47 protein-coding genes and 2 pseudogenes (2 of these 49 running past the window's edge) are annotated in these 57,671 nt (G+C 60.4%); 15 read left to right on the forward strand and 34 right to left on the reverse strand.

Annotated features, from left to right (window positions below; translation table 11 throughout):
• Positions 1 to 765, reverse strand: partial view of a DUF5801 repeats-in-toxin domain-containing protein gene (locus BUA69_RS11375; RefSeq protein ID WP_046136572.1) — the start only. 9,588 nt of this gene lie to the left of the window's left edge; the window shows 765 of its 10,353 coding nt (coding positions 1-765); the start codon lies at positions 763 to 765; the stop codon falls past the left edge of the window.
• 413 nt (positions 766 to 1,178) lie between these two features.
• On the opposite strand from BUA69_RS11375, the gene BUA69_RS11380 reads away from it, so the two are divergent.
• Positions 1,179 to 3,062 (forward strand): polysaccharide biosynthesis protein, encoded by a 1,884-nt coding sequence (locus tag BUA69_RS11380; RefSeq protein WP_046136573.1) that lies wholly within the window; start codon positions 1,179 to 1,181, stop codon positions 3,060 to 3,062.
• A gap of 214 nt (positions 3,063 to 3,276) precedes the next feature.
• Positions 3,277 to 3,405, forward strand: a pseudogene (locus BUA69_RS21255) (transposase); the annotation flags it as partial.
• A gap of 130 nt (positions 3,406 to 3,535) precedes the next feature.
• Here BUA69_RS21255 and BUA69_RS11390 read toward each other — a convergent pair.
• From BUA69_RS11390 to BUA69_RS11480, 19 genes and pseudogenes are all read right to left on the reverse strand, one after another.
• Positions 3,536 to 3,934: pseudogene (locus BUA69_RS11390) on the reverse strand (NAD(P)H-dependent oxidoreductase); the annotation flags it as partial.
• A gap of 55 nt (positions 3,935 to 3,989) precedes the next feature.
• Entirely contained in the window at positions 3,990 to 4,913 is a 924-nt protein-coding gene (locus BUA69_RS11395; RefSeq protein ID WP_046136574.1) for a nucleoside hydrolase, read from the reverse strand.
• Between the two features lie 43 nt (positions 4,914 to 4,956).
• Positions 4,957 to 6,561 (reverse strand): FGGY-family carbohydrate kinase, encoded by a 1,605-nt coding sequence (locus BUA69_RS11400; protein WP_046136575.1) that lies wholly within the window; start codon positions 6,559 to 6,561, stop codon positions 4,957 to 4,959.
• A 10-nt stretch (positions 6,562 to 6,571) separates the two neighbouring features.
• The gene (locus BUA69_RS11405) at positions 6,572 to 7,300 is read right to left on the reverse strand and encodes an SDR family oxidoreductase (RefSeq protein ID WP_046136576.1); all 729 of its coding nucleotides are present in this window, start codon (positions 7,298 to 7,300) and stop codon (positions 6,572 to 6,574) included.
• Between the two features lie 15 nt (positions 7,301 to 7,315).
• Complete coding sequence (locus tag BUA69_RS11410; RefSeq protein WP_046136577.1) at positions 7,316 to 8,386, reverse strand: ABC transporter ATP-binding protein; 1,071 nt, start codon at positions 8,384 to 8,386, stop codon at positions 7,316 to 7,318.
• A gap of 67 nt (positions 8,387 to 8,453) precedes the next feature.
• Entirely contained in the window at positions 8,454 to 9,890 is a 1,437-nt protein-coding gene (locus BUA69_RS11415; RefSeq protein ID WP_046136578.1) for an FAD-dependent oxidoreductase, read from the reverse strand.
• Between the two features lie 85 nt (positions 9,891 to 9,975).
• Entirely contained in the window at positions 9,976 to 11,259 is a 1,284-nt protein-coding gene (locus tag BUA69_RS11420; protein ID WP_046136579.1) for an ABC transporter substrate-binding protein, read from the reverse strand.
• 57 nt (positions 11,260 to 11,316) lie between these two features.
• Positions 11,317 to 12,150 (reverse strand): carbohydrate ABC transporter permease, encoded by an 834-nt coding sequence (locus tag BUA69_RS11425; RefSeq protein ID WP_046136580.1) that lies wholly within the window; start codon positions 12,148 to 12,150, stop codon positions 11,317 to 11,319.
• A complete protein-coding gene (locus BUA69_RS11430) occupies positions 12,140 to 13,012 on the reverse strand; it encodes a carbohydrate ABC transporter permease (RefSeq protein ID WP_046136581.1) in 873 nt (290 codons plus the stop codon). The genes BUA69_RS11425 and BUA69_RS11430 overlap by 11 nt, the downstream gene beginning before the upstream one ends.
• A gap of 48 nt (positions 13,013 to 13,060) precedes the next feature.
• Positions 13,061 to 14,065 carry a LacI family DNA-binding transcriptional regulator gene (locus BUA69_RS11435; protein WP_046136582.1) on the reverse strand — a complete coding sequence of 335 codons (1,005 nt, stop codon included), beginning with the start codon at positions 14,063 to 14,065 and terminating at the stop codon, positions 13,061 to 13,063.
• A gap of 314 nt (positions 14,066 to 14,379) precedes the next feature.
• Positions 14,380 to 15,438, reverse strand: coding sequence for a saccharopine dehydrogenase family protein (locus tag BUA69_RS11440; RefSeq protein ID WP_046136583.1), 1,059 nt, complete (start codon positions 15,436 to 15,438; stop codon positions 14,380 to 14,382).
• A 5-nt stretch (positions 15,439 to 15,443) separates the two neighbouring features.
• Positions 15,444 to 16,232 (reverse strand): amino acid ABC transporter ATP-binding protein, encoded by a 789-nt coding sequence (locus tag BUA69_RS11445; protein ID WP_425283958.1) that lies wholly within the window; start codon positions 16,230 to 16,232, stop codon positions 15,444 to 15,446.
• Complete coding sequence (locus BUA69_RS11450; RefSeq protein ID WP_046136584.1) at positions 16,225 to 16,890, reverse strand: amino acid ABC transporter permease; 666 nt, start codon at positions 16,888 to 16,890, stop codon at positions 16,225 to 16,227. Before BUA69_RS11450 ends, BUA69_RS11445 begins: the two co-directional genes overlap by 8 nt.
• 151 nt (positions 16,891 to 17,041) lie before the next feature.
• Positions 17,042 to 17,950, reverse strand: a complete 909-nt coding sequence (dapA, locus tag BUA69_RS11455) for a 4-hydroxy-tetrahydrodipicolinate synthase (protein WP_046136585.1) — start codon at positions 17,948 to 17,950, stop codon at positions 17,042 to 17,044.
• The gene (gene dapB, locus BUA69_RS11460) at positions 17,947 to 18,705 is read right to left on the reverse strand and encodes a 4-hydroxy-tetrahydrodipicolinate reductase (RefSeq protein ID WP_046136586.1); all 759 of its coding nucleotides are present in this window, start codon (positions 18,703 to 18,705) and stop codon (positions 17,947 to 17,949) included. Before dapB ends, dapA begins: the two co-directional genes overlap by 4 nt.
• 38 nt (positions 18,706 to 18,743) lie before the next feature.
• On the reverse strand, positions 18,744 to 20,135 hold the full coding sequence (locus tag BUA69_RS11465) for an aldehyde dehydrogenase family protein (protein ID WP_046136587.1): 1,392 nt from the start codon (positions 20,133 to 20,135) through the stop codon (positions 18,744 to 18,746).
• Positions 20,132 to 21,481 (reverse strand): FAD-dependent oxidoreductase, encoded by a 1,350-nt coding sequence (locus BUA69_RS11470; protein ID WP_046136588.1) that lies wholly within the window; start codon positions 21,479 to 21,481, stop codon positions 20,132 to 20,134. Before BUA69_RS11470 ends, BUA69_RS11465 begins: the two co-directional genes overlap by 4 nt.
• The gene (locus tag BUA69_RS11475) at positions 21,474 to 21,728 is read right to left on the reverse strand and encodes a 2Fe-2S iron-sulfur cluster-binding protein (protein WP_046136589.1); all 255 of its coding nucleotides are present in this window, start codon (positions 21,726 to 21,728) and stop codon (positions 21,474 to 21,476) included. Before BUA69_RS11475 ends, BUA69_RS11470 begins: the two co-directional genes overlap by 8 nt.
• On the reverse strand, positions 21,725 to 22,879 hold the full coding sequence (locus tag BUA69_RS11480; protein ID WP_244468803.1) for an NAD(P)/FAD-dependent oxidoreductase: 1,155 nt from the start codon (positions 22,877 to 22,879) through the stop codon (positions 21,725 to 21,727). Before BUA69_RS11480 ends, BUA69_RS11475 begins: the two co-directional genes overlap by 4 nt.
• A gap of 274 nt (positions 22,880 to 23,153) precedes the next feature.
• On the opposite strand from BUA69_RS11480, the gene BUA69_RS11485 reads away from it, so the two are divergent.
• The 3 genes from BUA69_RS11485 to BUA69_RS11495 all read left to right on the forward strand — a co-directional run bounded on the left by BUA69_RS11485 (position 23,154) and on the right by BUA69_RS11495 (position 25,902).
• On the forward strand, positions 23,154 to 24,083 hold the full coding sequence (locus tag BUA69_RS11485; protein ID WP_046136591.1) for a LysR family transcriptional regulator: 930 nt from the start codon (positions 23,154 to 23,156) through the stop codon (positions 24,081 to 24,083).
• A 147-nt stretch (positions 24,084 to 24,230) separates the two neighbouring features.
• Positions 24,231 to 25,058: a transporter substrate-binding domain-containing protein gene (locus BUA69_RS11490; RefSeq protein WP_046136592.1), complete on the forward strand. Its 828-nt coding sequence runs from the start codon at positions 24,231 to 24,233 to the stop codon at positions 25,056 to 25,058.
• 85 nt (positions 25,059 to 25,143) lie between these two features.
• Positions 25,144 to 25,902, forward strand: a complete 759-nt coding sequence (locus tag BUA69_RS11495) for an aspartate/glutamate racemase family protein (protein WP_046136593.1) — start codon at positions 25,144 to 25,146, stop codon at positions 25,900 to 25,902.
• A 72-nt stretch (positions 25,903 to 25,974) separates the two neighbouring features.
• On the opposite strand, the gene BUA69_RS11500 is transcribed toward BUA69_RS11495, so the two are convergent.
• The 13 genes from BUA69_RS11500 to BUA69_RS11560 form a co-directional block, all read right to left on the reverse strand.
• On the reverse strand, positions 25,975 to 29,703 hold the full coding sequence (locus tag BUA69_RS11500; RefSeq protein WP_046136594.1) for a peptidoglycan-binding domain-containing protein: 3,729 nt from the start codon (positions 29,701 to 29,703) through the stop codon (positions 25,975 to 25,977).
• 777 nt (positions 29,704 to 30,480) lie between these two features.
• Complete coding sequence (locus BUA69_RS21485; protein ID WP_072866544.1) at positions 30,481 to 31,698, reverse strand: sugar transferase; 1,218 nt, start codon at positions 31,696 to 31,698, stop codon at positions 30,481 to 30,483.
• Positions 31,695 to 32,888 carry a glycosyltransferase family 4 protein gene (locus tag BUA69_RS11510; protein WP_046136595.1) on the reverse strand — a complete coding sequence of 398 codons (1,194 nt, stop codon included), beginning with the start codon at positions 32,886 to 32,888 and terminating at the stop codon, positions 31,695 to 31,697. The genes BUA69_RS21485 and BUA69_RS11510 overlap by 4 nt, the downstream gene beginning before the upstream one ends.
• Positions 32,889 to 32,895: 7 nt before the next feature.
• Complete coding sequence (locus BUA69_RS11515; RefSeq protein WP_210165901.1) at positions 32,896 to 34,116, reverse strand: heparinase II/III family protein; 1,221 nt, start codon at positions 34,114 to 34,116, stop codon at positions 32,896 to 32,898.
• A gap of 413 nt (positions 34,117 to 34,529) precedes the next feature.
• On the reverse strand, positions 34,530 to 36,599 hold the full coding sequence (locus BUA69_RS11520) for a bi-domain-containing oxidoreductase (protein ID WP_244468804.1): 2,070 nt from the start codon (positions 36,597 to 36,599) through the stop codon (positions 34,530 to 34,532).
• 277 nt (positions 36,600 to 36,876) lie between these two features.
• On the reverse strand, positions 36,877 to 37,641 hold the full coding sequence (locus tag BUA69_RS11525) for an AglZ/HisF2 family acetamidino modification protein (protein WP_046136598.1): 765 nt from the start codon (positions 37,639 to 37,641) through the stop codon (positions 36,877 to 36,879).
• Between the two features lie 2 nt (positions 37,642 to 37,643).
• Positions 37,644 to 38,258 carry an imidazole glycerol phosphate synthase subunit HisH gene (gene hisH / locus BUA69_RS11530; RefSeq protein ID WP_046136599.1) on the reverse strand — a complete coding sequence of 205 codons (615 nt, stop codon included), beginning with the start codon at positions 38,256 to 38,258 and terminating at the stop codon, positions 37,644 to 37,646.
• On the reverse strand, positions 38,255 to 39,379 hold the full coding sequence (locus tag BUA69_RS11535) for an N-acetyl sugar amidotransferase (protein WP_072866545.1): 1,125 nt from the start codon (positions 39,377 to 39,379) through the stop codon (positions 38,255 to 38,257). The genes hisH (BUA69_RS11530) and BUA69_RS11535 overlap by 4 nt, the downstream gene beginning before the upstream one ends.
• A 204-nt stretch (positions 39,380 to 39,583) precedes the next feature.
• On the reverse strand, positions 39,584 to 40,678 hold the full coding sequence (gene wecB, locus BUA69_RS11540; protein ID WP_046136601.1) for a non-hydrolyzing UDP-N-acetylglucosamine 2-epimerase: 1,095 nt from the start codon (positions 40,676 to 40,678) through the stop codon (positions 39,584 to 39,586).
• Positions 40,679 to 40,756: 78 nt separating this feature from the next.
• Complete coding sequence (locus tag BUA69_RS11545; protein ID WP_160300154.1) at positions 40,757 to 41,749, reverse strand: acyltransferase family protein; 993 nt, start codon at positions 41,747 to 41,749, stop codon at positions 40,757 to 40,759.
• A gap of 31 nt (positions 41,750 to 41,780) precedes the next feature.
• The gene (locus BUA69_RS11550) at positions 41,781 to 43,028 is read right to left on the reverse strand and encodes a hypothetical protein (RefSeq protein WP_143154491.1); all 1,248 of its coding nucleotides are present in this window, start codon (positions 43,026 to 43,028) and stop codon (positions 41,781 to 41,783) included.
• Positions 43,029 to 43,120: 92 nt separating this feature from the next.
• The gene (locus BUA69_RS11555) at positions 43,121 to 44,410 is read right to left on the reverse strand and encodes a nucleotide sugar dehydrogenase (RefSeq protein ID WP_046136604.1); all 1,290 of its coding nucleotides are present in this window, start codon (positions 44,408 to 44,410) and stop codon (positions 43,121 to 43,123) included.
• Positions 44,411 to 44,501: 91 nt separating this feature from the next.
• Positions 44,502 to 45,908, reverse strand: coding sequence for a hypothetical protein (locus BUA69_RS11560; protein ID WP_143154492.1), 1,407 nt, complete (start codon positions 45,906 to 45,908; stop codon positions 44,502 to 44,504).
• A 124-nt stretch (positions 45,909 to 46,032) separates the two neighbouring features.
• On the opposite strand from BUA69_RS11560, the gene BUA69_RS11565 reads away from it, so the two are divergent.
• The 10 genes from BUA69_RS11565 to BUA69_RS11610 all read left to right on the forward strand — a co-directional run bounded on the left by BUA69_RS11565 (position 46,033) and on the right by BUA69_RS11610 (position 57,237).
• Complete coding sequence (locus tag BUA69_RS11565) at positions 46,033 to 47,328, forward strand: lipopolysaccharide biosynthesis protein (RefSeq protein ID WP_046136606.1); 1,296 nt, start codon at positions 46,033 to 46,035, stop codon at positions 47,326 to 47,328.
• 114 nt (positions 47,329 to 47,442) lie between these two features.
• Entirely contained in the window at positions 47,443 to 48,453 is a 1,011-nt protein-coding gene (gene pseB / locus BUA69_RS11570; protein WP_046136607.1) for a UDP-N-acetylglucosamine 4,6-dehydratase (inverting), read from the forward strand.
• Positions 48,450 to 49,598, forward strand: coding sequence for a UDP-4-amino-4,6-dideoxy-N-acetyl-beta-L-altrosamine transaminase (gene pseC, locus BUA69_RS11575; protein WP_046136608.1), 1,149 nt, complete (start codon positions 48,450 to 48,452; stop codon positions 49,596 to 49,598). Before pseB ends, pseC begins: the two co-directional genes overlap by 4 nt.
• Before the next feature lie 51 nt (positions 49,599 to 49,649).
• Positions 49,650 to 50,549 (forward strand): aldo/keto reductase, encoded by a 900-nt coding sequence (locus BUA69_RS11580; RefSeq protein WP_046136609.1) that lies wholly within the window; start codon positions 49,650 to 49,652, stop codon positions 50,547 to 50,549.
• Positions 50,546 to 52,573, forward strand: coding sequence for an aminotransferase class III-fold pyridoxal phosphate-dependent enzyme (locus BUA69_RS11585; RefSeq protein ID WP_046136610.1), 2,028 nt, complete (start codon positions 50,546 to 50,548; stop codon positions 52,571 to 52,573). The genes BUA69_RS11580 and BUA69_RS11585 overlap by 4 nt, the downstream gene beginning before the upstream one ends.
• Before the next feature lie 23 nt (positions 52,574 to 52,596).
• Complete coding sequence (gene pseG, locus BUA69_RS11590; protein ID WP_072866546.1) at positions 52,597 to 54,210, forward strand: UDP-2,4-diacetamido-2,4,6-trideoxy-beta-L-altropyranose hydrolase; 1,614 nt, start codon at positions 52,597 to 52,599, stop codon at positions 54,208 to 54,210.
• Positions 54,207 to 55,259: a pseudaminic acid synthase gene (gene pseI / locus BUA69_RS11595; protein WP_046136612.1), complete on the forward strand. Its 1,053-nt coding sequence runs from the start codon at positions 54,207 to 54,209 to the stop codon at positions 55,257 to 55,259. Before pseG ends, pseI begins: the two co-directional genes overlap by 4 nt.
• A 52-nt stretch (positions 55,260 to 55,311) precedes the next feature.
• A complete protein-coding gene (gene hisH / locus BUA69_RS11600; protein ID WP_046136613.1) occupies positions 55,312 to 55,935 on the forward strand; it encodes an imidazole glycerol phosphate synthase subunit HisH in 624 nt (207 codons plus the stop codon).
• Complete coding sequence (gene hisF / locus BUA69_RS11605; RefSeq protein WP_046136614.1) at positions 55,929 to 56,693, forward strand: imidazole glycerol phosphate synthase subunit HisF; 765 nt, start codon at positions 55,929 to 55,931, stop codon at positions 56,691 to 56,693. The genes hisH (BUA69_RS11600) and hisF overlap by 7 nt, the downstream gene beginning before the upstream one ends.
• Positions 56,694 to 56,715: 22 nt before the next feature.
• Positions 56,716 to 57,237, forward strand: coding sequence for a GNAT family N-acetyltransferase (locus BUA69_RS11610; RefSeq protein WP_160300155.1), 522 nt, complete (start codon positions 56,716 to 56,718; stop codon positions 57,235 to 57,237).
• Positions 57,238 to 57,261: 24 nt separating this feature from the next.
• On the opposite strand, the gene BUA69_RS11615 is transcribed toward BUA69_RS11610, so the two are convergent.
• Positions 57,262 to 57,671, reverse strand: the 3' end of a protein-coding gene (locus BUA69_RS11615; protein WP_046136616.1) for an N-acetyl sugar amidotransferase. 778 nt of this gene lie beyond the right edge of the window; 410 of the gene's 1,188 nt are visible here — the last part of the coding sequence; its start codon lies off the right edge, out of view; its stop codon occupies positions 57,262 to 57,264.

A 57,671-nucleotide genomic window follows, 5' to 3' on the forward strand; every position in this document is an offset into this window, starting at 1 on the left:
CACTGCCGCGCCATTCTGGCTGATGGTCAGCACCAGACCATCAGGGGAAACTGCCGATGTAAAGCCAAGGCCGGGGGGCAGCGCAACGCCGGTCAGCAGCAGGCTGGCCCCGCCATTGATCCCGTAATCATGCGCCAGAGTGCCGGTCTTGGGGCCAGAGGCGTCGTCACCCAGTCCACCTGGATTGCCGCCGAGCAGATCATCATCATCGAGCAAGGCGCCGCCATTGGCGCCGATCGTGGGCTTGGAGTCGATGAGAGTCGGAAAAAACGGCCGATCGACTTCGTTGCCGAAACCCAATTCAGTCGGGGGCAATAGCGACCCGATTGCGAAGGCATCGCCGATGTCGCCCACAGGGCGCTCGAAATTGCCACCCGAGCCTGGGACGTCATTGCCACCAGTCGGGCCAGCAGCGGCCTGGATGTCATTGGCGGCAAACAGGGCAGCGACAGTGGTGGGCGGGATCTCGACCGCGCCGATCATGATGGTCAGGCCCTCAACGGCGCCATTGGGCACCACGATGACCGAGCCGTCGGCCTGCACGAATTCAAGATCGGTGCCGTTGACGCGCGGCTGGTCGATGCTTGCGCCGTCCGGCAACCGAACCACACTGCTCTCGTCCACAGCGAGCACGAGACGCTGGACGCTTTCGCCTGCAGGGGAACCCGGCTGCTGCACATCGGCCTGGGCAACCAGAACTGGCCCCTTGCCCACCGTATCCCCGGCCTGTGCTGCGTTCACGTCACCCTCAACACGCTCGACCATGATCCACCCATCGCAAAATGTTAATTTACTGTTGCGACATTAGACTTGCCAGTTGAGCCAAAACAATTGGGCGCAGCCCGCCTATTTATATGCGGGTATGCGTAAGCAGAGTTTATTTGATTAACCTTACCGCACGGAGCATACGGACGTATGTCTATCCGTGTAGCGACTGAATTGAGCAGGCTTTCCACGCGCAACACTTCAGGACCTGGATGTCCGATCGCTTCGGTGCTGCAATGCCCCTTCCAGCCAGCCTTCCTTTGAACAAGCAGATTTTGTGAACAAGCAGACTTCGCCTTTGGCGTTGCCCCGTCATATCGAGGCGTGCCGCCAGATGCGGGCAACCAGCACTTGACCCGTCGCGGCTTTCGTGGAAGGCCCAGCGCCGGTCCTCATAGTCGGCGACGGTTAGCATGTTTTCAAAGACTCGAGCTCGCATTCTTGCCCTTCCCCGTCGCTGGAAGAGAGCAATCCTGGTGTTGTTCGATATTGTTGTGGTCAGCGTGGCCTTGTGGGCCAGCTTTGCCCTGCGCTTCGACCGCTGGACCATGCCTGCCAATCTCGATACCTGGCTGATCCTGCTGTCAGCGCCGGCCATTGCCGTCCCAATCTTCATCCGGATGGGGCTGTATCGGGCGGTTGTGCGCTATCTGCCCGAGCGTGCCCTGTGGACCATGCTGCAGGCCGTCACGCTTGCCGTTGTTCTATGGGTGCTTGTGGCTTTCCTCTCCCAGATGACGGGACGTGGTATCGTGCCGCGATCGGTCCCCATCATCTACTGGGCACTGGTTTCGATTGCCGTCATCGGCAGCCGCTTCGCCGCCAAATGGCTGTTTTGGCCAATCTCGCGCAAACTCATATTGCAGCGGCCTGCCGTGGTGATCTACGGCGCGGGGGAGGCTGGAACGCAACTGGCCATGTCTCTTCGGGCAACCCATTTCATTGCGGGCTTTATCGATGACGACACCGGCCTGCATCGCCGCGAAGTTGCCGGCATCCGGGTGTATCCGCGGTCACAGCTTTCCAATCTCGTGCAGGATTTTGGCGTTAAGCAGGTCATTCTTTCAATGCCATCGCTGTCAGCGTCGCGCCGGAAGGAAATCGTCGCTTCAGTGAGTGGGCACGGCGTCAAGGTGCAGTCGCTGCCGGGGATCACCGACCTGGTCACCGGCAAATATCTGGTCAGCCAAATCCGCGAAATTGAGATCGATGACCTGCTCGGCCGCTCTTCGGTGCCCCCTGACCTGGGTCTCATTCGCGAGATGATCGTGGGCCGAACGGTCATGGTTACCGGTGCCGGCGGTTCCATCGGCTCTGAACTCTGTCGCAAGATTGCCCAATGGAGCCCGCAGCGGCTTGTCCTGTTCGAAGCCAATGAGTTCGCGCTCTACCAGATCGACAAGGAACTCGCGGGCCGCAATGACGCCGCGACCATCGCGGTGCTGGGTTCGGTGACGGATCGTGCGCGTGTCCGGCATGCGATCATTCACCACGGCGTCGATGTGGTGTTTCACGCCGCAGCGCACAAGCATGTGCCCCTGGTTGAAGCCAACGTCCTGGAAGGCATCCAGAACAACGTCTTCGGCACCAAGACGGTGGTCGATGCCGCCTTTGACGCCGGCGTGAAGAGCTTCGTGCTCATTTCGACCGACAAGGCAGTCCGTCCGACCAACGTGATGGGCGGCACCAAGCGCTGGGCCGAATTGATCGTGCGCGAGAAGGCGGCCGAGGCTGCCAGGACGGGAACCAGTCAACGCTTTTGTGCGGTGCGGTTTGGCAATGTGCTGGGCTCCAACGGTTCTGTGGTGCCTCTCTTCAAGGAGCAGATCGCGCGCGGTGGCCCGTTGACGCTCACGGATCCAGGAATGACCCGGTATTTCATGTCGATTCATGAAGCCGCCGAACTCATCGTGCAGGCAGGCGCCCTGTCTGAGGGCGGTGACGTGTTCCTGCTCGACATGGGCCAGCCCATGCTGATTTCCGACCTAGCCGAGAACATGATCCGATTGGCTGGGTTAACGGTGAGATCAGAAACCCAGCCGGACGGGGATATCGAGATCGTCGCTACCGGCAAGCGGCCGGGCGAGAAAATGTATGAGGAGCTGTTCTACGATGCAGCGACCGCCCGTCCCACCAGGCACCCCAAGATTCTAAGGGCGGCTCCCGCAAGCGATGACTCTTCTCTTGGTTCGGCACTGCATGAACTGAGCCTCGCGCTGGCGCAGGAGAACGAACTGGCCGCCCGCAACATCTTGTTTGGCTTGATCGTCGAGACCGATCACGCGGGGAGGACTTAGCGCGGCCGGTCTGATCGATGTGCTCCATCATCGTGACGACAATGATCGCGTTGCTCGCCTCCCAGTAGAGGGAGCGCTGGGATTGGTGTCCGCTTGCCGATTGCCATGACCTCCCTGCGCCAGATGCAATACCGCCCTAATCGATACCGCCCAACGATGCCACCTGACTATGCTGCCTTCACCATTCCCGAGCACGATCGGCTTCTTGTCTCGGCTGAAAGCTGCGCAGGGGCAAAGGCAATTCAGTGACGAGTTTAAGCGCGATGCGGAGCGTCAAATCACCGAGCGTGGCTATCCGGTTTCGGAGGTTTCGCAGCGTCTGGGGGTGAGTGCCCATCGGCTTGGTGCTGAGCCTTGGTCCGCACTGCCAGACTGAACAGCGTTGCGGCGCGTTCAATGCGCTCCAGCAACCTGTCAGCGGCAGGCACATAATTCACGAACTCTTCGTCGGCTGCATAGATAGCATAGGCGGCGACCTCGGCCGAAAAGAACCCAAATAGCGGGCGCAATTGATGCTCGACGACGAGCGCATGGCGTTGGCCGCCACCGGTTGCGCCCAGAAGCACAGGCTTACCGACCAAGGCTTCCGGGTCGATGAAGTCGATGAGGTGCTTGAACAGGCCAGGATAGGATCCCTTGTACACGGGGGTCGTCACCACAAGCGCATCAGCGCCTTCAATTGCCTCGACAATTGCACGCGCCTCATCCGAAAGCTCATTGCGCGCATAGGCACCGCCCAATGCCCGGCCGGCATCAAGCAGGTCCAGCGGTAGGAGTTTCACCTCCGCATGGCCGGCAAGGCTTTGCCCCATGAAAGCCGCCAGCGCGCGTGACTTGGAAGGCCGCTGCGTATTGCCGGAAAGCAGGACCACATTGGCTGCGCCTGGGCGGGACAGGGGCGTTGCCTCTCGCCTGAATACTGTGCCGCTATCGGGCAAAGGTCTGCAGCTTTGTAAAGAAATCGGCCATGATAGCGTTGCGGTCGATCCGGTTCACATAGCGCATCAGATGCCGACTGCGATCACAGCTCCAGCTGGGAATGTCGGTGAGAATTGGGGTCGGCACCAGCACGCTGGGGCACCAGTCCGGATCAATCAGCCAGGCAATTGCCGCCATGTCCCAGATGACCTTGCTCCAGCCAGCCTGGTTGTCTCCCGCATACTCCTTGAACCGCTGCGAGAGGAAGCGACCAATTTCGCCATGCGGCTCTACATAGCGCTCGATCTCAGGCACCGTACTCACCAGGTGCGAAACCACACCACGGCAGGGCACGAGAACCAACGGCACGCCGCTGTCGAACAGCACCTGCGCGCCGCCAATATCCTGCTGCAGGTTGAATTCGTTGGTATCAGCCCATTCCAGTGCATGTCCGCCCAGCCAGACGACGACGATGCGATCGATGATTTCCGGCGCCTTGAGGATAGCTGATGCCACATTGCTGATGGCGGCAATGGCAATCACATAGAGCGGATCCTCGGGCGTCGAGCGACGCGCTCGCTGCACCAGGTCATCGACGGCATCTGCGTTTCGCGCAACCTTGGTTGGACCGACGAAATCGGTGACGCCGCGATAGACAAGTCCGTCAGCCGGGCGCCCCAGCCGATCGAGCAGGCGCCCGATCTCCTGAAAGCTGAGTTCCATGCCGTGGCCCGGGCTATTGGAGCGCGGATTGAGAAATGGTGCTGCATAGATCGCCTCGGTCGCGACGCGATCGGTCGATAGCAGCATTTGCGTCAGCGCGAACTGATCATCGATTTCGTTGAACGTGTCGGTGTCGAGCACGGCGCGGATCTTGCCGCGCGGCGGTTCCAGCAGCTTCAGCCTCTGGGCTTCAGTCAGCGTGAAAGCCATGTGATGTCCTCTTTCGTTCTACGTTCGGCTATCGTCAAAAGCGTTAGTGGTCGCGCATGTCGCGGTAAGCGGCCTGAAGCTTCAGGAAGGATTGATGCCGGCGTGCATGGATCGCACGCGATGCCGCGTCGGGGGTGATGACGTCTTCGACCTGGGACATGTCGGCCATGACTGCCTCCAGACTGGAGGCCTGCCCGGACGCGACTGCGGCCAGCATGGCGGAGCCCAGCAACACCGGCTCCTCGGTTTGCACGGTGGCGATGGCGACCCCCGCTGCATCGGCGAGCATGCGCCGCACCAGGCGGCTTCGCGCCGCGCCGCCACTGACAACCACCGTCGAAATGTCGATAGTCTTGGCGCGGAGGGCATCAAGGATTTGCCGGAGGCCGTAGCCGATCGATGCCAGACCCGCGAGATAGAGCCGGACCAGGCTGGCTTCGTCGGCTTCAAGACTTAGCCCGGCGATGACGGCTCTCGCCTGAGGGTCGGCAAGGGGCGCGCGATTGCCCAGAAATTCAGGAACAACATGCAGACCTGCGATCAGGTCTGTCGGGGATCCATCCGCCAGTAGCGCCTGCGCACGCAGGTCGAGCCAGTGGGTGAGGCCCATGCCGGCCGATTGCGCCTGGCGGAGCCCTTCCGGTGCGTAGGGATGAAGCTGCACCAGGTGGTCAATGGCGGCTCCGGCGGCCGATTGCCCACCTTCATTGAGCCACAGGCCCGGCAGCAGGGCCGCGTAATATGGTCCCCATATTCCGGGGACGAGAACCGGTTCACGAGTGACGTTCAGGGTGCAGGCCGAGGTTCCAAAGACATAGGCCAGCCGCTGTTCCAGCGCACCCGGCAGGCCAGCCGCGCCCAATGTCCCGATGGCACCGGCATGGGCGTCGATGATCCCTGCCGCGACCGGCGTGCCCGCTACCAAGCCGAGGTCGGCTGCTGCCTGCTCGGTCAGGCCAGACGCCAGGCTGGTGCCGGGGTCGGCGATCTGGCTGCCAATGCGCGCAAAGCCATCGGCCTTGAGATTACCCAGCCCGATCATATCGAAATAGCTCTCATCCCAGGCATTCTCATGGGCGAGATAGGTCCATTTGCACGTCACCGTGCAGGTAGAGCGCACGAGGCTTCCGGTGGCCTTCCAGGTCAGGAAGTCGGCAAGATCCATGAGCTGTGCGGCGCGCTCGATGCTGTCGGGCAGGTGGCGCGCCAGCCACAGGATTTTTGGCGTCTCCATCTCGGGCGAGATGCGGCCGCCGACATAGTCGAGCACGCGCGCGCCACTGCGGTTGATCTCTTCGGCCTCGGCGGTAGCGCGCTGGTCCATCCACAGGATGATATTGCGATCGTCTTCGCCGGCGGCATTGACCGCAACCGGCCGCCCATCCCCGTCCAGCACCACCAGCGAGCAAGTCGCGTCAAAACCGATGCCGACCACTGTGTCAGGCGCCACGCCTGCATCAGCCAGCACCGTCCCCACCGCCGCACAGATGGCCTGCCAGATATCGCGGCTGGACTGCTCGGCATGAAGGGGACGTGGCCGCCATATCTGGATTGGCCGACTGGCCGACGCCAAGAGCAGGCCAGCGCTGTCGAAGAGCCCTGCCCGTGCCGAGCCGGTGCCAACGTCGATGCCGATAAAATGCGCCATTGCCAAAATCCTAGAGGTCCAGACCGCGTGGAATGATCACCAGATCGCGGATGGTGACTTTCGGATTGCGCGTCAGCATGAACATCACGGCCTCGGCGACCTCATCGGCCTCCATCAGGCTGCCATTGGCGAGCGCTTCCTCGAGCTTGGCCTTGGGCCAATCATCGATCAGTGGTGTTACCACCGGACCGGGCAGGACCGCGCCAACGCGCACGCCCTGCGTCGCAACCTGCCGGCGCACGGTATGCACGAATGCCTGCACCGCGTGCTTGGAGGCGGTATAGATCGGCTCCCACATGACCGGGACGACACCGGCGACCGACGAGGTCACGATGATATCGCCGGACCCGTTGGCAATCATGTGCCCGAGCACGGCATGAACCGAGCGAAACACTGCGTTGACGTTGAGGTTGAGCATGCGGTCCCAGGCGTCGGGATCGCCCTCGGCCACCGGGCCGCCTACATAAGAGCCGGCATTGGCGTGAAAGATGTCCAGGCGATCTGAGTGCTCAAGGATAGCGGGCAGCATCCTGGCGTGACTCTCGGGCACCAGCAGATCGATCTCGATCGGAAACGCCAACTCGCCCAGTTCGGCGGCGCGTGCTGCAAGCGCCGCGCCGTTTCGATCCACCAGGAATGTTTTGACGCCGGCAGCGACGAGATGCTTGGCGCATTCATAGCCAATACCCGAACCTGCCCCGGTGATCGCCGCAGTCTTGCCAGCCAGTGTCTGTGCCATAGTCTTGTTTCAGTCCTAGTTTTCTAAGTCGCTGGCCGGGAAGAGGCGAACATCGGTATCGGCGAAGGAGAATGAGACATTGGCATCGAGTGCCTGCTCGACATCGCCCGGCAAGACCGCCAGAAGCGACGAGCCATCGGCCAGCCGGATGCTGATCACCGTCTCCGGGCCCATGCGTTCGACCAGCGTCACCGTCCCGCTTACCTGATGTTGCCCGGGATTGAGGGTCAGCGTCTGCGGACGCACGCCAAGCAGCGCCTTGCCAGGCGCCGTAACCCGGCCAGCCGGAACGACGAGGTGTTCGAGGCCGGGCTGGGCAAGGCGCGCCTTGCCGTCTTCGACGGATGTCACATCCACCTTCAGCAGGTTCATTCTGGGTGAGCCGATGAACCCGGCGACGAAGGCGTTGCAAGGATTGCGGTAGAGCTCCATCGGCGCGCCGACCTGCTGGACGACGCCGCCCTTGAGCACGACGATCTTGTCGGCCAGGGTCATGGCCTCCACCTGATCGTGCGTGACGTAGATCATCGTCGCCGCCAGATCCCGGTGCAGCTTGGCGATCTCGGTGCGCGTCTCCATGCGCAGCGCGGCGTCCAGGTTGGAGAGCGGCTCATCGAACAGGAAGATCGAGGGCTCCCGGACGATGGCCCGGCCGATGGCAACACGCTGCCTTTGCCCGCCAGAGAGCTGGCTCGGCTTACGGTCCAGCAGGTGTTCCAGCTTGAGGATGGTCGCAGCCTGCAGGACGCTCCTGTCGATCTCCGCCTTGGGCGTCTTCCGCAGGGAGAGACTGAACCCCATATTCTCGGCCACGGTCAGGTGCGGGTAGAGCGCATAGGACTGGAAGACCATGGCAATGCCACGGTCACGCGACGGCACGTCATTGCTGACCCTGCCATCGATCTCCAGCTGGCCGCCGGAAATTTCTTCCAGCCCGGCAATCAGGCGCAGAAGCGTGGATTTACCGCAACCCGACGGGCCGACAAAAACCACGAACTCGCCATCCTCGATATCGAGGTCCACACCCTTGATGACTTCGACCCCGCCGAAGTCCTTCTTTACGCCGCTCAGTTTCAATCGAGCCATCATTCTCTCCATGTCGCATAGAGGCAACCTGCATCGCTGCAGGCCGCAATGCCTACGCGGCTATGTCTCAGGCCGGGACCGAGACGTCTTCGGTTTCGGGCGTCAGCCGCTCACCTTCCAGGCCGCGCAGATAGGCGCCGTTGTCGAGCAGCTTGCGGCGCAGGGCGTGGATATCGACCTCCGATGGCAGGATGCCCTCGGTCACGGCAAGGCCAGCGGCGCGGCCGGCAGCTTCGCCCATGGCCATGCAGGTCGCCATGACGCGGATCGCGCCCATGGCTTCGTGCGTCGCCGAGATCGACCGGCCGGCAACGATGAGGTTTTCGATATTGGCCGGCAGCAGCGAGCGGTAGGGAATGTCGTAGCAATCGCCGCACCAGATCAGCGTGCATCCCTCGTCGCCAGGGCGATGGATATCGATCGGATAGGAGGCCACCGCGATGGCGTCCTCAAAATGCCGGCAGCCCAGCACGTCCTGCTCGTTCATCGTGTAGCGGCCGACAATGCGGCGGGTTTCCCGAATGCCCAGAAACGGCGCAGTCTTGGTGAAATGAGCCTCTTCAAAACCGGGTACGTAATTGACAAGATATTCGACAATGTCATCGATCTGGCGCCGCGCGACGATCTCGCCATTGGTCAGCGAGCGGGCATCGGTGCCATCCGTCCCGGTGACCCGAGTCATGTTGATCCACACCTCGCCCTTTTTCAGGCCGGTGATGATGATCGTCCGCTCATTGGGGATTTCGAGATTGCGTTCGGTCCGCGCCCTGGCAATCAGCTCGCGCAGGCCGACAACGATGAACTGGTGGTTCTGGCCGAAATATTCAGCCGGAATGAAGTCGGTCAGATAGGTGCGCTTCTCGACCGCAATCGACGTCCGCAGCTTTTCGGTGTCGACATTGGACAGGCAGAACATCAGGGTCGGTGGCTGCATGCCGCCATGTTCATTGCCCTTTTCGGTGGCGACGCCGGCGCGGTAGGCGACATCGGCATCGCCGGTGCAGTCGATCACCACCTTGGCCACCACGACGCTGCGGCCGCTCTTGCTTTCGGTGATCACGCCACGAATGGCCGAGCCGTCATCGCTCATGATGACGCCAGCGACGAAGGTATAGAACACGACGTCGACACCGGCCTCGGTGAGCATTTCGAGGCCCACGGTCTTGACCGCCTCGGGCTCGACCAGGGTGATGCCCATATGCAATGGGCAAGGACGGTGCTCGGAAGCGGCATCCCGAACCTTCAGGCGATCGATGAACTTCTGCGGCAGGCCATAGATGACCTGATTGCCCTTCTGGCCCAGGAAACCCAGCACCGGCAGGCCGATGGTCATGTTGCCGCCGACAAAACTGCGGCTTTCAAGCAGGCCGACCTTGAGGCCGTCTTCGGCCGCAGCCAGAGCCGCCGTCAGACCAGCGGGGCCACCGCCCACAACGAGAACATCGTATTCAGCGCTGACTTCGAGTTCGCGGGCGGGTTCGGTAAAGGTCTGGGGGGTGTCCATGATCTGGATCCTGGGTGCGTGAGCTTAAGACTGGGGTGAAGACGATGGGATGAGGGACGGCCGGTGCCGCCCCTCATGGAGGTGGTTACGCCGGCAGCAGCGGCTGGATGCGCGTCTGCATGGCAGCGACTGCGTCCTGGGGCGATTTGCGCCCCAGCACGGCGAGCTGGACTTCCTCGATGAAGATCTGCTGGGCGCGGGCGGCCTCGGCGAAGGGCGGGAAGGCACCACGCGCATTGGACAACACCTGGGACTCGATCTCAGCCAGCGCATTCTTGGCAGTCAGTTCCGGCTCAAGGAAGGTCGACACGCGTGCCGGCCCATTGCCATTGAGCGCCATGCCCAGGGTGTTCTTCTTGGAGGAAACTTCCTTGATGAACTGCCAGGCCAGATCCTTGTCGACCGCGTTGGCCGGGATGGTCATTGCCCAGGCTTCGACCACTGCCGACATTTCGGCCTTGCCCTTGAGCGTTTCGGAGATGGGGAAGCCGATGGCCTTGATCTTGCCGGCATAGTTGGAGACTGCGGGGTCATTGAGCTGGGCTGCGCGGGCGAAGGGCAGCACGCAGAAGGCGGCGCGACCCTGCTGCATCCAGGTCAGCAGCTCCTCGCCCTTATTGGTCGCATAGGAGCGGGGTAGCGCCCCTTTCTGGAACATGTCAGCCAGCACTGTCAGGGCCGACTCCATCGCCGCCGGATCGGGCAGCAGCTCGAAGTCGCTATTGATGAAATCGCCGCCAAAGGCGCGCGCAAACATCACCGGGAACACCGCCAGATCCGAAGCCAGGATCATGCCGGTGGCCTTGCCGTGTTCGCTGATGGCGATCGTCTGTGCGACCAGTTCCTCAAGCGTCGTCGGGGGCGCGTCAAATCCAGCTTCGGCCAGCAATTCCTCGTTGTAGAACAGGCCCTGCGTCGCCGTGCGGACCGGGATGCCGATGAGACGGCCGTCGATGGTCATGCCGCGCACCAGGCCGGCGGCGATATCGTCAAACGCCTCGATCGGGTCCTTGTCCTGATATTCCTGCAGTGACTCGAACAGCTTGGCATTGTCGCTGGTGGGACGATTGTCGACCATGTAGCCGACCGAAAAATCGGTCTGCGCCAGGCTGGCTTCACGGAAGAGCCGATCCATCAGGGGATTGGAGTCGAGTGTGGTGAACACCACATCGGTATCGTGGTCCTGCTTCCAGTCGGCCAACAGGTCTTTGTCCCCTTCGCCCAGCGAGGTCTGATGTACCCGGTGGCTCAGCACCTGCAGGGTCTTGGATTGGGCAAAGCTGGGCCCGGCTGCCATCAAGGCGATACCGCCGGCCACTGTGCCCAGGAAATGACGCCGCGTGAGACGGAATGCGTTGGATTCAGACATAGTTTCCTCCCATGGAATTTTGACTTCAGTTCAGCCTGACTGGCGCCAGGTATTGGATCAGCCCTTCGTCGCTCCGGCCGTCAGGCCCGCCACCAGGTAGCGGTTCATCAGCATGACGAAGATCAGGACGGGCAGCAGCTGGATGGTCGAAGCGGCAAACAGCACACCCCAATCCACCCCTTCGATCGAACCAATCATCTCGGAGATCACCAGCGGCGCGGTCTTGGCCTTGGTGCTGGTAAAGATGAAGGCGAAGAGAAATTCGTTCCAGGCGAACACCACCACGAACACCGCAACGGCGATGATGCCGGGCGCCGCGAGGGGCATGATGATCCGCCACAGAATGACCGGTAGCGTCGCCCCGTCCATCGAGGCGGCCTCATCCAGTTCGCGCGGTATCTGGTCGACAAAAGTGCGCATCAACACCGTACCGAGCGAGACGAAGAAGGTGGCGTAGAGCACCGACAGAATGAAGTGGGTGTCGGCCAGGCCCAGATTGTTGACGATCGGAAACAACGGCAGCGTGACGACAATCGGCGGGATAAGCCGGATGGCGATCAGCGACAGCAGTGACGCCCCCAGCCAGCGGCTGGAATAGCGCGAATAGACGTAGCCAGCGCAGGTTGAAGCCACCACCGCCAGCGCCGCGGCACCAATGGTGACGATGGTCGAGTTCAGCAGCCCGTGGAAGAACACGGCCCAACGCTGCCACAGGGTGATGTAGTGGTCGAAGGTCGGCTCAAACAGCCATTGCGGCGGGACGGCGAAGATCTCGCGGCCCGGCTTGAACGACGATGTGATGATGAAAACGATTGGAAACAGGGACCACACCAGCAGCAACAGCACTGCCAGGGTTTTGCCCGCATTGACGAGGATCCGTTCAGCCCGCATTTCGCACCTGCCGACGAAGAAGGTAGATGTAGCCCGATGCCAACAGCATCGAGACGATGACCATGATCCAGGCGGTCGCGGCCGCCGGACCAAAGGCGCTGAAGGTGAAGGCTTCCTGGTAGAGATAGACAGCGACCACCTCGGTGGTCCGCGCCGGTCCGCCGCCGGTCAGCAGCCAGACTTCGGAAAACAGCCGGAAGGCGAAAATGTAGCGGAACAGCAGCGCGACCAGGATGGCCGGTCCAAGCAGAGGCATGGTGACCCGGCGGAAACTCTGCAGCGGCGTCGCGCCGTCAATACGGGCGGCCTCGTAGAGATCGGACGGCAAGGCCAGGCGCGCGGCGTAGATGATGACGAAGGTAAAGGGCAGATGCATCCAGATCGTCAGGATGGCGATCATGATCATCGCGTGCGACGGCTCATAGGACCACTCCAGCAGCGGCAGGTGTAGCGCCGTCAGCAGGTTGGAGACCGGCCCCACATCAGGATCGAACAGAAACCGCCACATGGCGACGCCGACGACTTCTGAAACAGCGTAAGGCGCCAGGACCGCCACAAAGAGAATGCGGCGAAACCACAGGCCAGAGTTGAACAGCAGCGCCATGCCGAGCGCGATCAGCATCTCCAGATGCACGGCAACGACGACGAGGACGACGGTGTTCCACAGCGCATTGTGAAAGCCCGGATCGGTCAGCACCCGGACATAGTTTTCCCAGCCAACGAAGCTGGCGCTTTGCCCGAACGTGGATGTGTGGAAACTCAGCCAGATCACGTAGACCGACGGGATGACGATCACGCTGAGCAACAGCAGCTGTACCGGGGCCAGCAGCGGCACCATCTGCCACATTCGAGAAGTCTTCATTCTTTCCTCCGACCGCCTGCTCCCACAGGCGGCAAATACGTCACGTCGTCAGGCCAGCCGGGCGACCGAGCTGCGCACCTGCAGGGTCGCAGCCAGCACAATGCTCTCCGGCAGTTCTGCTGAACCTTGAATGCGGGACATCAGGCGGGCCCATGTCCTGTCTGCGATCTGATCTATCGGCTGGCGAACCGCCGTCAGCGGCACCTTGCGCGCCGTCATCCAGGTGTAATCGTCGAAGCCGATCAGCGAGATGGCATCGGGTATTTCGAGGGACCCGCGCGCCAGGGCTGACAGCGCCGCAAGCGTGGTCACGTTGGTCATCGCGATAATGGCGGTCGGGTGCTGGTTGGCATTGAGCCACTCGCCCAGAATCTCGGCGCCGGACTCGTGGTTGATACCAACCTCGATGACCCGCGGCGCCGGCACCCCACGGGCCGCGCAACAATCCGCCACGCCGCGGATACGATCCTGAATCGGGCGGAAGGCGCTGACCGAGGACGCAATGGCAATGGAGCGGTGCCCACAGTCGAGCAGATGCTGCGCCGCTTCCCAGCCTGCTGCGTGGTTGTCCACGGTAACCGTGTCGACCGCCAGATCATCTTGCCCAACACGGTCGACAAGGATGATCGGCAGATTGGCGAATTCGCGCCGCAACAACTGCGGCACAGTATTGGTTGCCGGCACTGCGATAATGCCCGAAGGGCGCCAGCCCATCAGTGCATCGAGACGCGCAGCCTCTACCGCCTCGTCATCCTGCGACGACACAACGATGACCTGATAGGCGACTGCGGCAGCCAATTGCTCGATGCGCGACACCAGCGAGGTGAAGAACGTATCGTTGAAATTGGGAACCAGCACACCGACGACCTGGGCACGGCCAGACTTGAGCTGTGAGGCCGCCCGATCCACCTGATACGACAATGCCCGGGCCGCATCGTTCACCCGCGCCGATAGTTCCGGGGTGACGACCTTGCGCCCCGAAAACACATTGGAGACGGTCGCAATAGAGACGCCTGCCATTTCGGCGACCTCCCTGATTGTGACTTTCGACATTCGCGCCGCCCGAGTTAAACGTTTCACTGTGAGTTAAACGTTTATCTGCGCGATATCATGGTGTCAAGGCGATCGGTGCCGAAACGCTTGGTCGCTTGCCGGATGTTGCTATCGATAGGCGGCGCGCCCGTTGCTGCAATAATTTGGGCCTCGGCTTCTGGCCCGTTTTTCGAGGGCGAAGCCGAAGGAACCTGGCCGATGCCTGACCGGCCAACAGGGTCGGGTCAGGGGCTCGAATTAGGCAATGTAGCCAGTTCTGAATGGAGCCGCGCCAACGGGCCGCCAGACAGCGTTCGCGTGGCGTCTTTGGACGCTCAAAGATCGTGAATGCTGCTTGCCCCAAGGTCGGCCAGCGCGGTGTGGTCGATGAAGCCGGACATGGGCAGGTCCCGGTTGGCCAGCCGGCCAATCAGGGCTGCCGCATAGCGGGAAGAGAGCTGCGCCAGGGCACTGCCACGATTGAGCGCCGGGCTCGCCTTCACGCATTTATAGAGCGACTTCTCCACCGGGCGACCATCGGGGGCAGTTCCCCGGGTCGTGATGTAGATGGTCACGACGTCATCCTCGATCCGCGTGAGGCTGGTTCCCAGCATTGAGCGCAGCAGGTCACGCCGATTGCACAGGTTCAGATCGTGCAGCAGGAACTGCATGTAGTCGAGATGCCCCGGATAGCGCAGGGTCTTGAAGGTGAAATTCTTGATGCCGAGGCGCTGGAACGCAGCGACATCGCCGACGCCACCGGACGTGGTGAAGGCCTCGAGCGCCACGCCATCCAGCGTGAGAGTTTCGTGCTGTTCCATCGACGCGATTTCCTGAACGAGCCCACCCCGGAGTGCCAGGGCGGGATGCACATATTCGTCGATGGCGCTGTCGAGGTTCCAACTCACGCCATAGCCGAGCCGGTCCACCCGGAACCGGGGCAGCACGCCAACGCGAATGGTCAAATCCCCCGGCAGCGGGGTCTCGGCCAGCAAGCTCAGGGCAAGATTTTCCACCAGACCGGGCGAGAGACCGCAGCCCAGCATCACACTGCGCTGGGCCGCCAACGCCGCAAGGCTGCGGGTCACCTTCTCGTTCGGTTTGGAAAAATCGAGGAAGTGCACATTGGCTCTGGTGGCGATTTCGGCAATCTGCACGGTCGAGCGATTGGGCACGGCCGACACGCAGAGGTCCTGGTCCTCCAGCAGAGCGAACAGCTCCTCCGCCTGCGAATAGCTGGCCAGCTGCGCCTTGACGCCCTCTGCCCGCGCCTTGTCCAGAGCCTCCTCGGACAGATCGACCAAGGTGACCTGATAGGCGCCAGCTGCCGAGAGATCGCGCGCCAACATGGTGCCGATCAGACCAGCGCCAACGATAGTCACCTTGAATGTCATCTGGCTCAATTCCTAGTGCGAGAAACGAAGTTGCTCAGCCGTTCGTCCGACGGATTGAAGATAATCTCGTCCGGGCTGCCTTCCGCGGCGATGCGGCCCTTGTCGAGGAACAGCACACGGCTGGACACATCGGCGGCAAAGGCCATCTCATGCGTCACGATGGCCATGGTGATACCCTCGCGGGCAAGGGTGCGGATAACATCGAGCACTTCGCCGACGAGCTCAGGGTCCAGGGCGCTGGTGACTTCATCAAGCAGGAGAACGCCCGGCTGCATCGCCAGCGCCCGGGCAATGGCCACACGCTGCTTCTGTCCGCCCGAGAGCTTGCTGGGATAGCTGTCATGCTTTTCTGCGAGGCCAACCAGGCCCAGGAAGTGCATGCCAAGGGCCTGCGCTTCGGCCTTGGGCATGCGCTTGACGCTGATCGGGCCCTCACACACGTTCTGCAGCACGGTCATGTGCGGAAACAGGTTGAAGTGCTGAAACACCATGCCGACATTGCGCCGCAACGTGCCGATGCCGATCTGATCACCCCGGTCGCGAAAACTGGGGATGACGGAGGCGCCCTGGTAGAGCACCTGGCCGCTGGATGGGGTTTCCATCATGTTGAGGCAGCGCAGAAACGTGGATTTGCCCGATCCCGAGGGCCCGATCAGGGCCACCACCTCCCCGCGCTGCAGGTCGAGGCTGAGATTCTGGAACACCTGCAGCTTCTGGAAGTTCTTGGACAGGTTTACCGCTTGCAGCACTGGGCCGGTAAAGGCCGCATCATTGGTCCGGGCGAGGTCAGTCACTGGTGCGCATCCTCTTTTCGAGCAAGTCCGCAAGCTGGGTCACAGGCACCAGGATCGCCAGATAGAGCAGCGCCATCACGGTGTAGGACTCGAGCGGACGGTAGGTCTGGCCGTTCACCACCGCCGCCATATAGGCGAGGTCAGCGACGGACAGGACCGAGATGAGTGAGGTGTTCTTGAACTGGATAACCGACTGGTTGATGAAAGACGGCAGCATCCGCTTGATGGCCTGGGGCGCAATGATACGCCACATCGCCTGGCTCGGGCTCATGCCGATGGCGGCAGCCGCCTCCTGTTGCCCCCGGTCGATCGAGATAATGCCGCCGCGGAAAATCTCGGCATAGAACGCGCCGACATAAAGCGACAGCGTCAGCATCGCGGCGAAGTGGTTGTCGACATTGACGCCAACCAGCAACGGGAACGCGTAGTAGAACCACAGCAATTGCACCAGCAATGGCGTGCAGCGGAAAAGCTCCTGATACAGACGGGCGAAATAGCCCAGAAAACGCCAGCGCGAAAGCCGGGCGGCGCAGGTGGCTATGCCGATCAACACGCCGAATACAATTGAGCCGACAGTGTATAACACCGTGACCTGGAGACCGAACCAAAAGAGGTCGAAATTCTGCCAGATTGAGTGGAAATCCCAAGTGTATGTCAACGCTTAGGTCCCTCCTTTTCTTGTTCTGTGCTCGCGGTCCGAGCTGCGGCGCGCCGTCACTCCGATCCGACGGAATGCCACAAACCGAGGTCGGCGACGGTGATTGTTAAGCAGCCCATCCAAGGGAACAATGCAAACCAATGCGCGCCGCTTAGCGAATTTCTTGAAAGCTGGCCTCGAAACGACCCAGCGTGTGCGCCAGCGATAGCCAGTTCGCCTCCGACATTGCCACCATGGGCAGGCGCATATCTGCCGAGGCCAGACCCAGATGGGCGAGAGCGGCTTTGACCGGGCCGGGATTGGCCTCGATGAACATGGCCGCCGTCAGCTCCGACAGCTGTTCGTGCAGCATCAGGGCGCGTTCCGTATCCCCTGACTGCCAGGCCCTGACCAGGGCGACCATCGCGGCGGGCGCATAGTTGGAAACAACGCTGGTCACGCCCACTGCGCCAGCGGACAGGAACGGCACGGTCAGGCCGTCGTCGCCGGAGTGGATCACCAGGCGATCACCACAGCACAGGCGAAGCTTGGTCACCCGTTCGACCGACCCGCCGGCCTCCTTGATTGCCACGACATTGGCGCAGCTATCGAGAATGGCCTTGCAGGTCTCGGGCGCGATTTCGACGCCGCAGCGGCCAGGCACCGAGTAGAGCACGATGGGCAGGGAGGTGGCGGCAGCAATGGCCTGGTAGTGGGCGATGAGCCCGGCCTGGCTGGGCTTGTTGTAGTAGGGCGTGACGACCAGCAACATGTCGGCGCCCGCCGCTTCGGCCCGAAGCGCCTTGGCAATGGCGGTGCGCGTATCATTGGCCCCGGCGCCGGCCATGACGATGGCGCGACCGGCGGCCAGGCGCACGGTGCGGGCGATCAGCTCTGCGGCTTCGTCATCGCTGAGCGTTGCGGCTTCGCCCGTGGTGCCGACAGGCACCAGGCCGGCAATGCCGGCTGCCAGCTGGCGCTCCACCAACGCGTCGAAGGCATCATAGTCGATGGCGTCACCCTTGAAGGGGGTCACGAGTGCGGTGAACACGCCGGCAAGCTGGGCTCGATAGTCAGTCATGAATGTACTCCTGGTTGGGTGAGGGTGTCGGCAAGGCTGAATCGCCCGCGCTGTGCCCCTGATTCGACAAGCCAGCGGGCAGCGGCAAGCGCGCCTTCGGCATAGGCTGCTATGGTTTGAACCGAGCAGCGGAAGCTCATTTCACCGGCGCTCATATCGAACCGGACAATGGTGTCGCCCACGACATTGGCCTCGCGCTGGACGACGATATGGGGTGTCTCGATTGCGACGGTGGAGGCGGCCTGGCGGGCCTCCCGGATCAGCGCAGCCAGCTGCTGGGAGGTGCCGGACGGCTCGGCCTTCTTGTTGATATGGTAGGTCTCGATGATGGTGGGATCAGCGCTGGGGGTCTGGCGGGCGAACTGCAGGACCGCGAGCTTGAACGCCTCGAAGCCGAAGGCAAAGTTGGGGCTGATCAACAGCGCCCGGTGACGGGCATGCCCCTCAAGCCTGGCCTGCTGGGCGGGGGTAAAGCCGGTCGTGCCGATAACCATGGGCAGGGCAAGGCGTGCCGATATCTCCTGCAGCTGCAGGCTGGCCGCCGGATTCGAGAAATCGATCACCACGTCGCAATAGCTGCGGAAATCGGCATCGGCCACCCGATACTCGATGCTGCCATTGGCGACCGGAGTGCCCAGCAATCGCGATTGCGGGGAGACAAAGGCCGCAGCCAGCTCCAGGCCGGGATCGGCCAGCACCGCCTCGACCAGTTTCAGGCCGACGCGCCCGGAGGCGCCCATTATTCCAACTCTCATGTGACGCCTCCGATGACCGCGCAGGAGTTCATCGACATTCAGTCGATGACCACTTTGGTTTCGGACATTTCGCGGATGGTGATGCGGACACCCTCACGGCCCAGGCCGCTACCTTTGACACCGCCAAAGGGAACGTGTTCGGCCCGGAAATCGGGACCTTCATTGATCATCACCCCCCCCACGATCAGATCGCGCGAGAAGGTCTTGATCAGCGCGTGATCATTGGTGAACACCCCGGCCTGCAGGCCATAGGCCCCCGCATTGACCTCGGCGATGACGGCTGCCGCGTCGCTGAAGCTGCGCGCAGCGATGATCGGCCCGAACGTCTCTTCGGCAATAACGGGTGCATCGGCCGCGATATCGGCAAGGATGGTGGGCTGAAACAGCGTGTCGTCGTGCTGACCCCCAGCCAGGAGGCGCGCGCCCTGGGCGATGGAAGCATCGACGCGGCCCTGAACCTGCCGGGCGGCGGCGAGATCGATCACCGTGCCCATGTCGGTGGCCTCGGCCGCAGGATCGCCAAAGCTCACGGCGTTGACGGCGGCGACCAGCTTATCGAGGAAGACCGCCTCGATATCGCGATGCAGGTACAGTTTCTTGGCGGCAGCGCAGCTCTGGCCGGCGATCTCGAAGCGGTGGCCGATAACCGTCTGGACTGCACGATCCAGGTCGGCATCGGGGAACACGAAGAGCGGATCATTGCCGCCCAGTTCCATCAGGCAGCGCACCAGGCCGGTGGTATTCTTGAGGGCGAGGCCTCCGGCCGTCCCGCCGGTGAAGGACAGCAGGTTGATCGGCGAACGGGCCAGGGCGACGGCGATATCGGCACCGCCATGCACCATCTGGAACAGGCCCTCGGGAAAGCCGGCCTTGGCCGCCAGCTCAACCAGGCGGGCGGCCGCCAGCGGGGCCTTGGGTGATGGCTTGGCCACCACCGCATTGCCCGCGGCAATGCCCGGCCCAAGCTTGTGGCAGAGCAGGTTGAGCGGATAGTTGAATGGGGTGATGGCAGCAATGACGCCGACCGGCTCATAGGTAATGGTCGCCAGCTTGTCGGCTCCGCCTTCCACGATGGCGCAGTGCACCGCCTCGCCATCAAGGAAGGTCGCGGCGTCGCCGGAGAGCTTCAGCGTGTTCTGGGCCCGGCGCACCTCGTTGCGGGCCTCGCGGATGGTCTTGCCCATCTCGCTGGAAATGATCAGCGCCAGATTGTCCTGGTCGAGCGCGATCTGTTCGGCCAGGGCGTTGAGCAGAGCCCGCCGCATGGCGGGCGTCGAGCGCCGGAAGTCGCGCTGGGCAAGCGCGGCGCGCGCCACCGCGGCTTCGACATCGGCCGGGCTCGACTGCCCCACTTCACCCACCAGCTGGCCATTGAACGGATTGATGACGCTCATGCGCGAAGAAAGGGATGCGTGATGGATCTGGTTCATTGGTCTCTCGCAGATTGGTCGTGATGCGCAGGCTCGTCACCGAGCAGCGCGGAGATGGGCAACGGGCGCACTGGCCAGCGGCTGCCCGTGAGATCGGAAGCGACAAGGGGACTGCCCGGGTTCAGTTCGCAGGCAATGCGGGCGCTGTTATCAGCGCAGAAACGTCCCTGGCAGGCCCCCATGGTGAAGCGACCATTGTGTTTGATTTCCCGGCCGGAGAGCGCTCCAGTGCCCCCCAGCAATAACTTGAGGTCCTGCAGGCGGCGCCGCTCGCAACGGCACACAATGGTCTCGTCGGGCAAAGCCGTCAGCCGGGGCGGCCCGGCAATGGGCGCAAACATCGTGGCAAGAACGGCCTGGGCCGCTCGCTGGCGGGCAATGCCGTCCAGGCTGGCGGCAGCGTCGTTCGGCTTGCGGCTCAGATAGGCCGCCACATCGGCGGCCGCGCGCATGCCATCGAGCTGCGAGGCGATCGCCCCGAGCGCCTCGCGGCAGTCGCCGGCCCGGGTGATGAACGGCATTGTTGTGGTGCCTGCCTGATCGGCGGGCAGGCCGAAATTGTTGGAGCGAATGCCGTCATGCAGCGCCACCTGGTCGATGAGCAGGGTTTCGCGGCGGCCATCGGCATGGCGCAGTTCGGCAGCGAGCTGGCTGCCGGCGCGGTCGAGGGCGATGAGCTCGGTGCCGCGCCGCCAGCTGATGCGGTGGCGGACGATACCGCTGAGATAGCCGAGAGCATCGGCGAGCAGTTCGGCGTGGGGCAGCAGTCCCAGGCCATTGCCGTTGATTGCCATGGGATTGCCGCTCTCGATGATGGCCACGGGCGCATTGCCCAGTGCCGCCATCTGCGCCGCCACTGCAATCAGCAATGGCCCATTGCCCGCCAGCAGCACCCGCCCCTGGGGCGCGGTGCCGGTTTCCTTCATCATCACCTGCAGGCCGCCGGCCGTGACGACCCCCGGCAGGTCCCAGCCGGGGCGGGGGATAACTTTCTCGACCGCACCGACGGCGATGACCACGGCCCGCGCCCGCACCGACACCAGGCGCCCCTGATTGCGGTCCTCTATCAGCGTATTGCCGTGGCCATCGACCCCAACAAAGACGCTGGAAAAGCGGTAAGTGACAGCAGCATGCTGGATTGCTGCGTGCAGGTGCTGCCAGCGGCGCGCTGCGAACCTGCTCTGCTTGACGGGCCGGGCGCCCGCGATGGGCTGGCGATAGATTGCGCCGCCCAGCTGGGCCCGCTGGTCCACCAGCTCGACATCGAAACCGCGCTGGCTCAGGGCGGTGGCTGCGGCAATGCCGGCCGGGCCGCCGCCGACAACGACAACATCACGATCAAACATGGCGTGCTCCCGCCGGTGTTATTGCCAACCCGGCCCGCGCCGGCGTGAGGCAGGCTTCACGCAGCACACCATCCACACTCACCAGGCAGGCCTGGCAGGCGCCGATGCCGCAGAAATAGCGAGCGGGCTGGCCAAGCAGATCGGGCCCGAGATCGCGCACATTGGCTGCCGCAAGCGCCGCGGCAATGCTCTCACCATCGCGGAATGCAATCGGCTGGTCGTTCCACAAGAAGCTGCGCTCGGTCATGCCGCAACTCCCAGCTGGGCAAAGCGGGCCGGGCTGAAGGGAGCCAGGTCGAGGTCGACCGACCGATCCAGAACCAGCTGGCTGATCGCCTTGCCGGTGACCGGCCCCAGGCAGATGCCATCGCCCTCAAAGCCGGTGGCCACATAGACATTGTCGGCATCGGGCACCCGGCCGATCAGGGGCTTGCTGTCGATGACCGCCGTACGGATACCTGCGAACGCGCGCAGCAACCGCACCCCGGCCAGCCCCGGGACCATCTCGACCGCCCGGCGCAGCACTTCGGCGACGGCCTCGGCGTCATTGGTCGCCTTTTCCCCGGAGTCTTCGCGGGTGCCGCCGATGAGGAACTGGCCTGTCGCCAGTGGATCAACGACAGTGCCATAGCCACGATCGCTGGCGAGGGCGGTGCCAGCCTGCATGCCCTTGCTGATCAGATACCGGCCGGACATGATGGCGCCGGGCATGGCGGCATTGAGTGCCGGCGCCCGTTCGGTCACCAGCAGCTGGCCCTTGCGCGCAATGAGCACGTCGGGAATGCCCAGCAAGTCGGCAGAACCGTTGCCCGAAGCCACGACGACGGCATCGGCCAGCATCGGCCCGTGATTGGTGACAACCCCGGTTACCCGACCATTGCCGTCCCGCAGGAAGCTCTCGACCCGGCAATTGCGGCGCACATTGACCGGCGCAGCCGAGAGCAGGCGGTGCACGATCTGATAGCCAATGGCATGCCCCTCATCGAACACTTCCAGGCCCATGATCACTGCGTCGGACAGGGGCGCGAAGCGGGCACGCAGGTCAGTGCTGGTCAGCATTTCCACCCGCACCCCGACGCTGCGCAGCACCGCGGCATGAGCCTCAAGGACCTCGCGCTCCACCGGCGACGATGCCAGGACAAAGGTCGAGCGCGACTTGAAAGCACCCTCGAACAGGCCTTGAACCGCCAATTCGCGATAGAGAGCAATACCGGCCAGTGCCGCATTCATCACCGGGCCGGGACGCTTGCTGGCCACCGACACGGCGCCATCGGCAGACCCGGTGGCCTGCGCCGCTGGCTCGATGGCATCAAGGATCTCGACCTGCACGCCTGCCCTGGCCAGAAAATACGCCGTCGAGGCACCGACGATGCCGCAGCCAATAATGATGACAGACAAGGAAGACGTACTAACCATTTACACGGACCGGCAGTCGCTGAAATGAACTGGCGAAATACTGGCCCGTGCCTCTTAGCCGCGTCGATGCAATATCCCTGACTTCGGTAGTGACGAAATTTGTATCGAGTGTGCCGGCCAGCAGAAAATAGGCTGCGGGCGCGGAACAGACCCTTCCACCGGCAAATGCACTGCCAGCATTGCAGGATGAGACCCTGAATGGTCCATTGTCCGAAAAATCGCGGTGATGTGCCGCCGCAAATGGAAGCCGGGGCAAATGTCCAAGATCAATCTCACCCTGATTCAGACCTTCTACGAGGTGGCCCGCCACGGCTCATTTTCCGGGGCGGCGCGGGAGCTTAACCTCTCCTATCAATCGGCATCGAACCATGTGCGGCGGCTCGAGCAATTGCTGAAGGGGCAGCTCATCGAATCCGAGCAGGGGGCCAAGCGAATCGCTCTGACGCCCTATGGACGGGCGCTGTACAACCAGCTCAACCCGGAACTCTCCATCATGCTGGAGCGGCTGACCAAGCTGGTCGAAAGCCAGCGCTCGTCCCTGCGCGTGGGCATGCCGCAGGCCATCTTTTTCTACCTGTTCCCCAGCGTGCTCGCGAGCTTTCGCGAGAGCTTTCCGGAGCTCGAAGTGGCCGCCTATGAGCGCGACACGGTGCTGGCCGAGATGGTCAAGAACGGCAGCCTGGACGTCTGCATCTCGGAGCGGTATTTCGGCGACCCGGTGGTGCCGCAGCGCCTGCTGGGCAGCTATCACCTGAGCCTGGTCTATCCCGCCGCCTGGGGGGCGCCGCCAGCACAGGACGATATTCCGGGCTGGGCGGTCGGGCGCCCCTTCATCACCTTCGAGCCGGGGCAGACATTGCGCAATCTGGCCATCGATTTCCTCGGACGCGACGGGGCGGTGATCCAGCCGGCAATCTCGACGTCAGGCAGTTCCAGCGTCAAGCGCTGCGTCGAGAAGGGGCTGGGATTTTCGATCATTCCGTCCTGGTGCATCCAGCCCGACGACGACACCATTACCAGCGTGCGCCTGTCCAACCTGCCCGAGGTGCGGGTGTATTTCGGGAGCGCCAGTTTCCTGCAGAACCACCCCAGCGTCAGCGCCCTGTTCCAGACATGTCAGGTCGAACTTGCCGGCCCGGTCCTGGATCGCCCCCCGGAGAATACCCCGCCTTATGTCGCGTTGTAGCACCTGGGGCACCGACTGGGGCACCTACAAAAAACAAACTAAGGCATTGGCTTTCTCTAGCATTGTTCAATGTGGCGCAAACGCTAGCCTTCCCCAAACCCGGTCCGAGGGACGTGGATCGGGGCACAACCAATGTCGGAGGGACTAATGCTTAAAAATTTCATCAAGGTGCTGGGGCTGGCTGCGATTGCCGCGCCGGTGTTTGCAGCACCTGCTGCTGCCGATACCATTGAGGACATCCGTGCGCGGGGCACGCTGCGGATTCCCGCGATCGTCAACGAGGCGCCCTATTTCAACAAGGATCCGCGCAGCAATGAATGGTCGGGCCTCGTGATCGACATGGCCAGCGACATTGCCAAGGTGCTCGACGTCGAGCTGGAGATCGTTGAATCGAGCTGGGCCAATGCGATCCTCGACGTGCAGAGCGGCAAAGTGGACATGGCCTTTGCCGCAACCGCTACCGCAGAGCGCTCCCTGGCCGTGATGTTCTCGGACCCGACCTATTACAACAGCTTCGTGATCATTTCCGCCGATGAGGATATCGCGGGCAAGAGCTGGGCCGAGCTGAATTCGCCGGACTATACCTTCGCTGTCGATATCGGCTCGTCGCAGGATCTGATCACCTACAAGTTCCTGCCCGACGCCAATATCCTGCGCTTCAAGACCCGCGATGAGGCCATCGTGGCGGCCACCACCGGCAAGGCCGACGGCATGGTCAATACGCTGTTCAACGGCCTGGTCATGTCCAAGCGCACCCCGAGCCTGGGCAAGGTCAACGTCCCGACGCCGACCCTGTCGACGCCATCGAGCATCGCACTGAACTACAGCTCCGATGAGCGCTGGAAGACCTTCGTATCGACCTGGGCCAATTACAACCGTCGCATCGGCAATGTGCAGACCATGTTCCTCGAGAACCTGGCACCATTCGGCATCACTGCCAGCGACCTGCCCACCGGCTACAGCTTCTCGGAGTAATCCGCGCACGACACCGATACGAATGCCGTCAGGCAGGCACTGCCTGGCGGCATTTTCTATCCGAAGGATCATTCCCCAGGCCAAGATGTCCCCTGAGCTCGACCGCGCCGACCCCGATCATGCGCCATTCATCGGCGTGCTGATGCTGGATACACAATTCCATCGCTATCCCGGCGACATCGGCAATTCAAAAAGCTGGTCCATGCCGGTGCGCTTCCAGATCGTGCACGGGGCCCGCCCCGCCCAGGTGGTCTTTGGCGATCCCCAGGGGCTCCTGGAACCGTTCATCGTCGCTGGCCTGGAACTGGTGGCGCAAGGGGCTCGTGCCATAACCACAAGCTGCGGCTTTCTAGCGCTGTTTCAACGCGAACTGGCCGCTGCGCTGCCCGTCCCCGTATTTACCAGCAGCCTGCTGCAAATCCCGATGATCAAGATCGGCCTGCCCGAAGGCAAGCGCGTGGGCATCCTCACCTTCTCGGCCGAAGCCCTGGGACAACGACATCTGGCAGCGGCCGGAGCCCCCCTGGACACCCCGATCCAGGGCCTGCCGGCGGACAGCCTGTTCGCACGATATTACGGAAACCAGCCCTGCACTGCCGATCTCGATATCTTTCAGGACGAGACCATAGCCGCCGCCAGGGCGCTGGTTGCCATCCATCCCGACATCGGCGCCATCCTGTGCGAATGCACCAATCTGCCCCCGCACTCCCACGCCATCGCAGCCGCGACCGGGCTGCCGGTCTTCGATGTCATGACAATGCTGAACTGGCTCGGCCAGTCGCTGTCGCCGCGCCAATATCAGGCCACCGGCAATTCCAGAAGACCGGACAATTCCGTGCCGTAGGCAGCCATGCCGCTCCAGTCGCCTCTTCGCATGCGAACGGCCGTGGGCCTAGCGGTGCTGGATCCCTCTCACTCAGGATACCACGTTCCATAAGCTCTCAAAGGAGCGAGGTCCCATCCATGCAGGTATCGCCGCCGCATCAGAACAGTCCGCCTCGACGGGATCGCGGGTGACACGAAACTCCTCGTCCACAAGGTAACCCAGGACGATGCAGTCAGTTGCATAAATGCCCAGCACTGCGTTTTCGCGCTCTATCGTCATTTTCACAAGCACTGCCTTGACGGTGCGACCCTGCCACTGTGCGGTGCCAAAATCGACGAGCGAATTGTTGACCTGCGTGATCTCCCATCGATCGTTCGAGACCGCCCGAACCTTTGAAAAGAGATGCGGAAAGGATAGCTGCACAATGTCAGACCGCCCCGTTGCCACCAGGGAGCGGACGCTTTCCGCCAGACTCTTTTCCGCACCTGTCGCCTCCTCACGATGCTGATCACGCAGCGCGGACTGCCGGTGTCGCTGTTCCGCCGCAGCCGCAGCACGTTTGGCTTGATCAAGAGCGGCATTGGCAGCATGGCGTTGATCGGCCAAGACTTGCTCAGCCAGTTGCTGCTCCGAGAGCGCGACGAGGCGAGCCGTCTCGGCCTCCACATGCTCCGCCTCGATCCAGATTGGCAAGACATCAAACGCGATCCCGTCCCGCGCGAGAGCAGCCCCCAAATCTGCCAGAACCTCTGCCGCAGCATACAGCGCGCCACACTGACCGCGCTGTGCGGAGACGAATGCGCTTTCGGCGGTCATTGCACGGTTGAGCCGCGCGTCCTGAAGATAGAACGCAATTTCCCGGCCCCGATGCGCCAGCAGATCCGCGTGTGGCGCCATATCGGCCACCACCGGACAGAGCCCCTGCCCTTTTGACAAAGACAGAATGCCGAAGCCGCGAGCAGTGCGGTTTTCGATGCGCTGACGCAAATCGGCAGCGCGTCGATCAAGTTCCGCTGCTGTGATTGCAACAGAGTCCTCGGGCACAACCAGCAATTCGGTGAGCTGGCGATCTTCAAATGCAGTGACCAATCCACGCGCCTGGCTCGGTGGCGACACCAGAAATGCGCCGCGCTCGAGGATGACCAGATCCGCCACCGTCATCACATCGCCGGCGCATTCGCCCAGTTGCAGTTGGGGCAATCCCAGGTCGACCAATTGTTGGCGCACCAGGAGCAGCCCCATAGCATCGGGCGCTACCGGGTGCGGCCAGCATGCTGAGGCAGCGCCGCCTTCCACAACCAGATCGCCAACCAGATCACGGGTCAGATGCGGTGCAGTCCCGGCCTCGTTGCGCAGCACGATGATGTCGCCAGATTTGCCCTCCAGCAGGGCTGCATTGGCCACGGTGATCGCCAAACCGTTTCCGGCAATGGGTGTCGAGGGTGCCAACGCCCTTGCCTTGACTTCGGCCTGATGATCCAGCCAGGCGTTGCCCAACCCGTGGGCGCCGACCTGGCGTTGAGCCTCTTCGAACACGCGCACCAAATTCGCTGATGCAGGGCTGGCGAGAGCGTCCTCCAGAATTAGTTGAAGATCGACAACGGCCAAGACATCATTCGATGCGAGGTTGGCGGCAATGTAGGATGACAGAAACGCGTTGAGGCTGGCGGCCTGCTCGCGGGCGTCCGCAACTGCATTGGCGAGGGCAACATCGGCAGATACCGCCATAGCCCGCGTCGCATCCCGGAACTGCGGATCGTCCTCGACCTGCGCCAGGAGCAAATTGTAGCGCTGCTGCATGTCGGCCAGGTCGCGCCCCGCCTGGGCGGTCTTAAGCAGATTTATTGAACGGGCCACTGCGATCGGATCATCAAAGTTGCCGCCAGACTTGGCATAGGACGCAATCGTATCGACCAGCTCCTGCGCGTCATCCAATGCCTTCGAGAGGGCTATATTCGTCGTCGCGATGGCGGCGTTCTCCGCCTCCAGGTCCTCGGCCGACACTGAGGCTGCTTGATAGCTCGCCGCAAAATCGGCCAGCTCGGCGCCCAAGCCGATGGCGTCGATCAGGGTGCGACCTTCTGCCTGACCTGCGGTGATCTTTTGAAGGTTACCCTCCTGCAAGGCTTCGGCCAGCTTCTCCTGCAGCGTCAGAAGTGCGACGACGTGCTCGGACGTCACATTCGCCGAAATGTAGGCGAACACGAACCCGTCGAGCAACTCGGCCTGCCGGCGCGCTTCGAAGGCTGCGGTCTGCTGCGCCTGTTCCTGTGCCGAGGCTCGCGCGCGTCGCTCCTGCACAAAGCCCGGCTCACCATCAAGAAGCGCAGTCAGCGCAGTCGCCTGCTTTTCAATAAGCGCAACATCATCGCCGCCGAGCGCGCTACGTAGCGTAACCAGTGCCTTGGCAATCTCGATGCCTTGAGTAAATCGGTTACCGGATCGAGAAAAATCTTCAACATTGGCGATCAATGCCGTTGCGTCCCGCTGGATTTGCTCCCGTGCCAACCGGCTTGCCTCGACGGCAGCGAGGGCTAACTCGGCCTCGGCGGCCGCCAGCGCTCGGCCATGGCTTTCATGGAGGTCGGCAAGCAAGGTCTCTGCCTGGCGGCGCTTTGCACCTGACAAATGCTTGACCGAAATATCCACGTAGCACTGCCTTTCGGCCTGCCCCCAATCCGACCGCTCCAAACCGTCCTGGCAATCAGCCACCTGCAAATGCAGCCGGGTTAGCAGCATGGCATCGCTAAGACCATTGATCTGAGCGCGCAGGGCCGCATCGCGAGCCACATCGGGAATGCTCGACGCCAAGAGTTGCGCAAGTTGACCTTTTAGATCAGCCAGCACAGCCTCGTTGTCATCAAGCCCGGCGCTCACCTTCGACCGTACCGTCGACAAAGTCGTAGCCGCGGCGGCGTCTTCAGGCAGCAACCGTGATGCCGTATAGCAAGGTGCCAGAGCTACAGCCCAATCCTTGGCCTGCGACGCCTCCAGGCAAAGGACGGAAGCGGCACTGGCCTCCGCTCTGGCGTTGCGCTGCAATTCGAAGGCAGTCCTGTCGGCCAAGCCTGAGGTCACAAACTCGTCATACTCCGCCTCGCTGTCGAATCCTGCGGCCGTGGCCGCCTGAAAGCGCGCAGCAGAGGCAAAGCCTCCCTGCCCGGCCTTTTGAAAGCTTCCGAAATCCTTGAACCCAGAGCCCGCGAATGCCTGGTAGGACGCGTAATCAGGGATGCCCTGCCGAACGGCGGCCATCCACTCGCGGTAGTCGCCAAAGCCGGCCTCCGTCGCCGCCACATAATCAACACGGCGGGAGAACCCGCCTGCCTCCGCTTGCCTGGCCTCTTCGGCGCTGCGCCATCCCTTGGCGGCATTCTCCTGCAGCAACCAGAGATCATCCTGTCCAAACGCCCCCGAAAGGCCAAAGGCAGCTTGATAAGCAAGGAGCGCTTTTCGGGTACCGGGGCCGGACTCGCCATCAATGGTCAGGGTGTAAAAGCCGAGAACGTTCAAGGCCGACTGGGTCTGCGTCACGAACCGGCGCTCAGCCTCTGCGGCGGCACGGATGCGCTCTTGCTGCTGCGCGTTGTGATTCTGGACCTGCTGCTGCTGTTGTTGCCTTGCGCGATCCTGCTGAATGCCTTGGCTGATTATCCCCGTCGCAATTCCGAAGAATAAATCGGCGCCGCTCTGGGCAGACGCCGGCGCAATTGGCAAGGCAACAGACGCAAGTAGCATCGCAGCCACGACCTGGCGCTTCATTAAAAGAAAAATCAACGGAGCCCCCGCCCAATAGATCGTCAATATGAAGACAAACAAATATCAGCCACCGTTACTTTGCAACGCAAATCTGGCAAACATCCAAGTTATGTTAAAAACACAAATGCAACCTATTTTCTATTTTCTCTCCAAGGCAGAAAATTGCGGGCCCGATGCGCATGACGGACTACACGCCCCCAGAGGCTGAGCACTCCTGTTCGCGTCGCCCGGCCTGCCAAAAGCTTGCACATCGCCCCGTCTGTCGCCATGGATGTTGCCACGATGCGAGCAATTGCTTTCCAGACGGGTACGCCACATCACGTCGAGACGCGAACGTCAGTCCCTCCCATCCAAAACCGGCCGCACTGGCCGGAGCGCGGATTTGATCCAGCGCTGCCCAGGCACCAGTGAGTGGCCTGACGGCAATCTCTCCCTACAAAGCCTGCCCACCCGAACGCCCGACCTCCCGTATTAGTTAAACTCTTTGCGGGGGGGACGCGCGCGAGGCTCAGCACCGCGCCTGAAGCGACAGCGCGCTGAACATGGCCCGGACTCGCAACCCCTGCCTTCGGAGTGCAAAAAAGCCTTATATAGCCGCCTGGTTAAGTTTCATAACCATTTGATAAATAACATATGTTATTATATAACGGAAGACGTTCTCACCTCTTCTGGTACGGTGTTTTGTCCCAAAATTGTCCCAAACTACGGCCTCTGCCTTTCCGGCACTGATAAGGTGACCAAAGCGCTACTAGCGCGACTGGGAGCCTAGCCCTGCGGTCCGAACCGTATGCCAGCCAGTGGCGCGACGACAGCCCCCCTGCAGTGAAGGCTTCGCCTTCACTGCAGGGGGGGGGCAACCCGATCACCGCTGCCCTTGCCCAATGCAGTAAGAACGATCAGCTTGGCGTCGAGAACCAGACTCTGCATCTTCAGGTAGCGCTGATCGTAGTCAACCAGGGTTCGAGGAACGCTCATGTCAATCCCGTTGACTTGGGCGAGCCCTGTAATTCCTGGCGTCAGTTCCAAAACTCCCGCCTTCGAACGCTCATGAATGAGCTCGGCCTGGGAAGGAAGGCAAGGCCGCGGACCGACAAGCGTCATCTCGCCAGTCAACAGATTCCAGGCTTGCGGAAGTTCATCGAGCTTGGTCCTGCGGAGAACCTTGCCTATTGCGGTGACGGAATTGCCAGTCACCTCATGGGTGGCAGCCTGCAAGGTGCCGACATGCATGGTGCGAAACTTGTAGCAGGTAAAGAGCACCCCCTTACGTCCGACGCGTCGCTGCGCAAAGATCCCGGGTCCCGAGGACTTGAACCGTATCGCCACCCAGATCGCCAGCAACAGCCACCAGAATACCAGCAAGATCACCAGGGCCGCAGCAATGTCGACCAGCCGGCGGACAACCTGATAGAAGGTGTTGTCGCGCTGCCCGCGAGAAACGACGATGTCCGAGGGAGGGGTGTCTGCTTTTAGGATGTCGAGGAGCATAATCGCCAAGGTATCGATATCGATTGCTGGCCTGAGCGCAGTCAGGATCGTGATTGCCAGTCTCCTCGGCATTCCGCGCAGGTTGTTCATGAAAGACCAGCGACCCGTCCACCGTTCTCCGTAGGTGGCAGGCAGATACGCGGTGATCACTTCCAAATCACGACCAGCTTGAAGAACCAGCTTTGCTCTGCCCATGCGCTTACTCGCCGCATAGGGATGGACTGCCTTTTCATCCAGCGCATGTAGCGAAGAAACGTAGACAAACCGGGGCACCCCAGCGGCACTTGCTATCGTGGCCAGCCGCTGGGGAAGCTCTACGTTAACGTCCAGATACTCCTGCTCGGAGGCATTCGCGTCCGAGTTCACCGCGGCCAGATTGATCAGTGCGTCAAAGCCCGGCGCGTTATCTTGCAGGTCCTCGTATCGACAGACTGGCAGGTCCGGAAACTGGCGCTGCAACCTATCCGCATCACGTCCAACAAGTAGCAACTCGACGCCCTGGGCCAACCAAAGGGGCACAAGCTGGCGGCCAATGTTGCCGGAAGCTCCCGTAAGGATCAATTTCATTGAGCTGTCCTCGAAAGCAAGCTCAGGGACACAATGTCCTTGGCAAGCTGGCCCGCGATCGTCTGGCGGTTGAAATCAGCGACAAAGGCAGCGCGGTCGGTGTGGCCGATCGTCAAGCCAGCAACAGCCTGCTCCAACCCATCGACATCGCAAGGCTCAAAAACCTCAGCATTGGGTAGGTTTTTCAGAACGAAATCAGCCGAGACCCCAGCGAGACCAGCAAGAATCGGCTTACCTGTGGCGCCGTACTCGAAGATCTTGGACGGAATTACAAGCCTGAATGCCGGATAGTCATTCAGGTGTACCAACAGGATGTCGGCTTGCCGATAGTGCTCCATCAACAGCGCACGGTTCATGGGGGGCAGCACCTCAATGGCGAGACTCAGGCTCGTTTCATGTTCGACCGCCTTGATGCGATCATTCAGTTCGGACTTCTTGCCGCCGTCGCCAATAATGCGGAATCTGAAACGACCGTGGAGACGCGCTGCGGCATCGGGAACTATGCGGCTCAGGCCCTGCCCGTCCCCGATATTGCCGGCATAGACTATAAGGGGGAGCCCTTGGCGTCCGCCTTCGAAGTTCCGGCCAATGAACTCATCGTCAATCCCGTTGGTGCGCAGAATTGGGGTCAGCCGAACACCGGCTCGCGCGAGCGGAGCTGCAAAGCCCGGAGATACGATAGTTATCTGGTCCGCCGCTTTGAAGGTGGCGCGCTGGATGAGCCTCAGGAGAGGCAATGACGCCCGGGCGGGCCCGCGCAGCATGTTCGACATGTTCTCCACGAACAGATCGCGAATATCGAGGTGGAGCTTGGCCCTACAGCGCCGAGCGGAAAGCGCGCCAAGGCTCGCCGTCCCCAAGCGGGAAGATGTGGCATAAACGACATCGGCTCGCTCTGAGGCCAGACGTCTCAGTACCTCGCGCGCGAAGCCGAAGAAAGCAAAAAGTTGGTCCTTGAGGCCACTTTCGTGCCGCGACAGCGGTATCCGCTCTATGGTCAACCGGTCATGCGTTTCGAACGAAGGAGCTGGCGTCTGGAAAGATGCGTAGCGGTTAGGCGCTGTCGTGAGCAAGCGGATGGTATCGTCTGGTCCGAGCTCGTTGAGCAGGCGATTGACGAGTGCCCCAGTACGGAACGCGCCCGCGCTTAGATCTGGGGGGTAGTAGAAGCTGACGATGATGATATGCATGGGTCTCCTAGACGTCCCAATGGAATGAAACGTGGACGCTCGCTGGCAAGGCGACGTTGCGGCTGACGCGCAGGGCATGTGAGGGCAAAGCTATCCCGAAACCGGGATGCCAAGTCGATGGAATGAGTTCGGCTTGACAGTCGGAAGGAACGACGACCGTCATTAAACGACCGTACGACAAGCGCAAGGAAAGCCCGTTCGAGGTATCCTCGGGTTTGATGTCAGGGTGCAAGTGATAAAAAGCCTCCAGCAAGTGCACCCCGCTGCCACTCACTGTGTCTGTCACGGCAAGAAACCGCGCATCCAACTCCCACTGCCGCTTGTGCCTAGGCGCGCCAGGGCGATGCACGTAGCCATCGTGCTCGGCGGCTAAAATGGTTGGTTCGCCCTTCGTGTAGGCCAGCAATTGAGGTGACGCTCTCCGGCCGACCCTAAATCCGGCCCAGACGTCAGATGAGTTCACTCCATCAATACTCAGCGTCGTGTGCGCTGCCGTTCCGCGTTGGCGCCCTCGTTCAGCGCTTAGGCCATAGACCGAAGTGCCGCCATTGACAAACACTCGCTCGCCCCCGATCGAAAGCTCGAAGCTGAGCGTGTCAGCGTGTGCATGACCTGGCAGATAGCTGGGGCCGACCGCCGCCAGGTCAGCAAACAGCACAGCATCCTGAGCTTGAAGCCTTACATAGCCCGATGCGGACATCATGGCGGCCGGGTCGGGCGTTGTGGCAGGAGCAAGGTCCAACCTCACCCCATAGGCGTCCAACTCGGCAGGAGCGGGTGCAATGCCCAGCGTAGCATCATTAAAGAAGGGGATGTCGCCATCAGGGTGGCGCATGACGCGGCTCCAAGCCAGCATCTTCTCGACAGCGCCTTCGATGCCGGAAGGCAGCGGCAGGTCGTAGGCTCGGCCGATATTCACAACGTCCAGCAGATCTTCGAGCACAATGAGGTGGTACATGGGGCTGAGTTCGAAATGGGCCCCGTCGTCAAGAATCTGCTCCTGGAGTTGGCGCTCGAGCAGTCGCCGGCCGAGCGACAGCCAGATATGGGCCTCTCTGCCGCTAAAATAGGCACCGGCGAGGTAAAGCGCCTTGGCATTGGCGAGGAGATGGTTGCCCAGGATGTGGTGCTCAAGCCGGTTGCGAAGATGGCGGGCCTGAACCGCAAGACTGGCACTTGCCTGCTGCGACAAGGGTTCCACAGTCAGGTGCCACTTGATCCAGTTCACGATCCGCAAAGAAGTAGGATAGGGCTCCCAGCCCACCCCAAAAACGGGCGGGTTCTCTGCTATCCAGCGGTTGACAAGGTCCCTCTGCCAAGCAGTCCGTCCGCCCGCGTTCTCTGCAGCCAAGTCATCGAAATAGTGGAGGTTGTATAGCCACAGCAGTGAATTAGACTCGTCCTGCCATGCCGCCGCGGTAGAAACATCGCCGGGTCGGTTGAGAAGAATTACGGTCTCGGGACCTGTCAGACTTGCCTGCCTGACGGCAAAGGGCCGTATAGCGTCCCTGATGGTGCGGACTGCCGGAGCGGGTCGCAGATCAGGCTTGGGTCGATATGCTCTAAACCAGAGACGCCCCAGAATTTGGGAAGGCTTCAAGTGGCGCACGGTCGCGAAATAGCGTCTGAGGCGATGAAGCATTATCTCGCCTGGCCGGTCGCCAAGGCATTAGCTACTTCGATGCTGACCCTGCTGATCTCTGCCAGTTCGGCAAATGGAACCGGTGCCTGCCGGTCCTTGACCGCCTTAACGAAGGCCGAAGCGCATTGCACCTGCCCCTTGTCCTGGCGCCAAAGTGTTGAGCGGGAAAAGCCCCGCCAGCCAAAACCCACAAGACGGCGGAAATTGTCCAGCTGCAGGATTTTGCCGCCACAGAAGACTTCGACTCGCTCCTTCGGGAAAGTCTGGCTACCATTGGCAAAATAGTGGACCGTGCCGATCGAGCCGTCGGCAAGATGCAGGGTGAACGTGGCCGTGTCGGGCGGCACGCCATCATTGCGCGGGATGCTCGCTGCGATACTGCCTTTGATTGGTGCCCCCACGAGAGAGCGGATCAGATCGACGAAATGGCAGGCTTCGCCGATGATCCGCCCGCCACCTGCCAGCGGGTCTTGCGTCCAATGCTGCGGCGGAATTGGGCCTGCATTGACCGTAACAATGACGCTCTTGGGTTGGTCGCTGGTCCCCAGCAACGTGCGCATAGTCTCGATTTGCGGCGCAAATCGCCGGTTAAATCCTACGCAGACCACGGGGCGCTTGCCTTCGGCCTCAAGGCTATCATGGACTTCCTGCACACGATCCAACTCATCCAGCGTAAGCGCCAGCGGCTTCTCAACGAATACGGCCTTTCCGGCGGTAAGTGCGCGGCAGACCAGCTCGGCATGGCTATCGTGGCGTGTTGCAATGGCGACGGCGTTGGATTCGGTATCGGAGAAAACCCTGTCCAGTTCAGTGGTAGCCGACTTGAACCCGTACTTGCGACCAATTTGGCTGGCAGAGGTTCCCCCGCTGCTGCTGATCATCTGCAAACTGGCGCCAGCCTTTACAAAGGCGGGGACCAGAACCCGGCTAGCATAATTGCCGGCACCGACGAAGCTGACTCTGGGCTCACCGATGGAGCCGGCGGGAGTGGAGGCGCCACTCGGATGCGCCAGCATCACCAGCGTCTCACCCGCCTCTGCGCGGAGCTCGTATTCAAGTAGAATAGCTAGGTGCGGAGTCTTACTCACCAGGATGCCGTACGCATCGGGGGCCGCAGCGAATGGGAAACGATGGGTTATCAACGGCGCCACGTCGATCTTGCCAGCGGCCATCATGTCGAGCACAGCCTCGAAGTTGCGCTGTTCAGTCCAGCGCACGAACCCGATTGGATAGTCCTGCCCCTTTTCCTCGTAGTTCAGGTCATATCGGCCTGGCCCATACGAGCAAGACACCTGGAAGGACAGCTCCTTCTCGTAGAAATCGGCCCGTGACAATTCCAGACCCGTGACACCCACCAGAACAATTCGTCCGCGCTTGCGGCTCATTTTTGCTGCTTGCTGAACCGGCTCATTACTTGACGTCGAAGCAGTGATGATCACCGCATCTATGCCCCTGCCACGAGAGAATGTATCCGCGCGAGCCAGCACGTCCTCACCCCGCGAAGGGCAGACACCGGTAGCGCCGAAACGCTCGGCCAACGCCACCTTGGCAGGATCAAGATCTATGCCAATCACGCGACACCCCTGGGCGTGCAGCAACTGCACCGCCAACAGGCCAACAAGCCCGAGGCCGACCACCGCAACGGTTTCTCCCAAGGTCGGATTGGCCAGTCGGATACCGTGGAGCGCGATCGCCCCAACCACGGTAAATGCGGCAGCTTCGTCACTGACATTGTCGGGGATGCTGGCGACAAGGTTCCGGCCGACCCCGACCACTTCCGCATGCCCGCCATTGGAGGCGACACGGTCGCCCTTTTGGAATCCGGTGACGCCCTTCCCAGTCTCCATCACCACGCCAACGTTGCAGTATCCGAGCGGCAATGGCTGATCGAGTTTGCTGCGCACTGCATCGATCGTCGGGAGGACGCCGTCCGTCCGCATCTTGCTAAGCACCTGGCCAACTCGCTCGGGTTGTTGCCGGGCCTTCGAAATCAGGCCCGCCTTGCCGAACTCGACGAGCATGCGCTCCGTGCCGGCAGAAACAAGCGTGGTACGGGTTGCAATGATCACTTTCCCAGGTCCCGCCGCAGGCCGCGGGACATCGACCATCTCAGTCTCACCGGTCTTGAGATTCTGTAGAATTTGGCGCACTCGGCAAGGACCTCCAGCTGACATAGCCGTCGACCATCGCCGACGGTTATGCTTCTACTGATGCCGACCCGGTGAAGCAAGAAAGCGATTGTCAGCAGTCTCGGCCGTTGCGACCTGTTAGATTTTCAAGCCCGGCACCGCATCTTCTGATTGGTCTGGGCCGTGCGGGTCGACAGGACGCCGAACCGTCCGACGTTCAACGGCCCGAGCCAAACAGGTCCGTGGGTCTCTGGTAGTTAATCAGCACGGCGCGAAACTGACCTTTGAAAACGAACAGGCTGCCGGCGGCAGCGCCCACCACGCCCACGGCATCGATGAGGTCCTGCATGTCCTGTATCGAGCCCGCGCCCCCAACAAAAGACAAGGGACCGTCGAACATCTTCCGAACCTGACGGGCAAGGTTGAGGTCATAGCCCTTCATCATGCCGTCGCGGTCTATGGAATTGATGATTATCTCTCCCGCCCCTAGTTCGGCGGCCTGCGCGCAAAAGTCCGCCAGAGCAAGTTTTTGCTTTCGGCGGCCGTTGTGCGTATAGATCGTATGACCTCGCAACAGGCCATTCGCGCGCACATCAATGGTCAAGACGACACTTTGACTGCCCACGGCGTCGGCCATCTCGCGGATCAGCTGAGGACGCGCGAACGCCGCCGAGCTCACCGAAACCTTCTCGAAGCCCAAGCCGATAAGTCGCGACGCCTGCGCAGCGTTGCTCACGCCACCGCCATAGCACAGCGGCATGCGCGACTCCACGGCGATGCCGCGCAGGCGATCAAATTCCGGCTCCCGACCAGCAACGCTTGCGTCGATGTCGATGAATATCAGCTCATCAACTTGCTTTTCGTTGAAGATTTTTACCGCATTCAGGGGATCGCCGACATATTTGGCGTCCTTGAACTTTTGCGTCTTGACCAGCCCCCCATTGCTCATCAGCAGGCAGGGCACAATGCGGGAGCGGAGCACGTTCAGCCCTCGGCAAAATTGCGGAACAAGGTGACGCCGTTGTCATGGCTTTTCTCGGGATGGAACTGCACCCCGCGAATATTATCCCGGCTCACGGCACATGGCATGTCCGTCCCATAGGTAACGGTCGCCAGAACATGCGCTTCCTCTTCGGGTGCAAAATAGTAGCTATGGAGAAAATAGAAGCCGTGTTGGAGATCTATGCCATCAAGTATGGGGTCACTGCCGCGCCGCTGAATGGAGTTCCAACCCATATGCGGCAGCTTGGGAACAGAATTGATGGAATGCTGGTCAATCCTACGCACGCGGCCGGGAACCCAACCAAGACCGGGCATATTCCCCTCATCGCTGGAACTGGCTAGTATTTGCATGCCGACGCAGATGCCCATCGCAGGCTTGCCCTTGTGAAGCACCTGCTCGTTGAGCACTTCTGTCAGGCCCAGGCGCGTGAGGTCCCCCATTACCCTGTCGAAGGCACCAACTCCTGGAAGAATGTAGCGACTGGCACTGGCCAGTTCTGCATGGTTGGAAGTAACTATGTGGGGGATTCTCAACTTCTTGTAGATTGTGGCAATCGCCGAGACGTTGCCAGAACCATAGTCGACGATCGCTATCATCGCTTTACCGATCGTTCCACACCCAGCGCCTTCAGCACGCGTGCTCCCAGATCAAACATCCACTGCTGATTTGCGTAATCTTTGTAGGTCTTGCGCGGCATCTGGTGGTAGTGCTTCAGTTCGTCGACGCCGATGCCGAGTTTGGTGGCTACATACTCGAACTCGTCATCGATAGTTGCAGGGTCATATGCGGGATGTTCAAGCTGGGCGAGAGCTTGATCACGCGACATCTGATCGGTGAGTATGAGACTGGAATACTGTACCCGCCTCGTGTCATAGCCGAACCGGGTCGGCAACCAGTAGGCCTCGAAGAAGCGAGTGAACCGAGACTCGAAGTGCTTCTGCGGATATGGGCGCCAGCCGTAGGTCGTGGACAGGACTTCCGCCGCGTGCTCTTTGGTATAGGGGAGCAAATTCAGTGGCTTCGCAACCCTGACGCCACGGAAATACCGCAGGTAAACTTTGTGGAACAGCACGCTTGAAAACGGATAGGTATTGAGCGGGCGTGTACCGAACCTTCGATGAATGTCGCGCAGTTGGGCCATATCCGTGCCGTGATAGAGCCATTCAACCGGATTGCGCACGCATTCAGTAGCGAAGTTACCGCCGTTGAGAATATACTTGATGTTGTGTTTGTTGGCGAAATGATAGAGGGTCGCGATAAAGGCGTGATCCTGAGGAATATCAAGATGGGACACGCCTGACTTGAAAAAGGCGAGCTGGAAGTCGCGCATTTCTTCCCAGTTGATGACCTCAGTATAGAGGTCCAGGCCCAGACCATCGACCAGCACCTGGATATTGTTGACGGCCAGATCCGTATTCCAGCCCCCATCAACGTGAAAAACCAGGGGCCGAAGGCCGAACTCTACCACAGCAAGATGCAGCAGGTAGGAACTGTCCAGTCCCCCGCTCATTCCCATGATGCAGTCGAAGTCACGCCCCTTGCCGTCGGCCTTGATCTTTTCAACCAGCGCGCGAAACTTCGCCCTGCCCTCGTCATTCGGGAACCAGTTCGGAAGAACATCCCTTGCAAAGCCACGGCAATGATCGCACACGCCGTTGCTATCGAAGGTGATCCGCTCGTCACTCGTGTCCATCACGCAGTTCGAGCAAATCGTCATAGATAGACTTCCTGTTCTATAATCCGCAGTCCAAGGGCCACCCAAATTTGGGTGCTGAGGCCAGCAACAAAGCTATGTAAGCTCAGAATCGAGCCGTGCAATTAGCACATCGGAACTTGGCTGACCAGCGCTCAGCGGCCATCCAGCGGGGCTCCGCATCCTGCTCAGACAACAGCATTGGCGACGGCGCTGAGAAGTGTAGGATCAAGGGGTCAGAAGCCGCTCAAGTGTGGCGACAATGCGTTCGCCCGTGCCTCCATCCCATTTTTCAGGAATGCCCCCTTTCTTCCATTGCCCGGAAAAGACGCGTTCAAGCGCTGGCCCTATCGCGGCAGGGTCGGTGCCGATCAGTTCATTGGTACCGATCGTTACCGTTTCGGGGCGCTCGGTTGTGTCTCGCAGAGTTAGGCACGGAACGCCCATCACAGTCGTTTCTTCCGTTATCCCACCGGAATCAGTGATGACCGCCTTTGCGTTCTGCACCAGGAAATTGAACTCAAGATATGGCTGAGGGTCCACGAGAATGAAGGATGGCGAAATGTTGGGAATATTCGCTAGATTCTTGGCCGTTCGCGGATGAACCGGGAACACGATGGGCATGCTGTTTGCGGCCGCACCAATGGCCCCAAGAAGCTCTGAGAAACCGGCAAAGTCGTCCACGTTCGACGGACGGTGCAGCGTCAGCACCAGATAGTTGCCGCGGCTCAGGCCATTGACCGCCCAGAAATCTGGTTCCTGAAATTTTTGCTGGTTCGCCAGCAGGGTGTCGATCATCGTATTGCCGACAAAGAAGATCCGATCCTGTGGAACACCTGATCGGCAGAGGTTGTCATCTGCAAAGGTGCTGGTCGTAAAGAACCAGTTGGTGATCGCATCGGTCGCGAGCCGGTTTATCTCCTCGGGCATGCGCCAGTCGCCAGAGCGAATGCCCGCCTCGACATGAGCGACCTTCACACCAAGCTTTTGCGCGGTAATCGCGCAGGCCATGGTGGAGGTGACGTCCCCAACCACGAGGCACAGGTCGCTGCGCCGCTCGCTGAGCACCTTCTCATAGGCAACCATGATGGCACCGGTCTGCTCCGCCTGCGTACCCGAGCCGACACCCATATTGATATCGGGCTCCGGAATACCGAGTTGCGCGAAAAACTCGCCCGACATCCTTGGATCGTAGTGCTGGCCGGTATGGATGAGCCGGTAGTCCAACAGACGCTCCGCCCCCTGTCGCGCATCGAGAGCACGAAGGATGGTCGCGATTTTCATGAAATTTGGGCGGGCGCCGGCGATAATGTCGATAAGCATAAGGGTACCTTTATCGCTTCAGGTGCAGTGCCGGACGCTCCACAAGAAACCACGACATCGTGGCCAAGAGGACAGTCGTCACAAGTGTACCACCGCGAGCGCAGGATTGGGCGTATCGGCGTGAAGCAGAAGGTTGATGACGGGCATGTGATAGAGGTAGGTGCCGTAAGATATGTCGTTGCGCGTCACTCCACGAAGCGCACCCTCGAGCCTGCCAGGCGACATGAAGGCCAGTTTGAAGATCATTACACAGATCAACAGGAAGCTAATCGGATTGATCGAGTTCTGGGCGTTGACGTGGTAGCCGCCCAGCAAGAACATTGATGCCAGAAACGCCAAGACGATAAGCACGAAGGGGACTTGCAGAATCCGAGCGGCTTGCTGTCGGTACCGCGCGACCAGCATGCCGGTCATGAACATGTAGACCCAAGGGGCGAACGTCACATAAAGCAGCTTGGTGGCCAAAGAGTCGGGGTTCAGCGTGTGGTGAGCAAGTTGATTGGTTAATACAGACACCGCCAGCAAGACACCGAAAATCCACTTTCGGCTCGCCAAACAAAACGCCAAGACGGGCGTGATAATGTAAAACTGCAACTCCACGGTAATTGTCCATAGAGCGCCGTTCAACACACCATCCCCGAATGCCCGCATGAAATCTGGGTTGTAGAATTGGGCGAACGTCATTTGCCCTGCAAGCCAGATCACGACCTGGACGGTGCTGGGCTGAGAAATTTCGAAATACCCGGTCGCTGCGACCGCCAGGGTTGAGAGGATCACGCAGACCCAAAGCCCCGGAAAGATACGCAGGAACCGGTTGCGGTAGAACCCGAACAAACCGCTGCCGCTTGAGCGCTCATAGGCCTGGTAGATCAGGAACCCACTGATAAAGAAGAAGACCGGCACACCCGGCACGGCTTTGAGGGCCGTTACATACCAACCTGTAACCCCAAAATGGTTGCACCCGTGCACCAGAAGGACCTGGATGGCGGCAACCAGCCGTATCAGGTTGAAGTTATTTCGATGCGACAGCATCACCTGTTCGGCAGTGTCCGACGACTTATCTAAAACCATAGCCTGACTTGTCATTTTCTGGCACGCCCACTCAAAGTTCCGCTGAGATCTGCTTGATGCCGGCCAACTTGCTGACGATCGCTCGATACTGGGTTTCGCTGGCATCGGTTCGCTGCGGCCGCCGACCGATTTTCACGGCGTTCTCGACCCATGCGGCGATTTCCTGCCGCTGCAATGGAACCAGTTGAATTTCGCCCGTCGAGCGGAAGTAACTATAGTAGTCGTTGAGCGCTTCTCCCGGCCACAGGTGCGGAGAAAGCAAGCCCGTTGAGAGCCCGCACAGCGCCGCTTCAATGGACACTGAACTATTCCAGGATACGTGCGCATCCACTCTGCTGAGCAGGTAGGGAAGCGGCACTTTGGTGGGCCACTCCCACTCAACATTCCCCTTTAGCCGCTCATTGAAGTACCGAACAAATTTGGGACCCTCCGGGGTGGCGAATCCGATTTGCTGATTGGGGTGGAGACGTACGAGCCAGCGAAGTCGCCCCGAGGTGGCAATGATGGCCGCCTCCAGTTCTTCATGGATGAAGCCGTTTGCAATATCCCGCTCCCCCCATGAGAGCGAAACAAGAACCGACTTACGGTCATCGGCGCGCTCCAGCGGCGCATTGGCTTGAGCGTCCCCGACGAGAGCATCGCCCGGACGCTGGCGCATAAAGCGCGACAGCCACGGATTGCCTATCACGGGCGTTTCGATTTGCGGCCCCGCCCACTGCCGGATAACCTCTGCGCTACCCTGGTCCCAACACAGTATGGCGTTGGGCAATTGCTCCACCGGGTCCTTGGCGCGAAATTGCGCACCGTACCAAGGATGACGCTCGGCAATCACGCCGTGCTGCATGTCCGCGACCCAAATGCCGCGCTCTCGGCAAACTTTGCACAACTCGCGTGATGGCTGGATAGCAACGACGCTGCGGGCCCCGGTTGCATCGAGGATTGCGGCCCAGACCTTCTCCTCGGGCTTGGAGTAGGGATAGGCTCCCCGATTCAAGACAGCGGTCAGACGCTTCTGCACCAGGGCTCGGGCGAAAGCGCCTTCCGGCGAGTGGACATCTCCATACGCGCGTTCGCCCTTTATGGTGGAGATTATGCGGGCGACGCTTGTCGTTTGGGCGCCTTCGGCACGCACGTCGTCTTCGATCGTATCGATCAGCGGCGAGTAGTACCGTCCATTGTAAAGATAGCTGCGATCATTGTCGTGGGCCACCGTCAGGAGATCGGCGGCAGGGTAAGCAATTCGATCGATCCTGAACAGATCGCGAACGATCTTCTGCACGAGCGCTAGGTCCACGAAAGCTGTTCCTCTCTATGACACTGGCAGACGCCGGGCATGGGGCCAAATTGCGACAGCAGTTCTAGTCGAATGCCTTATAGCCGCCAAACACCGAGGCCGAGTGCACGAATTGCAGGTTCATCGAGGACGGACTTAACGTCGACGAAGCAGCCACCAGGCAAAACCTTCTCGGCGATCACTTCGACCGGCATCTCGCAATAGCCGCGGTGCGCCACTGCGACGATTACCGCGTCGGCCCGCGGCAGGTCTGCCCAGTCCATGAGATTGACGCCATACTCCGCCATCGCCTGCTCTCGGGATGCGTCCGGATCGTGCACAAACGTCTCCACGCCATAGGTGGCCAGCTCATTAATAATGTCGATGACCTTGCTGTTGCGCAGGTCGGCGCAGTTTTCCTTGAAGGTCAAGCCCAGCACGTTCACCCGGGCCGCTTTCACCGATCGACCTGCCGCAATCATCTGTTTGATGGTCTGCTCAGCGATATATTTCCCCATGCCGTCATTAATGCGGCGGCCCGCCAGAATGACCTGCGGATGGTAGCCAAGACGTTCGGCCTTGTGGGTGAGGTAATATGGGTCAACGCCAATGCAGTGGCCACCGACCAAGCCAGGAGCGAAATTGAGAAAGTTCCACTTGGTTCCAGCGGCCGTAAGAACTTCCTTGGTGTCGATCCCCACCTTGTCGAAGATGATCGCCAGCTCGTTCATCAGCGCGATATTCAGATCGCGCTGGGTATTCTCGATGACCTTGCTGGCTTCGGCGACACGAATGCTGGATGCACGATGAACGCCCGGGCGCACGATGCGGCAATAAAGCTCGGCAACGCGCTCAAGAGTATCCGGCGAGTCGCCCGAGACGACCTTGATCACATTGGTCAGGGTGTGCTCCCTGTCGCCCGGATTGATACGCTCGGGGCTGTAGCCAACAAAAAAGTCGCTGCGCCACTTTAGACCTGAGGCGGCCTCGAGTTGTGGCACGCAGACCTCTTCGGTCGCGCCAGGATAGACGGTGGACTCAAATATTACCGTCGCACCCTTCTTCATGACGCTGCCGATAGTGCGCGATGCGCCGATCAGGGGGCCGAAGTCGGGGATATGCGCATCGTCAACAGGCGTCGGCACCGCGACAATGATGATATCGGCATCGGCGATATCGGCAGGATTAGACGAAAAGCTGGCATGCACCGCCTCCGCCATCACCTCGTCGGCGATTTCCCGCGCCGGATCCCGCCCTTTCAGGCATGAGGCAACCTTGTCCTCGTCGATATCAAACCCGACAGTGGGGCCAAGTTTGCCAAACTCAATTGCAAGCGGAAGGCCGACATAGCCAAGCCCAACAATCGCGATCTTTTGACTGGTCGCCATTATCCATCTGTCTGCTGAAATGTGAAAAACGGTAGCCGCGTTAACAAAGTCTGCGGTGATGTCAACGCAGTAGTCGACTCTCTGTCCAAGGTCAACTTGGCGCAGGTATCCCTCGATCAACCGGCTTTGCCTGCCGCCGATTCCACCCCCGCTCCAGCAACCAGACACAGATTCCGAAATACACAACGTCAAAAACAGTGGGGAAAATCAGTGTTTCCGTGAAGCCTCTGAAGAGGAGAGCAACCAGCAGCGCCGTCATGAAGGCCTTGTCGATAATCGGGGTGGCGCTGAATATGGCGGCCAGCGTGATGGCCGCGATAACCAAGCCGTAAAGCAGACCAAATATATGGTGCGCGCGTATGTAGGAATTGTGAGGATTTCCGTTATAGCGGTCCATAATAGACAGCCCTTCATAGGACCTGCCAACGATCAGCTCCAGCCCACTCATCCCCATGACATACTCGCGGATCATGTCAGTTCGAGCCTGATCATAGAGGCCAGATTGCAGCTTGGTGGCGCCAATATCCGGCCGCTCTGCCGGCGCCTCAATGTCCGGAACGACGGGACCCACTATCCGGGGCTGAGATGCCTCCAGCTGGGACTGAGGCGCTTCCAACTGGGGCTGAGGCGCTTGGGACGGAGATGTGTTGTCGCCGAGCTCCGGTGACTTTTCCCAGGGCAGCATGAAACTCACGGCTGGCACGCTCAATAGCCCGAAACTGAAGAGAGTGGCACACACAGTAATCGCTATCAGGGCCGCTCGCCGAGCCATCGCGGTCCAGTTGAAACGCAGTGGGAGCGGGAAAATCGTCACCACCACCATCAGAAGCAGCGCGGTCAGCACAGAGGCCCGACCATATCCGACGATACACAGGACCAGGGTGGCAATCGTAGTGAGAGTGGCCACCCGCCCCTTCGCCACAAAGAGGACCGCCAGATAGTTCACCTGGAGCACTATCAGCGATGAAGTTATGCCGTTGCTACTGGACTCGCTGAACATCTTCTCGAGCGGAAAATCATCGAAACCCACCCTCATGGCAAAGACGAAGACGGAGATTTGAAAACAGACAAGGACAATCCGCGACGCCAGGAGATAGGGGCGCGGCTGGAGGTAAAGAGCGAGCGCGAGAGCCAAGGTAAGCCCGGCCATGCCATAATGCAGGACCGCCGTTGCATTGTTGTATGCCGCCACCGGAAGCGCTACGGTCAGAGCCAGCCCATAGGCGCCGATTAGCCATTTGTGTCGAAGAACGAGCGGCCACAGTTCTCTGCGGGTAGAAAAGAAGAGCAAGCCGCCGGAGGCCACAAAAACTCCGTACGCCCAAAGCGGGCGCTGGATATATATGAACAAACTTGCGACGAGCAGGGCCGCGATGATCAGGGTCAAAAACTGGTCATTTGACGGACAGAGGTATTTCCAATACCTGCCCTTCTGCGGCTCAAGCTTACCAACCATATCTAAAATCTCAAATGAAACGCGTCCGGGAAATTGGCTCAAAGCGAGTACTGTTTTTGAGTAGAGATGGCAACGTCCGCGCCGCAACGCCGAAGTCGCCTTTGGCTAAGGCGGCAAGAATTGCTGGGATGGATACGCAACGTTGAGGTCACTTCTACGGCCCGCGATGGGCTATGCTGGCGCTGCCTTGCTGCACAAAGGCGTAGGATTTATCATCTTCCTGTGGCTGGCGGCCAGCATGAGTGCTCCCGCCTATGCCGGTCTCGGACTAATGCTGGCCCTGCAGACCGGCATTACAACATTCGCATCGGCTGGGGTGGTCGACTCGCTGCTTGGTCGGATCAAGCACTCGCACGAGTCCGAGGTCCAGCAGCGGTATTTTGTCGCGACGATGGACGTTTTTTGGGCTCTTGCGGTGATCGTTCTGGCGATGGTGGCGGCCCTTTCTGGACCCATCACGCACCTTACAGGCGCTTCATGGCAGACCTTGGCAGCTGTGATGATCACAGGCGTCTTGTCCGCGTTTTTTTTGGTTCAGGCCTATCTGATCCGACTTCAGGAGCGACACCAAGCCGCCATACTTGTCGGTACGATTCCACCCTTGGCGGGCCTGATCGTCGGCATTGCGCTCTATCTGGCACAACAGACGATCAGCAGCTTCTTCCTTGGATCGGCGATAGTCATGGCCGCCAGCTTGCCCGCTCTGTCACGCCTTTATGTCGGCTGGGGCGGTCCTTCGCTCCATAAGAAGGAATCGCAGCAGATTGCCAAGAGCATGCCACCCTTCATGGTCGTGGCGCTTCTAGCCTGGGTAATCGGCTACGGCTCCACTTTTCTGATCAACATCTTCTTCACCGAAAACGAGGGCGCCCGCTTCACATTCGCCTACACGCTTGCGTCGGTCCTGCAGTTGCTGGCCACCTCGCTCAACCAGGTCTGGGCACCTCGGTTCTTCAAGCAGGTCCACGTCGTGCCGCTTGCCGAAATCGAACGACAAAACGATCGGTTCTACCTGCTACAAGGCGCCATCGTCGGAACTGCAGGCGCTTTGCTCATAATTGCGATACCGTTAGCCATTCGGCTGTCGGGAATTAGCCAACTCGAGCACTACCAAAATCTCAACCTCGAGCTATTCTGCCTGTTGGCGGTGTATGCCCTGTCGATCAACTGGTATCACGCGCAGAACTACTTTCTGGCGCATGGCCGTGGCGGCGCGTTCATGACGGCGGTTGTTGCCTCGACGCTGGCCGGGGTTGCGATCTGGGTCTTGGGCGCGTGGATCTTCGGAGTTTTCGGCGCTTATCTGGGCTTTGTGGCGCAGGCTCTACTGAAAGGGGCCGTAACCAACCTCTGGGCGGCTCGACGGTGGGGCATTCGAATACTCTGGCAGGGCCCGGCACTCGCCTTGGCAATCCTCGGACTTGGTGCTGTCGGCAGTCATCTCATGAGTGGGATAGGTTAGCTCCACGCCTGGCGGCATCGGCCAAATGCCAAGAAACTGATTGAGCGGCCATGGTGAAGCGGCTATGAGCTACCGCAAACACGCACGAATTAATTACGGGACCCCGAACCAGCAATGCTCGCTGACAAGTCAATTTTGGTTACCGGTGGAACTGGGTCTTTTGGACGCTCTTTTGCCCGTCGCATTCTCACCATGTATCCGGACATTCGCAGGCTGGTGATCTTCAGCCGGGATGAACTCAAGCAGTACGAGATGTCTCTTGAGTTCAGCGAGCGGGAATACCCCGCGATGCGCTATTTTATTGGCGATGTTCGCGACGAGTCCCGGATTCGCCGTGCGCTGGAAGGCGTCGACACCGTCATTCACGCAGCGGCGCTCAAGCAGGTGCCGGCTGCCGAGTACAATCCGTTCGAGTGCATAAAGACGAACGTTCTTGGGGCCCAGAACCTGATCGAGGCTTGCCTCGACTCGGGCGTCCGAAATGTCGTCGCCTTGTCCACGGACAAGGCTGCGGCGCCGATCAATCTCTACGGCGCCACCAAACTTTGTTCGGACAAGCTATTCGTCGCCGCGAACAACATGAAGGGCTCGCGAGACATCCGCTTCAGTGTCGTTCGATATGGCAACGTGATGGGCAGCCGCGGCTCGGTCATTCCGTTCTTTCTGGATCAGGTCAAGACCGGTCGCTTGCCGATCACAGATCCCGGCATGACCCGCTTCAACATATCCCTAGACGAGGGGGTCGATATGGTGCTGTGGGCGCTTGAGAATGCGCATGGCGGCGAGATATTCGTTCCAAAGATTCCGTCCTATCGCATCTCCGACGTGGCTAACGCGATCGGCCCCGATTGCGAGCACCCTGTTACCGGAATTCGTCCCGGCGAGAAGCTGCATGAAGAGATGATCACGGTCAGCGACAGCCTCAACACTGTCGACATCGGGAAGTACTTCGCTATCCTGCCAAACGGAAATTCGATGTTGCGCGAACTCTATCTGGCCAATGGGTCAGCCGAAGCAGTGCCCGCCAATTTCTCGTACAATTCAGGCGAGAATCCCGACTTCCTTTCGGTTGATCAGCTGCGGCGCCTGATCGAAGACAACGTCAGCGGTGCCGGCGCAAAATGATCCCCTATGGCCGCCAATCCATTTCCGAGGCTGATATTGCGGCCGTAGTGGATGTCCTGCGATCGGACTTCCTGACGCAGGGACCGGCTATTCCCAAGTTCGAGCAAGCAATGTGCGCCAAGGTTGGCGCGCAATACGGCGTTGCTGTGAACAGCGCCACCTCGGGCCTGCACATTGCGTGCCTGGCCCTCGGCTTGGGGCCAGATGACCTGCTCTGGACCGTCCCGAATACCTTTGTGGCCAGCGCCAACTGCGCGCGGTACTGCGGCGCGGATGTGGATTTCGTCGATATCGATCCGGTCACGCAGAACATTTCGGTGACGGCACTCGCAGAAAAGCTCAGAACCGCCGAACGCTTGCCCAAGATCGTGGTGCCCGTGCACTTTTCTGGCCAGCCCTGCGACATGAAGGAGATTGCCATACTGGCTCGCCAGTATGGCTTCAAGATTATCGAGGATGCGTCTCACGCTGTCGGCGCAACCTATTTTGGGGAACCGGTAGGGTCTTGCCAGTATAGCGATATTGCCATCTTCAGCTTCCATCCGGTCAAGATCATCACCTCCGGAGAGGGTGGTCTGGCGCTGACCAACGACGCGGCGCTGGCTGAGGCCATGGTGATGTTGCGGTCGCACGGTATCACTCGCGACGCGACGAGATACGAACAGCCGGATCGCGGTCCCTGGTATTACGAGCAGCAGATGCTCGGCTATAACTATCGCATGATCGACATCGAAGCAGCGCTTGGCCTCAGCCAGCTTGGTCGTCTCGATGCCTTCATCGCGCGCCGCAACCAGCTGGCCGCCCGCTACGATGACCTGCTGTCCGGGCTGGACATCCAGAAGCCCAAAGTCCTGCCGAATCGGCTTTCGAGCTTCCACCTCTATGTGGTCCGACTGACTGTCCGGGATGCCGATCGCCACCGCCGCGTGTTCGAGAAGCTACGCGCCGACGGTGTCGGGGTGAACGTGCACTACACGCCGGTTCACCTTCAGCCCGATTTTCAGCGGCTTGGCTTTGCGCCAGGCGATTTCCCCGAGGCCGAACGACATGGCGCGACCGCTATCTCTCTGCCCATGTATGCTGACTTGTCGGACGAAGCCCAGTTGACCGTGGTAAACAGCCTTATCAACGCCTTGGGCGAGTGACTTGTTCGCGGAATGACTGGCAGACAAGGTTTCCAGCAACCGGATACCGGCATGAGCGGATCGACTGAACGTTCAGAACTTTTTGGACGACTGGCCCTGGGCACGGTTCAGTTTGGGCTGACCTATGGCATCACCAATACGAGTGGCAAAGTAGGCCCGGACGCGGTTCAAGCCATCCTGGCGCGCGCCGCCGAGGTCGGGTTATCTACCTTGGACACGGCTGCTCTCTATGGGGATAGTGAGCAATCGCTAGGCAGCGCGGGCGTTGAGAATTTCGCAGTCGTCACCAAGCTGCCCGAGCTCGGCCGCGACGTAGCGGATCCCGGGCTCTGGGTCAGAACGCAAATGCTGGCATCGCTGTCTCGGCTAAGATTGCCGAGGGTCGATGGGCTTCTGCTGCACCGTCCCGACGTCCTGATGACAGAGTCCGGACCCGCGATCTGGTCGGCCATGCAGCACCTTCGAGCCGAAGGGCTGGTGCGGGCGATCGGTTACTCGGTCTACGAACCGCGGGAACTTTCGTCGCTGTACCAGGCGTTCCGCCCGGATATCGTTCAGCTCCCCTACAACGCGCTGGACAGCCGGTTTGAGGTCTCGGGGTGGATAGCGCGCCTCGCCGATGGCGGCACAATGGTGCATGCCCGCAGTGCCTTTCTGCAGGGACTCCTGCTGGCCCCGCGCGATGGGCTGCCGGAGAAATTCTCTCGCTGGAGATCGGTATTCGATGCGTGGCACCAATGGTGCAGCGCCAGGGGGCTCACCCCTCTGCAGGCGGCGCTGGGCCACAGCCTCGCACATGCGTCCATTGACCGCGTGCTGGTAGGCGTTGCCGGAATGGATCAGTTCAGCGAAATACTGGCATCGGTGTCAAGACACCCCATCGCGGCGCCCCTTGATCTGTCTTCCTCCGATATCGACCTCATCAATCCTTCCCGCTGGAGTTCGTTATGAAAACCGTTGCCATTGTGCAGGCCAGAATGGGGTCGACCCGCCTGCCGGGCAAAGTGATGCTGGATATCGCCGGCGTGCCGATGATCGAGTTGCTGCTGCGCCGACTACAGCGTGCGCGGATGGTGGACGGCATCATTGTTGCGACCTCGACCGCCGCCGCTGACGACCGTCTGGCTGAGCATGTTGCGGCTCTGGGCGTCGAGGTTTACCGCGGCAGCGAACAGGACGTTCTTGATCGCTATTATCGCGCAGCGCAGCAGGCGTCGGCAGACGTTGTTGTGCGCGTGACGGGCGATTGTCCATTCCTTGATCCGGTTCTGGTCGACGATGTCATCACGCTGCGCCAGGCACGCAGTGTCGACTATGCGAGCAATATCACCCCGCCGACTTATCCAGACGGGCTGGACACCGAGGTTTTTACCTTTGCAGCTCTCGAGCGCAGCTGGAACGAGGCCCGCGATCCATACCAGCGCGAGCATGTGACCCCCTACCTTCGCCAGGCAGAGGTGTTCACGCGTGAAGGCCAGGCCAGCGAGACCGATTACTCCGGCTTGCGGTGGACGGTCGACGAGGCGAGCGATCTTCGCGTGGCTCGCGCGGTCGCCGATCACTTTGTCGGCCGCGCGGACTTCGGTTGGCGTGACATTCTTGGGCTGGCCGAGGCACAGCCGGAACTATTCGGTGCGAACGCGCACCTCTTGCGAAATGAAGGAGCTGCGATGGGCACCGGGCAGAAATTGTGGAAGCGCGCCAAGGAAGTCATTCCGGGCGGAAACATGTTGCTGTCCAAGCGTAGCGAGATGTTCCTGCCCGAGCAGTGGCCGGCCTATTTCAGTAAGGCCAAGGGCTGCACCGTCTGGGATCTGGACAATAATGCCTTCACCGACATGTCCATTATGGGTGTTGGCACCAACACACTTGGCTATGGGCACGATGAAGTGGACGATGCCGTTCGGGACACGGTCACCAAGGGCAATATGTCCACCTTCAACTGCCCCGAAGAAGTTGCCCTCGCCGAGCGTCTGATCGAAATCAATCCCTGGGCCGATATGGTTCGTTTCGCCAGGTCCGGAGGCGAAGCCAATGCTGTCGCCATTCGAATCGCGCGCGCGGCCAGCGGCAAGGACAAGGTTGCTTTCTGCGGTTATCACGGCTGGCATGACTGGTACCTCGCGGCCAATCTCGCCGATGAGCATCATCTTGCCGGCCACCTGCTTCCCGGCCTGGAGCCGCGGGGAGTGCCTCAGCAATTGTCCGGCAGCGTGCTGGCGTTCAATTTCAATCGCATCGACGAGCTGGAAGCGCATGTGGCTCGCGGCGATGTTGGCGTGATCATGATGGAAGTGTCGCGCAACAAGGGTCCGGAAGACGGCTTCCTCGAGCGTGTTCGCGAGTTGGCGACGGCAAATGGCATCGTGCTGATCTTTGACGAATGCACCTCCGGCTTCCGCCAGACATTTGGCGGGCTGCACAAGCTCTATGGCGTCGAACCCGATATCGCCATGTACGGCAAGGCCCTCGGCAACGGTTACGGCATCACGGCGGCGGTCGGCCGTCGCGAGGTGATGGAGGCCGCACAGAACACCTTCATTTCATCGACATTCTGGACTGAGCGGATCGGCCCGAGCGCTGCACTAGCAACGCTGAAAGTGATGGAACGCACGAAATCCTGGGAGCAGATTACCGCAATTGGGCTTGATATCCGCGCTCGCTGGCAACAGCTCGCCGACCGGCATGGGCTGACCATCGCCCATTGGGGATTGCCTGCTCTGTGCGGCTATACGTTCCAGAGCGACAATGCCAACGCGTACAAGACGCTGGTGACCCAGGAAATGCTCGCGAAGGGCTTTCTCGCCGGCAATAGTGTCTATGCCTCAGTGGCCCATACGCCCGACGTGATCGAGGCGTATTTCGCCGCGCTCGATCCAATATTTGCGACCATTGCACAATGCGAGGGCGGTCGCGACGTTGAAAGCCTGCTCAAGGGCCCTGCCGCACATCAGGGCTTCAAGCGTTTGAATTAGGCGACAAACCGGGAAGCCCACCGTTGGAAGACAGCAGGCCTTTAATTGTCTTTCGTGTCGATGGATCGACACGAATTGGAAGTGGGCACGTTATGCGTTGCCTCACTTTGGCGAACGCTGCGGCATTGCGGGGCTTTGGCTGCTTTTTTGTCAGCCGTGATCTGCATGGCAGTCTTGCGACGAAAATAACCTCATCTGGCCACGCGTCCATACTTCTACCGCAGGAAGGCCCGCCGGCGCCGATGGAGGCTGGCCAGTATGGCCAGTGGCTCGGCACGACCGAGGAGCATGATTCCAAGTCAGTGATTGACGCCCTTTCAGAGCTGGCAAGCGACAGGTGTAAGCTTGTGGTTGTCGACCACTACGGCCTAAGCTCAACGTGGGAGGCTTCTCTAAACAGTACTGTAGGCATCCCCATCCTGGCGCTTGATGATCTCGACAGGCGCCACGAAAGCGCATTCGTGCTCGATGTTACGTTTGGAAAAACGGCGGCAAACTACGAAGGGCAATTGACGGAAGGCACACGAGCGCTGGTCGGCCCGTCCTATGCACTTCTGCGTCCGGACTTCGCCCTCTTGCGGAGCCCGGCATTACAGGGGCGCGATGCCCGTCTTTCCCATGGCACCGTCAACCATGTCCTTGTTTCCATGGGGGGAGCAGACGAGACAAACGCAACCTTGTGGGTCACGGACGCCCTGGCGACGCTGTTAGAGAACCGGTCCTTCAAAATTCACGTTCTGCTGGGCGCGGCCTATCCGCACCGGGCGTCGCTTGACACTCTTCAGGCTACTTTGGGCAATCGGCTTGAGATTCATAGCGACGTCGCAGAAATGGCCGCCCTTCTCGCAGACATGGATCTGGCGATTGGTGCTGCAGGCTCGTCCTCTTGGGAACGCTGTTGCTTGGGGCTCCCAACGATCAATCTCGTTCTGGCAGAAAACCAGGTGACAGTCGCAAGATTGCTCGCCAGCGGCGGAGCAGCCATTGATGGAGGGCGCTTCCCCACGTCGGAAGCGCCGGACATGTGGGCAAAGCGGATCATAGCCCCTGTATTGGCGAGTTCTACCTTGATCGCGCTGAGTGGGACCGCGCGTGATTTGGTTGATGGGAGGGGTGCGGGCCGGGTTATCGCAGAGGCTTTCTCGGGTCTTGTGCGAACGTCGCTCCTCGTACTCAGGGGCGTCACCATGGATGACGCTGCACTTCTCTTTGAGTGGCAGTGCGATGGTAGGACCAGAAGATACGCGCTAAACCCAGCGCCTCCGACTTGGAGCGAGCATCTCAAATGGCTGCAGCGCAAATTGAATGACCCCTATTGCAGTTTCTACATAGCCGAGGTTGCGGGGATCGCCTCAGGTACAGTACGGCTTGATCGCTCGGCATCGCCGCCACCGCCTACTGCCACTGAACACGAGTGGCGAGAGGTCTCAATTCTGACGGCGCCTGAATTCTACGGGTGCGGCGTTGGGCTGCGAATGATCCGCGCACTTATGGCTTTGCACCCTGAGGAAGATCTGGTTGCTCGTGTCTTGGCAGATAACCAGTCTTCCCAGAGACTATTTGCCAAGGCCGGTTTTTCGCACTATGCGCCCGAACTCCTATTCTGGCCCCAGCAGACGAACAGAGGAATATCATGACGCCCTCCTTCAATCTTGGATCTCGGCGAATTGGCCGCGACGCTGCTCCGTTTGTCATTGCCGAAATGTCCGGCAATCACAATGGCTCCAAGGAGCGCGCTCTGGAAATCGTCAGGGCGGCGGCAGAGTGTGGTGTCGATTGCCTCAAATTCCAGACCTATACTGCCGACACCATCACGTTGAACTCGACGCGGGACGACTTTCTGATCAACGATCCCAAGAGCTTGTGGAACGGGCGTCAATTGCATGATCTCTACGACGAGGCCCATACCCCCTGGGAATGGCATGCAGAATTGTTTGCAGAAGCCGCAAAGCATGGCGTTCTGGCGTTTTCCACTCCGTTCGACGAGACGGCAGTGGATTTCCTGAACGATCTGGGCGTGCCTATGTTCAAGATCGCGTCTTTCGAGATGACGCATCTTCCGTTGATTGCCAAGGTCGCCCGCACGGGTAAGCCGATGATCATGTCGACAGGCATGGCCACGGTCGAGGAGATTGAACAGGCGCTCGCTACAGCGAAAAGTGCCGGCGGCAAGGACATCGTGCTGCTGAAATGCACAAGCCAGTATCCTGCCAACGCCGCAGACGCCAACCTGATGACGATCCCCGACATGATGGATCGGTTTGGCGTTCAGGTCGGTCTTTCGGACCATACTGCTGGAACCGGCGTCGCAGTGGCCTCAATCGTCCTGGGCGCAACCGTCATCGAAAAGCACTTCACTCTGGATCGCAACGATGGAGGAGTGGACTCGGCCTTTTCCCTGGAACCTTGGGAAATGAGGCTATTGAAGGAAGAAACCACGCGTGCGTGGCACTCCACAGGTCAGGTCGTTTATGGCGGGACTGAAAACGAAGCGAGCTCGCGACGCTTCCGGCAATCCATCTATCCGGCCCGCGCAATCGCGGAAGGCGAGCTTTTCAGTCGCGATAACCTGCGCATTTGTCGGCCGGGGCTCAGCCTTGAGCCGCGGTTTTTCGATGACCTGTTAGGCAAGCCGGCACGTCGGGCTATTGAGTTTGGCGAAAGACTGACCCAGTCCGACCTTTGAGTGCAGCAATGCGCCTGTATTGGCGGACCACGACCAGCGGATGGACTGTCGAATGGAACGAGTAGGTATTCTGCGCATGCCGCTGGGCAATCTCCAGTCAGTATGGAATGCGCTGCACGTCTCGGGCTTCGATCCGGAGTATGTCGATGAGCAGTCTGACTTTGACCACCTGACTCACCTGATCATCCCCGGCGTTGGCCATTTCAAGGCCGTAATGGATCACCTAGTGTCCAAGGGTCTGCCGGACAAGATCACGCGCTTCGCCCAAAGTGGCCGCCCCACCTTGGGCATTTGCGTTGGAATGCAACTGCTGGGGAAGTCCAGCAACGAGGGCGGGGTGAACTCGGCCGGGCTCGGGCTGGTCGATGCCGTCGTCACACGGCTACCGGACGACGGGCAGGTGCTCCCCCATGTGGGCTGGAGCACGGTGGATCTGAAGCGTGATCACCCTGTCACGCAGGGTCTCAAGCAAGGACGGGACTACTACTTCGTCCACTCCTACGGCATGAAGGCTGGTTCGGAAGACATCGTCATCGGGACGACAACATACGGGAGCGATTTCGTGTCGATCGTGGGCAAGGGGAACGTGGTTGGCTTTCAGTTCCATCCGGAAAAAAGCCAGTCCAACGGCCTCCACTTGATTACGAATTTCGCCCTTTGGGATGGTCAATGTTAAAAAAGCGGATAATTCCCATCCAGTTGCTGAACAACGGGCGATTGGTAAAATCCATCGATTTCGGAAACTTCCGCGATGTCGGAGATCCTGTCAAAAGTTCTTCGGTCTACAACTCTCAGTATGCCGACGAGCTCATGCTCCTCAATGTTTCGCGGGAAAAGCGATCGATTGCGGACCTGCTCCAGATTATCGTCAAGATTTCCGAAGTGAGCTTCATGCCGCTGGCTATTGGCGGGGGCATCAGCTCCCCCGACGACGCGGCATTGCTCATACGCAACGGCGCCGACAAGATCGTTGTAAATTCGGTCGCCTATCGCGATCTCAATGTCATCACCGAGACATCGAACCGTTTCGGCGCACAGGCTGTCATCGTTGGAATAGACGTCCGCTGGGACGCCGATCTCGACGACTACAGGCTTTACAGTCGATGCGGCTCAGCGGCCGAAAATGTCGGTCTCGAGCAGCATATCGCACGCGTCGTTGCGGCCGGTGCGGGTGAGATCATGGTGCAGTCCATCGATCGCGATGGTAGCATGCAGGGGTTTGACCTTGATGCTATCTCGCGTGCAATGACGGCATCCCCGACGCCCGTGATCGGCGCCGGGGGCTCGGGAAATTACGAATCGCTGAAAGACGCCTTCATAACAACAGGGGTAAGCGCGCTCGCCTGCGGCAGCCTGTTCAATTTCTCCGACTCAAACCCGTTGCGCGCCAAGGCCTATCTGAGCAACCACGGCTTGAACTTCAAGAAGGTCTGACATGGTCATAAGATCGGAACGCTTGGAACTGCGTGAGCTGCAGGTCGCTGACATAACGCCGGCATATATCGGCTGGATGTCTGATCGCGAAACCAATCGCTACCTGGAGACGAGGCACTCCGCGCAGACGCCTGAATCCGTGGCGGCATTTGTGGCGCGTGTCGCGGCAGCGCCTGATGAGTTTTTGTTCGGCATTTTCCTGCCGACTGGCCGCCATATCGGCAATATCAAGGTCGGCCCCATCCGGCCGGTCCATGGCGTCGCGGACGTCAGCCTGCTCATTGGCGATGCTGCCTGCCGCGGGCAGGGATTTGGCACGGAAGCCATCCGCGCCGTGAGCGCCTTTGCCTTTGACAATCTAGGGGTAAGCAAGCTCAGCGCAAGCATGTACCTGCCCAATGAAGGGTCCACACGAGCGTTCCTCCGCGCTGGCTTTGTGCGGGAAGGGCTGCGCGTGAAGCACTACGATCTGGATGGCGAGCGGTGCGATCTGGTTGAGCTCGGCGCCACCCGAGAGGATATGTTCAAACAAAAAGAGCGCTGACGGCCTCCGTCAGCGCTCCTTTCATCACATCTTGGGCTGGATACCCCGGCTATCCTCGTCTTCTCGATACCAATTCTCATAGTCCCAGGTCTTGGGGGCCCATTCATTCTTGTTAAAGTCTGGCTCGTTGGGTGAGACGACGGTGTGAGCAATCACTTCGTTGAACTCACTTTCGGTCAGGCCCACATATTCGAGGAACAGCTCAAGTGAGGGGGGCTTGCGTCCCTCGTACTGGCTAATCAGTTCTTCGCCGCGCTCCTTAGAAATGCGCCCGTTTCGAAGGTCCAGCGCGACCATCTGACTTACGCGACTGTAGCCGCGCTTGAGATACTTGATGTAGTCGCGGGTGCCCTGCATGAAGCACTCGATCTTCTCGTAGGGATACTCCTCCCACGGCATGCCCTCGACCTGCTCGCCCTTCCAGCCGAGTTCCT

This window comes from Devosia limi DSM 17137, from assembly GCF_900128975.1.
Taxonomy (GTDB): Bacteria; Pseudomonadota; Alphaproteobacteria; order Rhizobiales; family Devosiaceae; genus Devosia; species Devosia limi.

What these genes read in the sequence shown, in the direction of transcription:
- BUA69_RS11380 (WP_046136573.1), top strand. Translation starts at nt 1,179, where the DNA reads ATGTTTTCAAAGACTCGAGCTCGCATTCTTGCCCTTCCCCGTCGCTGG.
- BUA69_RS11395 (WP_046136574.1), bottom strand. Translation starts at nt 4,913, where the DNA reads ATGGCTTTCACGCTGACTGAAGCCCAGAGGCTGAAGCTGCTGGAACCG.
- BUA69_RS11400 (WP_046136575.1), bottom strand. Translation starts at nt 6,561, where the DNA reads ATGGCGCATTTTATCGGCATCGACGTTGGCACCGGCTCGGCACGGGCA.
- BUA69_RS11405 (WP_046136576.1), bottom strand. Translation starts at nt 7,300, where the DNA reads ATGGCACAGACACTGGCTGGCAAGACTGCGGCGATCACCGGGGCAGGT.
- BUA69_RS11410 (WP_046136577.1), bottom strand. Translation starts at nt 8,386, where the DNA reads ATGGCTCGATTGAAACTGAGCGGCGTAAAGAAGGACTTCGGCGGGGTC.
- BUA69_RS11415 (WP_046136578.1), bottom strand. Translation starts at nt 9,890, where the DNA reads ATGGACACCCCCCAGACCTTTACCGAACCCGCCCGCGAACTCGAAGTC.
- BUA69_RS11420 (WP_046136579.1), bottom strand. Translation starts at nt 11,259, where the DNA reads ATGTCTGAATCCAACGCATTCCGTCTCACGCGGCGTCATTTCCTGGGC.
- BUA69_RS11425 (WP_046136580.1), bottom strand. Translation starts at nt 12,150, where the DNA reads ATGCGGGCTGAACGGATCCTCGTCAATGCGGGCAAAACCCTGGCAGTG.
- BUA69_RS11430 (WP_046136581.1), bottom strand. Translation starts at nt 13,012, where the DNA reads ATGAAGACTTCTCGAATGTGGCAGATGGTGCCGCTGCTGGCCCCGGTA.
- BUA69_RS11435 (WP_046136582.1), bottom strand. Translation starts at nt 14,065, where the DNA reads ATGTCGAAAGTCACAATCAGGGAGGTCGCCGAAATGGCAGGCGTCTCT.
- BUA69_RS11440 (WP_046136583.1), bottom strand. Translation starts at nt 15,438, where the DNA reads ATGACATTCAAGGTGACTATCGTTGGCGCTGGTCTGATCGGCACCATG.
- dapA (WP_046136585.1), bottom strand. Translation starts at nt 17,950, where the DNA reads ATGACTGACTATCGAGCCCAGCTTGCCGGCGTGTTCACCGCACTCGTG.
- dapB (WP_046136586.1), bottom strand. Translation starts at nt 18,705, where the DNA reads ATGAGAGTTGGAATAATGGGCGCCTCCGGGCGCGTCGGCCTGAAACTG.
- BUA69_RS11465 (WP_046136587.1), bottom strand. Translation starts at nt 20,135, where the DNA reads ATGAACCAGATCCATCACGCATCCCTTTCTTCGCGCATGAGCGTCATC.
- BUA69_RS11470 (WP_046136588.1), bottom strand. Translation starts at nt 21,481, where the DNA reads ATGTTTGATCGTGATGTTGTCGTTGTCGGCGGCGGCCCGGCCGGCATT.
- BUA69_RS11475 (WP_046136589.1), bottom strand. Translation starts at nt 21,728, where the DNA reads ATGACCGAGCGCAGCTTCTTGTGGAACGACCAGCCGATTGCATTCCGC.
- BUA69_RS11485 (WP_046136591.1), top strand. Translation starts at nt 23,154, where the DNA reads ATGTCCAAGATCAATCTCACCCTGATTCAGACCTTCTACGAGGTGGCC.
- BUA69_RS11490 (WP_046136592.1), top strand. Translation starts at nt 24,231, where the DNA reads ATGCTTAAAAATTTCATCAAGGTGCTGGGGCTGGCTGCGATTGCCGCG.
- BUA69_RS11495 (WP_046136593.1), top strand. Translation starts at nt 25,144, where the DNA reads ATGTCCCCTGAGCTCGACCGCGCCGACCCCGATCATGCGCCATTCATC.
- BUA69_RS21485 (WP_072866544.1), bottom strand. Translation starts at nt 31,698, where the DNA reads ATGAAATTGATCCTTACGGGAGCTTCCGGCAACATTGGCCGCCAGCTT.
- BUA69_RS11510 (WP_046136595.1), bottom strand. Translation starts at nt 32,888, where the DNA reads ATGCATATCATCATCGTCAGCTTCTACTACCCCCCAGATCTAAGCGCG.
- hisH (WP_046136599.1), bottom strand. Translation starts at nt 38,258, where the DNA reads ATGATAGCGATCGTCGACTATGGTTCTGGCAACGTCTCGGCGATTGCC.
- BUA69_RS11535 (WP_072866545.1), bottom strand. Translation starts at nt 39,379, where the DNA reads ATGACGATTTGCTCGAACTGCGTGATGGACACGAGTGACGAGCGGATC.
- wecB (WP_046136601.1), bottom strand. Translation starts at nt 40,678, where the DNA reads ATGCTTATCGACATTATCGCCGGCGCCCGCCCAAATTTCATGAAAATC.
- BUA69_RS11545 (WP_160300154.1), bottom strand. Translation starts at nt 41,749, where the DNA reads ATGGTTTTAGATAAGTCGTCGGACACTGCCGAACAGGTGATGCTGTCG.
- BUA69_RS11555 (WP_046136604.1), bottom strand. Translation starts at nt 44,410, where the DNA reads ATGGCGACCAGTCAAAAGATCGCGATTGTTGGGCTTGGCTATGTCGGC.
- BUA69_RS11565 (WP_046136606.1), top strand. Translation starts at nt 46,033, where the DNA reads ATGGGCTATGCTGGCGCTGCCTTGCTGCACAAAGGCGTAGGATTTATC.
- pseB (WP_046136607.1), top strand. Translation starts at nt 47,443, where the DNA reads ATGCTCGCTGACAAGTCAATTTTGGTTACCGGTGGAACTGGGTCTTTT.
- pseC (WP_046136608.1), top strand. Translation starts at nt 48,450, where the DNA reads ATGATCCCCTATGGCCGCCAATCCATTTCCGAGGCTGATATTGCGGCC.
- BUA69_RS11580 (WP_046136609.1), top strand. Translation starts at nt 49,650, where the DNA reads ATGAGCGGATCGACTGAACGTTCAGAACTTTTTGGACGACTGGCCCTG.
- BUA69_RS11585 (WP_046136610.1), top strand. Translation starts at nt 50,546, where the DNA reads ATGAAAACCGTTGCCATTGTGCAGGCCAGAATGGGGTCGACCCGCCTG.
- pseI (WP_046136612.1), top strand. Translation starts at nt 54,207, where the DNA reads ATGACGCCCTCCTTCAATCTTGGATCTCGGCGAATTGGCCGCGACGCT.
- hisH (WP_046136613.1), top strand. Translation starts at nt 55,312, where the DNA reads ATGGAACGAGTAGGTATTCTGCGCATGCCGCTGGGCAATCTCCAGTCA.
- hisF (WP_046136614.1), top strand. Translation starts at nt 55,929, where the DNA reads ATGTTAAAAAAGCGGATAATTCCCATCCAGTTGCTGAACAACGGGCGA.